The organism is Empedobacter brevis NBRC 14943 = ATCC 43319 (assembly GCF_000382425.1).
Classification (GTDB): domain Bacteria; phylum Bacteroidota; class Bacteroidia; order Flavobacteriales; family Weeksellaceae; genus Empedobacter; species Empedobacter brevis.
This window is the reverse complement of record NZ_KB908297.1, coordinates 159,792-210,787: the sequence shown is the minus strand read 5'-3', so window position 1 is coordinate 210,787 and position 50,996 is coordinate 159,792. Positions and strand designations below refer to the sequence as shown.

41 protein-coding genes and 1 tRNA gene are annotated in these 50,996 nt (G+C 34.1%); 19 read left to right on the top strand and 23 right to left on the bottom strand.

Annotated elements, in window-relative coordinates; all coding sequences use genetic code 11:
• The coding region (locus H277_RS0112285) for an arsenic resistance protein (protein ID WP_026357575.1) at window positions 1-186 on the top strand (186 nt) is incomplete at its 5' end.
• A gap of 73 nt (window positions 187-259) precedes the next feature.
• On the opposite strand, the gene H277_RS0112280 is transcribed toward H277_RS0112285, so the two are convergent.
• From H277_RS0112280 to H277_RS0112255, 7 genes are all read right to left on the bottom strand, one after another.
• On the bottom strand, window positions 260-1,147 hold the full coding sequence (locus tag H277_RS0112280; RefSeq protein ID WP_019975896.1) for an ORF6N domain-containing protein: 888 nt from the start codon (window positions 1,145-1,147) through the stop codon (window positions 260-262).
• 38 nt (window positions 1,148-1,185) lie between these two features.
• The gene (locus tag H277_RS0112275; RefSeq protein WP_019975895.1) at window positions 1,186-3,264 is read right to left on the bottom strand and encodes a type IA DNA topoisomerase; all 2,079 of its coding nucleotides are present in this window, start codon (window positions 3,262-3,264) and stop codon (window positions 1,186-1,188) included.
• A 2-nt stretch (window positions 3,265-3,266) separates the two neighbouring features.
• The gene (locus H277_RS0112270; protein WP_019975894.1) at window positions 3,267-4,736 is read right to left on the bottom strand and encodes a DUF3945 domain-containing protein; all 1,470 of its coding nucleotides are present in this window, start codon (window positions 4,734-4,736) and stop codon (window positions 3,267-3,269) included.
• 98 nt (window positions 4,737-4,834) lie between these two features.
• A complete protein-coding gene (locus H277_RS20015) occupies window positions 4,835-5,125 on the bottom strand; it encodes a helix-turn-helix domain-containing protein (protein WP_074745793.1) in 291 nt (96 codons plus the stop codon).
• Between the two features lie 26 nt (window positions 5,126-5,151).
• Window positions 5,152-5,505, bottom strand: coding sequence for a helix-turn-helix domain-containing protein (locus H277_RS0112265; RefSeq protein ID WP_019975893.1), 354 nt, complete (start codon window positions 5,503-5,505; stop codon window positions 5,152-5,154).
• Window positions 5,506-5,755: 250 nt separating this feature from the next.
• Complete coding sequence (locus H277_RS0112260) at window positions 5,756-6,601, bottom strand: RteC domain-containing protein (RefSeq protein WP_019975892.1); 846 nt, start codon at window positions 6,599-6,601, stop codon at window positions 5,756-5,758.
• A 388-nt stretch (window positions 6,602-6,989) separates the two neighbouring features.
• A complete protein-coding gene (locus H277_RS0112255) occupies window positions 6,990-7,463 on the bottom strand; it encodes a copper resistance protein NlpE (protein WP_019975891.1) in 474 nt (157 codons plus the stop codon).
• A gap of 163 nt (window positions 7,464-7,626) precedes the next feature.
• Here H277_RS0112255 and lipA point away from each other — a divergent pair, with 163 nt between their 5' ends.
• The 6 genes from lipA to H277_RS0112225 all read left to right on the top strand — a co-directional run bounded on the left by lipA (window position 7,627) and on the right by H277_RS0112225 (window position 13,015).
• Entirely contained in the window at window positions 7,627-8,496 is an 870-nt protein-coding gene (lipA, locus tag H277_RS0112250) for a lipoyl synthase (protein ID WP_019975890.1), read from the top strand.
• 88 nt (window positions 8,497-8,584) lie between these two features.
• Entirely contained in the window at window positions 8,585-9,349 is a 765-nt protein-coding gene (locus H277_RS0112245) for a GLPGLI family protein (RefSeq protein WP_019975889.1), read from the top strand.
• Between the two features lie 90 nt (window positions 9,350-9,439).
• Window positions 9,440-10,699, top strand: coding sequence for a CinA family nicotinamide mononucleotide deamidase-related protein (locus H277_RS0112240; protein ID WP_019975888.1), 1,260 nt, complete (start codon window positions 9,440-9,442; stop codon window positions 10,697-10,699).
• A 15-nt stretch (window positions 10,700-10,714) separates the two neighbouring features.
• A complete protein-coding gene (locus H277_RS0112235; protein WP_019975887.1) occupies window positions 10,715-11,338 on the top strand; it encodes a porin family protein in 624 nt (207 codons plus the stop codon).
• A gap of 65 nt (window positions 11,339-11,403) precedes the next feature.
• Entirely contained in the window at window positions 11,404-11,793 is a 390-nt protein-coding gene (locus tag H277_RS0112230; RefSeq protein ID WP_019975886.1) for a hypothetical protein, read from the top strand.
• 55 nt (window positions 11,794-11,848) lie between these two features.
• Window positions 11,849-13,015, top strand: coding sequence for a dicarboxylate/amino acid:cation symporter (locus H277_RS0112225; RefSeq protein ID WP_019975885.1), 1,167 nt, complete (start codon window positions 11,849-11,851; stop codon window positions 13,013-13,015).
• A gap of 311 nt (window positions 13,016-13,326) precedes the next feature.
• On the opposite strand, the gene H277_RS0112220 is transcribed toward H277_RS0112225, so the two are convergent.
• Genes H277_RS0112220 through H277_RS0112190 form a run of 7 tightly spaced genes read right to left on the bottom strand, consistent with a single transcriptional unit; the run spans window position 13,327 to window position 22,363 of the window.
• Window positions 13,327-14,145, bottom strand: coding sequence for a siderophore-interacting protein (locus H277_RS0112220; RefSeq protein WP_019975884.1), 819 nt, complete (start codon window positions 14,143-14,145; stop codon window positions 13,327-13,329).
• Window positions 14,146-14,154: 9 nt separating this feature from the next.
• Complete coding sequence (locus tag H277_RS0112215; RefSeq protein WP_019975883.1) at window positions 14,155-15,216, bottom strand: heparan-alpha-glucosaminide N-acetyltransferase domain-containing protein; 1,062 nt, start codon at window positions 15,214-15,216, stop codon at window positions 14,155-14,157.
• Window positions 15,217-15,219: 3 nt separating this feature from the next.
• The gene (locus H277_RS0112210) at window positions 15,220-16,557 is read right to left on the bottom strand and encodes a lysine N(6)-hydroxylase/L-ornithine N(5)-oxygenase family protein (RefSeq protein WP_019975882.1); all 1,338 of its coding nucleotides are present in this window, start codon (window positions 16,555-16,557) and stop codon (window positions 15,220-15,222) included.
• 17 nt (window positions 16,558-16,574) lie between these two features.
• A complete protein-coding gene (locus tag H277_RS0112205; RefSeq protein WP_019975881.1) occupies window positions 16,575-18,269 on the bottom strand; it encodes a GNAT family N-acetyltransferase in 1,695 nt (564 codons plus the stop codon).
• A gap of 13 nt (window positions 18,270-18,282) precedes the next feature.
• Window positions 18,283-18,717, bottom strand: a complete 435-nt coding sequence (locus tag H277_RS0112200) for a DoxX family membrane protein (RefSeq protein WP_019975880.1) — start codon at window positions 18,715-18,717, stop codon at window positions 18,283-18,285.
• Window positions 18,718-18,720: 3 nt separating this feature from the next.
• Window positions 18,721-19,977, bottom strand: coding sequence for a hypothetical protein (locus H277_RS0112195; protein ID WP_244874893.1), 1,257 nt, complete (start codon window positions 19,975-19,977; stop codon window positions 18,721-18,723).
• Between the two features lie 13 nt (window positions 19,978-19,990).
• On the bottom strand, window positions 19,991-22,363 hold the full coding sequence (locus H277_RS0112190; RefSeq protein ID WP_146810790.1) for a TonB-dependent receptor plug domain-containing protein: 2,373 nt from the start codon (window positions 22,361-22,363) through the stop codon (window positions 19,991-19,993).
• 109 nt (window positions 22,364-22,472) lie between these two features.
• Here H277_RS0112190 and H277_RS19020 point away from each other — a divergent pair, with 109 nt between their 5' ends.
• Window positions 22,473-23,492 carry a helix-turn-helix transcriptional regulator gene (locus H277_RS19020; RefSeq protein ID WP_019975877.1) on the top strand — a complete coding sequence of 340 codons (1,020 nt, stop codon included), beginning with the start codon at window positions 22,473-22,475 and terminating at the stop codon, window positions 23,490-23,492.
• Between the two features lie 67 nt (window positions 23,493-23,559).
• Here H277_RS19020 and H277_RS0112180 read toward each other — a convergent pair whose 3' ends face one another.
• Entirely contained in the window at window positions 23,560-24,651 is a 1,092-nt protein-coding gene (locus H277_RS0112180; RefSeq protein WP_019975876.1) for an RluA family pseudouridine synthase, read from the bottom strand.
• 7 nt (window positions 24,652-24,658) lie between these two features.
• The gene (locus H277_RS0112175) at window positions 24,659-25,621 is read right to left on the bottom strand and encodes a PASTA domain-containing protein (RefSeq protein WP_019975875.1); all 963 of its coding nucleotides are present in this window, start codon (window positions 25,619-25,621) and stop codon (window positions 24,659-24,661) included.
• 91 nt (window positions 25,622-25,712) lie between these two features.
• On the opposite strand from H277_RS0112175, the gene H277_RS0112170 reads away from it, so the two are divergent.
• The 3 genes from H277_RS0112170 to H277_RS0112160 all read left to right on the top strand — a co-directional run bounded on the left by H277_RS0112170 (window position 25,713) and on the right by H277_RS0112160 (window position 29,457).
• A complete protein-coding gene (locus H277_RS0112170; RefSeq protein ID WP_019975874.1) occupies window positions 25,713-26,702 on the top strand; it encodes a D-alanine--D-alanine ligase in 990 nt (329 codons plus the stop codon).
• Window positions 26,690-27,151 (top strand): pantetheine-phosphate adenylyltransferase, encoded by a 462-nt coding sequence (coaD, locus tag H277_RS0112165; protein WP_019975873.1) that lies wholly within the window; start codon window positions 26,690-26,692, stop codon window positions 27,149-27,151. Before H277_RS0112170 ends, coaD begins: the two co-directional genes overlap by 13 nt.
• Before the next feature lie 110 nt (window positions 27,152-27,261).
• Window positions 27,262-29,457 (top strand): T9SS type A sorting domain-containing protein, encoded by a 2,196-nt coding sequence (locus H277_RS0112160; RefSeq protein ID WP_019975872.1) that lies wholly within the window; start codon window positions 27,262-27,264, stop codon window positions 29,455-29,457.
• A 53-nt stretch (window positions 29,458-29,510) separates the two neighbouring features.
• Here the strand turns inward: H277_RS0112160 and H277_RS0112155 are convergent, their stop codons facing one another.
• Window positions 29,511-30,134 (bottom strand): ribonuclease HII, encoded by a 624-nt coding sequence (locus H277_RS0112155; protein ID WP_019975871.1) that lies wholly within the window; start codon window positions 30,132-30,134, stop codon window positions 29,511-29,513.
• A 275-nt stretch (window positions 30,135-30,409) separates the two neighbouring features.
• Here H277_RS0112155 and H277_RS0112150 point away from each other — a divergent pair, with 275 nt between their 5' ends.
• Both H277_RS0112150 and H277_RS0112145 read left to right on the top strand, forming a co-directional pair.
• Window positions 30,410-33,652 (top strand): SusC/RagA family TonB-linked outer membrane protein, encoded by a 3,243-nt coding sequence (locus H277_RS0112150; protein WP_019975870.1) that lies wholly within the window; start codon window positions 30,410-30,412, stop codon window positions 33,650-33,652.
• 12 nt (window positions 33,653-33,664) lie between these two features.
• Complete coding sequence (locus tag H277_RS0112145; RefSeq protein WP_019975869.1) at window positions 33,665-35,101, top strand: SusD/RagB family nutrient-binding outer membrane lipoprotein; 1,437 nt, start codon at window positions 33,665-33,667, stop codon at window positions 35,099-35,101.
• An 87-nt stretch (window positions 35,102-35,188) separates the two neighbouring features.
• Here the strand turns inward: H277_RS0112145 and guaB are convergent, their stop codons facing one another.
• Complete coding sequence (gene guaB, locus H277_RS0112140) at window positions 35,189-36,649, bottom strand: IMP dehydrogenase (RefSeq protein ID WP_026357570.1); 1,461 nt, start codon at window positions 36,647-36,649, stop codon at window positions 35,189-35,191.
• 250 nt (window positions 36,650-36,899) lie between these two features.
• Between guaB and H277_RS0112135 the strand changes: the two genes are divergently transcribed.
• The 3 genes from H277_RS0112135 to H277_RS0112125 all read left to right on the top strand — a co-directional run bounded on the left by H277_RS0112135 (window position 36,900) and on the right by H277_RS0112125 (window position 42,062).
• On the top strand, window positions 36,900-40,484 hold the full coding sequence (locus H277_RS0112135; protein WP_019975867.1) for a glycosyltransferase family 117 protein: 3,585 nt from the start codon (window positions 36,900-36,902) through the stop codon (window positions 40,482-40,484).
• Window positions 40,485-40,675: 191 nt separating this feature from the next.
• On the top strand, window positions 40,676-41,191 hold the full coding sequence (locus H277_RS0112130; RefSeq protein ID WP_019975866.1) for a hypothetical protein: 516 nt from the start codon (window positions 40,676-40,678) through the stop codon (window positions 41,189-41,191).
• A gap of 208 nt (window positions 41,192-41,399) precedes the next feature.
• Window positions 41,400-42,062: a porin family protein gene (locus H277_RS0112125; protein WP_019975865.1), complete on the top strand. Its 663-nt coding sequence runs from the start codon at window positions 41,400-41,402 to the stop codon at window positions 42,060-42,062.
• 76 nt (window positions 42,063-42,138) lie between these two features.
• Here H277_RS0112125 and H277_RS0112120 read toward each other — a convergent pair whose 3' ends face one another.
• Genes H277_RS0112120 through H277_RS0112110 form a run of 3 tightly spaced genes read right to left on the bottom strand, consistent with a single transcriptional unit; the run spans window position 42,139 to window position 45,584 of the window.
• Entirely contained in the window at window positions 42,139-43,350 is a 1,212-nt protein-coding gene (locus tag H277_RS0112120) for a hypothetical protein (RefSeq protein WP_019975864.1), read from the bottom strand.
• Window positions 43,334-43,975 (bottom strand): ATP-binding cassette domain-containing protein, encoded by a 642-nt coding sequence (locus tag H277_RS0112115; RefSeq protein WP_019975863.1) that lies wholly within the window; start codon window positions 43,973-43,975, stop codon window positions 43,334-43,336. The genes H277_RS0112120 and H277_RS0112115 overlap by 17 nt, the downstream gene beginning before the upstream one ends.
• Window positions 43,965-45,584: a DUF4836 family protein gene (locus H277_RS0112110; RefSeq protein WP_019975862.1), complete on the bottom strand. Its 1,620-nt coding sequence runs from the start codon at window positions 45,582-45,584 to the stop codon at window positions 43,965-43,967. Before H277_RS0112110 ends, H277_RS0112115 begins: the two co-directional genes overlap by 11 nt.
• A 212-nt stretch (window positions 45,585-45,796) precedes the next feature.
• Between H277_RS0112110 and ileS the strand changes: the two genes are divergently transcribed.
• Genes ileS through H277_RS0112095 form a run of 3 tightly spaced genes read left to right on the top strand, consistent with a single transcriptional unit; the run spans window position 45,797 to window position 50,249 of the window.
• Entirely contained in the window at window positions 45,797-49,204 is a 3,408-nt protein-coding gene (ileS, locus tag H277_RS0112105; protein ID WP_019975861.1) for an isoleucine--tRNA ligase, read from the top strand.
• Window positions 49,205-49,208: 4 nt separating this feature from the next.
• Entirely contained in the window at window positions 49,209-49,595 is a 387-nt protein-coding gene (locus H277_RS0112100) for a TraR/DksA family transcriptional regulator (protein WP_019975860.1), read from the top strand.
• 9 nt (window positions 49,596-49,604) lie between these two features.
• A complete protein-coding gene (locus H277_RS0112095) occupies window positions 49,605-50,249 on the top strand; it encodes a lipoprotein signal peptidase (protein ID WP_026357569.1) in 645 nt (214 codons plus the stop codon).
• 47 nt (window positions 50,250-50,296) lie between these two features.
• Here H277_RS0112095 and H277_RS0112090 read toward each other — a convergent pair whose 3' ends face one another.
• Window positions 50,297-50,830, bottom strand: coding sequence for a hypothetical protein (locus H277_RS0112090; protein ID WP_019975858.1), 534 nt, complete (start codon window positions 50,828-50,830; stop codon window positions 50,297-50,299).
• A 79-nt stretch (window positions 50,831-50,909) separates the two neighbouring features.
• Window positions 50,910-50,984, bottom strand: a tRNA-Val gene (locus tag H277_RS0112085).
• Between the last annotated feature and the right edge of the window lie 12 nt (window positions 50,985-50,996).

The following is a 50,996-nucleotide window of genomic DNA, read 5'->3' as shown; positions in this document are numbered from 1 at the left end:
AAAAACGCATCCATCGCATTTACAGCCACAGGAAACAATTTTGAATTGGCAATAGCCGTAGCAATAGCGGTTTTCGGTATTCATTCGCCACAGGCATTTGTGGGCGTTATCGGCCCACTGGTGGAAGTTCCGGTACTCATATTATTGGTAAGGGCAAGTTTATGGCTAAAGAAAAAATATTATTGAAGTTAATTTAAGAACGTACAAGAGCATTTTGAAGCATCAAAAAACTAAAAGAAAACCCTCTTAATTAGAGGGTTTATTGTTGGTTTAAAATTTTGAGCATTCTGCCCACCTCAATATCCATTCTCGAAAAGGCAAACCATTTTTTGCCCAGGTCTTTCAGTGATGCTCCGATATGGTAGAGTTCCATATCGTCAATAATCAAAAAGCGGTCGTGTGCATCGGAAAAAGCCTCAATTTCAATAGGCGGATATTGGCTATTGTACCGTTGCATATCCAACCGTAGCTGATTGCTGATGCTTTTGGTATAAATTGTTGCGGTTACATTGTCGCTTCGCTTGCCCAATAAGGTCAATACGGTATCATCCACATAATTATCCAGCAGGATAATGGAGGTTTTTGCATTTCGGATAATATCCGATACAAAGGCGTAGGCATCAAAAACCTGCCCGTTGTAGAAAATACCTTTTTCACTGTGGAGCTTGTCGCTTTCCATAGCTTTAAAAATCTCTTCAAATTTTTGGTCGGCTTCTAATTGCTTTAACTCAATTTTATCCAAACGATGGAACAAAGAAGCGTTGCTGATAAGCATTTTTCGCATTTCTACAAAGGCATTCATTATCTCAATACTTACCTTTATGGCTATTTCTGAACGGAGTACCGAAGCCAGCATCGCTATTCCTGTTTCAGCGAAAACATAGGGTAAATAACGTCTTCCGCCATAATTCAAACTTGAGGTCACAAATTGTGACCTCAAGTTGATAGCATCAAATTCATCCTGTGTCAATTGAAAACGGAAATTTTCGGGAAAACGCTCTTCATTACGTTTTACTGCCTGATTGAAAACCTTGGTTTCCACTTGATAAATCCTTGCGAGGTCACTGTCCAACATCACTTGTTTGCCCCTTATGGTGTATATCAGGTTTTCAATTTCCTTTTGTGCTATTATAAGTTTATCTGTCATTATTACATTACAAAGAGGTTTTCCAAAAGCTAATATAGCTATTTCTTCTTTTTCTTCTCAAACTCAAAAGAGGTTTTGCAATCCGCATCCAATACGATATAGGCATCGAATTTCTTTCCCGCCTTACTCGTCATTCCTTTGATAAGGGAAGTTTTGCCCTTATTGACAAGGTTTTCAATATCGGTTAAGCCGATTTGTACGCCACACACATTGCGGAACTGTACCCAATTACAAACTTCATCAGGACACTTCACTATTTTATCACGGATAATGAGCCCGTGGCTTTTGCATTTCGGGCAAACCAATTTAGGCAGGTTGTTTTGGGCAATGGAAGTTTGCAACAATTCATTGGTAATAGATGAGGCGTAAGTTTCCATTTCTTTTTGAAATGCCTCCGCATCTGCTTCGTTGTTCTCAATTTTCTGCAATGCGAGTTCCCATTCGGCGGTCATTGCCACATCCGCAATTTTACGGTCTTTGACCAATTCATACACTTGCAATCCCTTTTCAGTGGGGATTAAGGATTTCTTTTCCCTTTGGATATAGTTACGGGTAAACAGGGTTTCAATAATTGCGGCTCTTGTAGCCGGAGTACCTATACCGATATTTTGCAGGGCTTTCCTTTCGTCCTCATTTTCGATTTCCTTGCCAGCACTTTCCATAGCCGACAAAAGCCCGGCTTCGGTATAAAGTACAGGTGGTTTCGTTTTCTTTTCCAAAACGGAGGCTTCCTTGATTTTAAGTTCATCGCCTTTTTTCAGTTCGGGCAAATCCTGTACAGGTTCGGTATCATCATCAGAAAAACTTCCTTTGATGGAACGCCAGCCTGCTTCTATTACCTTACAACCCTTTGCTATAAAATCATAATGCAACGCTTGTAAACCTACATCGGTTATCTCTTTGATGCAGGCTTGTGAAAGGGCTTCGAGCAATCGAAAGGCAATCATATCATAAACGGCATTTTCCTTTGCATTCAGTGCCGACGGGATTTTGTCAGTAATCAATAATCCGTGGTGGTCGGTAACACGCAAATCATTAACGATACGCTTATTAAACCGTCCCCATCTCAATTTCGCTACGGCTTGCTTACAGGTTTCCCTGTCCTGTAAAGCCCTTACGAGGTTGGGAATTTCTGCCCACATATCTTCAGGAATGTATTTGCTTCCGGTACGTGGGTATGTGATAAACTTCTTTTCGTAGAGGCTTTGGGCAATATTCAGCGTTTCTTCAGCAGAAAGGTTCAATTTTTTATTGGCTTCCTTTTGCAATCCGGTAAGGTCGAACAATAAAGGCGGTTGTTCTGTAACTCTTTTAGTTTCTACTGATGTAACTGTTGCCGTTTCGCTTCGCTGAATGGATTTCAGCGTATCATCGGCAAGTTTTTGGTCTTCCCATTTGGTTTTGGAAATGCTTTTAAAATCTATCAGTTCTTTGTTGTGCGATAACTGTATCTGCCAATATTTCTTTACCGAGAAATTTTTATTTTCCAGATAGCGTTTGCATATCAAAGCCAGCGTAGGCGTTTGTACTCTTCCGAGCGAATAAATGCCATTCCCTGCGGCTATGCTCAATGCCTGTGTAGCATTGATGCCCACAAGCCAATCGGCACGGCTTCTGCCTTGTGCCGCCTGATACAATCCGTCAAATGTTGCCCCGTCTTTTAGATTATCAAAGCCTTGTTTTATAGCTTTTTCAGTTAGTGAGCTTATCCAAAGACGTTCAAAAGGCTTGTTGCATTTCAGGTATTCATAAATATACCTGAAAATGAGTTCCCCCTCACGACCTGCATCGGTGGCTACAATAATGCTGTTACTACGGTTAAAAAGCTGTTCGATGACTTTCAGTTGCTTTATTGTTCCTGTATCGGCGGTATAGCCTTTGTCTTTTTTGACCTTACGGACGGTCAATAAAAATGGCTTGGGCAGTATCGGTAAAGCTGCCTTATCAAACCCCGAAATGCCGTAATCTTCGGGCATTCCCAAGCCTATTAAATGACCGAATGCCCACGTAACAAAATAGCCGTTACCCGTCAGGTAGCCGTCCTTTTTATCGGAAGCTCCCAACAAGCCCGCTATTTCCCTTGCTACACTTGGTTTTTCTGCGATGATTGTTTTCATAATTAACTCACTTTTCTACCTTTTGATTTTGCAGGTGTTTCGGATTTTTCCTGTTGTTCTTGTTTTTCCTGCTGTTGTTTGTTTTTCGGTCTTTGCTGTCCCGATTTTAAAGGCTCGTTGATATTTTTGGTCGCTTCGTTAGTCTTGCCCTCTGAATTGACGGCGGTTTGCGTTTTGTGGGCTTCGGCAGGTTTTGCCTGTGCCTTAACCTGGCTTGGAAATTGGAAGTTTGTTTTTCCCGTTTCTGCATTGAAAGTGATATAACCCTGATAAGGTTGCCCTTTTTTATCCATCAATCCATCAATGTAAACGGTTTGCCCGGCTTTGAAATCCTTATGCTGTTCATCGGTAAGTTCTTTGCCCCTGAATGTTTTTGGAGCTTCCTGCGGCTGGCTTTGCTGATTACTTTGTCCGTTGTTTTGGGTTTGCCTATTGGAATTATTGCGGTCAAACAGGAACTCCACATAACGCTTGTCAGCATTGAACTGTACCGTTGCCGAAAACTCCGTTCCTTTAGCAGAAATCATACCGTCTAACTTTAGCGGTTTGCCCTCCATTAAAGTTTGCTTTTGCTCATCGTTCAACTTCACACCCTTAATTTCATCGGGAATTTTTATGAAATCCGTCCGTAAGGCTATCACATCATTGGTTAGCCTGTCTATGCTGATAATGGACGGCATTAGTTCGCCCGTTTTGGAATTGGTCAGGTTAACCACACGCCCCATATTGCCTGTTTCGAGCAGGTTTTTCTTGTCCTCATCTGTAAACTTGTGTCCGAAGAACTCAAAGTGCAGGTTAGGTTCTTTTTTGATACCGTGTATTGCCACGATAACATTTCCGTCTTCGCCTTGCTGTAAAGACAGACGGGCATCCGTGCGGAGAATTGTACTACCGAGATTAATGCCAATCGGTAAAAGCTCATTAGTTTTGTAACCTCTTAATAAGGGGTCAAGCAGGTTTCTTTTTTCAAGATATTCTTTGCTCAATCCGAGATTTTTCATTGTGTCCCAATCAATCTGTTCCGGTTTGTAGCGGTACTCGCTGGCTTCCGGTGTTGTTTGTGTTGTTGCCATATTATTTTGATTTTCTTGTTTTTTATCCTGTTGCGGTTCTGTTTTTACTTCGTGTTCTTTCATCACTTTTTCACCTTCGGGAGTGGGCTTATCCACCTGCTTTTGCATTTCCTGTGCTTTTTCAACCGCAATAGGTGCAGGCACTTTGAAGAATGAAAAATTGGTAGGGTTCTTTAACTGGCTGAAAAAATTAGAGAAGAAGTTGGAAAAGAAATCACCGCTTTTGTCCACACGCATAAACTGGTTTTGGTTTTTCTTAGTGGGGTCAACGGTTTCCATTTTTCCGTTCTCGTCAATACTCTTTACGGCTTGGATTTTCATTTTTTCTTTATCCAGCACCAATAATATGTCCGATAATTGTTCGGGCATTTCCTGCTTATTTGTTGTTTCTTCGCTCATAATCTGAAAAATTTAAAGTTTACCGCCGAATGTAAATGAAGCGTTGGCTGTATCGCCCAATGTGGCACTCAAAGGCAGTCTTTGTCTTTCATTGGCGTTCATTTTGAGGGTGGATTAAAACTCTCTCTAATGAACTGATGTACATCGGATAGCTTGTAATACAATTTTCCGCTTATGGTATAATAGGGCAGCTTACCGATGGAGCGATACCGTTGCAGGGAGCGGTTGCTGATTTTAAGCATTTGAAGCAAATCCTGATTATCCAGCAATTCCTCGCCGTCTATGCTGTTGCGTTTCTTTTGCAGTTCATCTATATTGTCGCCCAGCATATCCAAGCGACCCATTAAGCGTTCCATCCACGCCAAAAATTCCATTCTGTCAATATTCATAGGGATATACTTTTAAGGGTTCATACCTATTTTTTATCTGTCTTTAGCTTTCTGCCTTTTTCGATATAGCTTTTGCCTTTTGCCATAAGCTCCTGCACAAATTCATCACTGCTCTGTACGGCATTGGCATTGAGCATATCCTTAATTGCTCCTATGGTGTAGAAATATTGACCATAGATTTTTGAATAAGCAATCTCTCCTTTGGTGCGCATACGCCATAAGGTCTTTTCGCTGATGTGCAGGTATTGGCATACCTCGTGGTTATTGAGCCACAGGTCATCATAGCTTGTATCATCCAATCTTTTCAGGTAGTCGGCAATGGCATTGATACGGCTGTTTAGCTGTTGCCACGCTTCTTCTTCAATGGTTATTATTTTCATTGCACAGTTTTTAAAGTTCACTATGCAAAATTGGTAAGGGTGGCAGTGTTTGTCTGCCAATGCTTGCCAATTGGTTTGGCAGTTTTTTGAAAGTTTTTACAATCAGGGGAACCTCTTGTTTAGTAAGGGTTTTGGGGCATTGAGGATATTTTATAATAGAGTTTTGCCAACATTTGCCAATTGGCAGATATGGGTAAAGAAAAAAGCAGTACGTTTTAGGTACTGCTTTAAATTTATTGTGTTGATATAGCTAAAGGTCTTTATCCATATATTCTTCGAGGGATATTTTGAGCTGGTCTAAAAAAGCCGTCCGGGAACCTGCCCTTGTTTTCATTCGATGGAAAGAGTGATGTATGTCGTTTAATGGTGTTTGGAATAGCACCTGAAAAATCAAAGCTAATTTTCGGATGCCTATTTTTCCGAATGCGATAGAATTTGAAGCATAGAGAGCATATATCAGTTCGATAAGTGCGTTTTGGGAATTTGTCCACGAAATATCCTTGTTTGCTTCTCCATTTAATAAAATTAAATCTGGATTTTCTTCTGGACTGATTTTAGTAAGCATATAAGTATAAAGTAATTCGTTCGCTATAATATGGGCTATTTTGTTATCATAATATGTAGAAAAACTAAGGTCAATTTCAAATACGCCACTCTTTAATCCATCGTGGTAATTGACTTGTCCGATCCTGAAATAACTATGGTCACGGTCTATCCTGCCAGTCCGATAGTACCTATAAAAATCCTCGTTGCAGATACTTTCTTTGTATTCTGATTTCAGGGTTTTTAACAGGTTCTCATAATAACTTTGATGTATTTTGCCATTGCTAACGGGGCAGGTAGTTTCAATGCGGAAGACTTTGTTGTAATAAATGAGCTTTCCTAAGATTTGTGGTTTAATGTTCTTGAAAAAATCAATTTCTTGTTGCTCATATGTAAATCCATCCTGTAAAACTTTTGCTTTTATGTTACACAGCATTTCCTTTAGGAACAGGGTCATTTGATAAGCCTCTTCCGCCGTTGGCATCATTTGAGAAGAAAATTTCTCTTCCTGATGATGAATTTGCGCTAATATTTTATTCAACACGATTTTCATAGCATAGTCGTTTAGAAGTTCTCACTATTGTTTCGGAGTTGCATCTATTGTTGATATGCCAAAATTTGGAAATAATATTGAAACCAATATCACAGTTTTCCCCCAATGGGGAGATTTTATTGATATTTCACGTAGAATGGAAAGGGAAAAATAAAGGGTAAAGCACTAATGTACTTTACCCTTTATTTATTATATTTGCATTAATGATTTACAAGGTAATCAAATGAAAGCAAGTGCAGTAAGCACCATTACTAAATCGTTACCGATAGAGTTTCCCACTCTTGTAAACTACTCTTTATTAGCCACTTTATGCTAAATTAATCTTTTTTGATAAAAAAGAGATGATTTTAGTTTACTAAAGCCATCTCTAAAAAATATTAAGATTAGATTATTTTTTGTTCAAAATATAATGCTCAGCTAAACTTCCGGTAATTTCTTTACCCTCTTGATCTAAGAAGAATAGTCTATTTTCACCAACTTTATAAGTGAAATTTCCGTTATCTTTTGTTTTTATACTTATAGATCCTCCATCTGCAGACCATTCGAATTTACCTTTGTCTTCAAGTTTTAAATTCTTGTTAAGGTATTCTTGTGTTAGATTATAGGTTCCGTCTTCTCCCAATACTAAAACTGTTTTTATTCCTTCACAATCAGCACAAGGTAGAACACCTTCGTAAGTTCCGTCCCAATCAAGAGATGTTCTTGAGGTATCTCCGATTAAGTTCATGTTAACATCAGCAGAATCTTGTTTTGTAATTGTATCTGATGTCGTTTCTGTTTTAGAGATAACTTCTTCTTTTTTCGTTTCGCAGCTTGTAAGAACAAAACTTACAACAGCTAATGATAAAATTAAATGTTTCATAACGTTTAATGGTTTTTTCTAAATTAAATACAAAGTTGTATTTGGACTTTTTAGGTTAAAATATAAAACGAAGATAATTGAAAAAATATAAAATGATTAACATTGGTTATAGAAAAAAAAATAAAAAAATAAGTCGTAAATTAGCCAATCAGAAAAGTAACGTATGAGTGTTGAACTATTACCAGACGGAAGAGTAAAAAAACCTGAGTGGTTACGTGTAAAATTGCCAACAGGAAAGAAACATCGTGAATTAAGAGGTTTAGTTGATAAATATAAATTGAACACCATTTGCCAAAGTGGTAGCTGCCCGAATATGGGAGAATGTTGGGGCGAAGGAACTGCAACATTTATGATTTTGGGAAATGTGTGTACGCGTTCGTGTGGATTTTGTGGTGTTAAGACCGGACGTCCTGAACAGGTAGATTGGGCAGAACCTGAAAAAGTAGCACGTTCGATTAAATTAATGAAGATTAAACATGCGGTTTTAACTTCGGTTGACCGTGATGATTTAAAAGATATGGGATCAATTATTTGGGCTGAAACGATACATGCTGTTCGTCGAATTAGTCCGGGTACGACAATGGAAACTTTAATTCCTGATTTCCAGGGAATGGAAAAACATATTGACCGCTTGATAGAAGCTTCTCCGGAAGTATTGTCTCACAACATGGAAACAGTTCGTCGTTTAACGCGCGAAGTTCGTATTCAGGCAAAATATGATCGTTCGTTAGAAGTATTGCGTTATGCAAAAGAAGCGGGACAACGCCGTACAAAAACGGGTATTATGCTTGGTTTGGGGGAAATGGAAGACGAGGTTTTTGAAACGATTCAGGATGTAGCGAATGCAAATGTGGATGTTATTACAATTGGTCAGTATTTACAACCAACGAAGAAACATTTACCGTTAAAAGAATTTATCACGCCTGAACAATTCAAAAAATATGAAGATTTTGCGCGTGGTTTAGGATTCCGTCATGTAGAATCAGGACCTTTGGTGCGTTCTTCTTATCATGCTGAAAAACATATTTTATAGCTTATTAGCATTAAAAAATATAATGATTAAAAAGAGTTGCAATTAATTGTAACTCTTTTTTTATTTTTATACAAAATCAATTTTTAATATGAACAAACTATTCGCACTATTCTGTATAATTTCCAGTTTTGCGCAAGCACAGGTTTATGAGGTTTTGGTAGAAACAAAACATCAAACAGTGTATAGTGAAAAAGGATTAGAATTTTTTCAAGAGATCAAGGATCCGGATCAACGGAAATGGAATATTGAACAAAATTCGAATCCGCCGGCTTTAGATTTTAAGGTATATTCTTCCAAATCAGAGCTAAATACATTTGAGCAGGATAAAGTTAATAATGAACAAGATTTTAAAGGACAAATTAAAAAATCTGTTCCCGGGCTAAACTTTGGTTATAGTTATACATCATTTGTAGAGAAAGCAAATTATTTACCCATTGATATTTATGGTAAAAAATATACCGTAAAATCTGATTTAAAAGATTTAGTTTGGAACTATACAAATGAAACCAAAGAAATAATGGGCTATAAAGCAGAGAAAGCAATTTCGAAATATGGAGATTTTCAATTAGAGATGTGGTTTACAAAAGAAATTCCGTTCAATTTTATGCCCGCCAATATTCAACCAATTGAAGGATTTGTACTAGAGATGAATTATTATATTGAAAATGAAGCAGGAAAGATGAATAATTTTGTTCGTGTCAAATCGTTTAAACAAATAGAAAAATATAAATTTAAAAAAACGTCTAAAGCACCGATTATTACAGAAGAAAAAAGTTTTGAGTTGTATGATGAGGCTAATGAGAAACGAAATGAAATGTTCAATCAGGACAAGGGGATTGATAAAAAGGATTAAACGCTTTGAAGAATTAAAATCAATCAAGATTGAACAATAGAATTGATAAAAGATGAAAACTTGCTTAACTTTAAGCAAGTTTTTTTGTGTATGAAAATTAAAGCAACGCTGGTAACTATTGGCGATGAACTATTAATAGGACAAATTGTTGACACGAATTCCGCATTTATTGCACAGCAATTAAACAAAATTGGAATTGAACCTGAAGAAATTTTATCGGTTCAGGATAAAATGAATCATATTATTGAAGCGTTCGAACGCGGAGTATCCAAATCAGATGTGATTATTGTTACAGGAGGATTAGGGCCTACAAAAGATGACAAAACGAAGGCTGCTTTATGTCAGTTTCTAAATTGTGAATTGGTTAGGGAAGAAAAAATTATCGAAAATATTGTGAGGTTATTTACTGAACGCGGTTATACAAGAGAGTTGAACCATCTCAATCAAGATCAGGCTTTGATCCCGAAAAAATCTACTTTTATACAGAATCGTTATGGAACAGCACCCTGCCTCTGGACGAATATAGAAGATAAAATTATAATTAATCTTCCCGGGGTTCCTTTTGAAATGAAGGGATTGATGAGAGATGAAATCATACCCCGATTACAAAAACAATTTGATACTGAAGTAATTGTTCATCGAGATATTTTGGTAAGCGGTATTCCGGAAAGTGATTTGGCAATTTTGGTTGATGAGTGGGAAAATAATTTACCGGACTTTATTCATTTGGCTTATTTACCGAATCGGACTTCTATCGATTTGCGTTTTTCGGCTTCAGGAACAGACGAAATCTTTTTGAACAATGAAATTCAAAAGCAGATCAATCAATTTAAATCAATTGCTGGTAAATTTTTAATTTCTGAATATTCGGGGAAAGTGCAGCAGGTTTTAGGAGATATCTTGAAACAAAAAGGATTAACAATTTCTACTGCGGAAAGTTGTACAGGAGGTAATATAGCGACTTTGATTACATCTGTCTCAGGAAGTTCTGCCTATTATTTTGGAACAGTTGTTTCGTATGCAACATCCGTTAAGACTTCTGTTTTAGGTGTCAATCAACATGATATTGACGAATTTACGGTTGTTTCGGAGCAAGTAGCAGAGCAAATGGCAAAAGGCGTTAGGAAACAATTAAATACAAAGCTTAGCGTTTCTACAACAGGTGTGGCCGGACCTAATAAAGGGGAAGATGGGAAAGAGGTTGGGCAGGTTTGGATCTCTGTAACAGATGGAGAAAGAACATTGAATAAAAACTATTTTTATCCTTATTTGGATCGAGAAGATTTTATCAAAATAGTTTCGAATAATGCCTTGAATCAAGTGATTACTTTTGTGAAAAATAATTATTAATATGAACAGACGGCAATGAAAAAAATCTTTTTATCTACCTTATTTCTTGTGATGATGAATGTTAAAGCTCAACAAGTTTTTGGGTTAAAAGCAGGATTACAGACAACAGGAATTACAAAAGCTGAAATAGGAGACAATCAAAATCAATACGGTTTTTATATCGGAATTTTTTATAATCTTCCGCTGTATAATGCTTTTAGCTTCCAACCTGAGCTGTTTTATTCGTTTCAATCTTTTAACAATGTTAACCTTACTTTTTCCGAGTATTTTGGGGGAATTGAGAATGAACAGACAACTCAACCTCGTTTTGATTTTAAATATAAAATGCATCTCATAAAACTTCCTTTGTTATTGAAATATCAACCTCGTAAAGTCTATGTAGAAGTAGGGCCGGAATTGGCTTATTTGATTTCTGCACATGGTAATTATCATGATAAATTAAATGAGATTCCTTTACAAAATGGTAAAATAGAAAATGTCAAACATTTTCAGGTAGCGGCAGTTTCTGGTGTAGGGTATCAATTGAATAATAAATTGGAATTAGGGTTACGTTTTTCTTGGGGTTTTACAAAATTTAGTGAAGCTTCTTATATTAAAAATTTTAATGTAGCAGTTGGTGTAAATTACCAATTGAATTAATGCAAAAACAACTTTTTTCAATTTATAATTGGATTGAGAAGATGTTGTGATAATGAATAATTTGAATGATTGTATACAAATCAACTGATCAGAATATTGAGCTAAGAATTATTGGGTATGATGAACCAAATAATGGAAGAGAGCTTCATGTTGCTGAACTTTATATGAATGGAAAAAACTGTTCAGAAAAGTATTTTATCAATCAATGGAACAGGCTCAATTTTAACCTTGATGAATTCCAATTTGAATCAAAAAATCAAAAACATGTTTTCATTCCGGCCGAAGGCTATAGCTTTGTTATTAATTGTGAAGACTTCTCTGTTATTTATACAGATTTTAAAGGTTTATCTACCGTTCAATTTTTAAAAAATAAATTTTCAGAAGATAAACTTCAATTGTTTTATAGCGATGGAATGGTCGAAATCTATTTGCTTGGTGGTTTGGAAAAAGAGTAAATATATTTAGTCTATTAAATTAATAGAGTTTATATTTGTCGCAAATTTGAGTCAAATGTTAAAAAAGATTGCAAGCAATACTTTATTTAGATTGCTTTTGGGTGTAATAGCCGGTTTAGTTTTAGGAAATTATTTAAACGAAAGTTCCATCCAGGTTGTTCTATCGCTAAAATATTTTACAGGGCAATTGATCTTTTTCTTAGTTCCGTTAATTGTAATAGGTTTTATCGTTTCATCCATCACAAAATTAAATGAAGGTTCTGCAAAAATTGTAGGCTTTTCGTTGTTGATTGCGTATTTATCCTCGATAGGTGCGGGATTATTTTCAATGAGTGCAGGTTATCAAATCATTCCGAATTTATCGGTTCCAACTTCCGTTGACAATTTAAGAGAAGTTCCTAAATTATTATTTCAATTGGATATACCTCCCGTTTTTTCTGTGATGACAGCATTGGTTATATCATTGATGTTGGGAATGGGAATTTTGATTACAAAAGCAAAAGAACTGGAAAAGATGTTTGATCAGTTCAAAGATATTGTGATTCTTTTAGTGAATAAAGTTTTAATTCCAATCTTACCTTTTTTCATTGCAGCGAACTTTGCAATACTGAGTTATGAGGGATCAATTGAAAAACAATTACCTGTTTTCCTGAAGGTTATTTTAATTGTAATTGTAGGACATTTTATCTGGATGACGTTGATGTATACAATAGCAGGATTTTATCACAAAACAAATCCTTTGAAATTATTGAAGTATTATCCGTCGGTTTATTTAACGGCTGTTGGAACAATGTCTTCGGCGGCATCTTTAGGTGTTGCTGTAAAAGCGGTGAACGATAGCAAAGTTGTCAAGCCATCAATCTCTAATTTTACGATTCCTTTTTTTTCGAACACACATTTATGCGGTTCTGTTTTAACAGAAGTTTTTTTCGTTATGACAGTTTCTCAGGTGTTGTATGGCCATATTCCTGATTTGGGAACAATGGTGACATTTATAGTACTTCTAGGTGTTTTTGCAGTTGGTGCACCGGGAGTTCCGGGAGGGACAGTTGTAGCATCGTTGGGGTTAATTTCAAATGTTTTAGGTTTTGATGAAGCGGGAGTAGCTTTGATTTTAACCATATTTGCTTTGCAAGATAGTTTTGGAACAGCATGTAACATTACGACAGATGGCGCATTGACTATGATTGTTGACCGATATGCTGACGATATAAAGGAGTAATCTCTTTTAGTAACGACGAATTAAAATACAGTATATTTTAAATGTAAAAAGCACCTCTTATGAGGTGCTTTTTTGATTGAATATCTTTCGTAATTTTTTCTAAAACTTTTATATAAATAGTTAAAAAATAAAATTAGTGGTCTTAGAAAAGAGAAGATTACAGGTTATTTGGCCATCTTCTGTATTTGTTAGATCGTTTTACGTCAGATATTCGATAGAAAAGAATGTACAAAAAGATGATGTGATAAATTTCAAAGAAATGAGAAATTCGTCCATTTGGAATTTTGTAACGATTGTTATAAAAAAAACAGTTATTCGGTCGTATTTTCTTTTCTCCTGTCTTGTTCCGATTTGTCTTCTGATGTTCCGGATTTCCAATACGAATAAGCGTTGACTTCGTCAATATTCCATAATTTATCTTTACGAAGATAATGGCGACTATTTTTTACTGTAGTGTATTCGGCTGCTATATAAGCAAACCGGTCTTCTTCAGGTAAAGGTATTTTCTTTAGCTGATTGGCTAACTCACTTCCCTTTTGTGGATGACTGTTATAAAGCCAGATAAATTCAATAGAAGCTTTGGTAATTAAATCCTGTTTGTCACTTTCATCAAAAACTTCAATTAAACATGTTCCGGTTGCAGAAGATGGTAAATCTTCTAAAATAGTACTGATAACAGGAATTCCGGTAGCATCACCGACTAAAATATAATTTTTAGAATTTTTGTAAAGTTCTGTTTTCCCTTCTGCCATTAAAACTCCCAAGAGATCTCCTTTTTTTGCATTTATGGCCCATGATGATGCAGGGCCTTCATCTCCATGCGCTACAAAATCAATCCAAATTTCTTTTTTATCAATATCGAATCCGCGATGGGTATAAGTACGAATAATTGGACGAATTTCTTTGGGTAAAGGAATCCATTGCATTTTTTTGTAGTCTATTTTTGGAAAATGAATGGTGGAAATCCCTTTGGGCGGGATAAGTATTTTATTGTTTACTCCAATTGTCGTATTTTTTAGCTGTTCTACTCCTTCTCCTTGTAAATAAACCCTGATATAATGAGGTGTTAGGTATTCTTTTCTGCTGACATATAAGGATAATTCAATCAATTCAAAACGTTCTGAACTCATAACATAATTTTAATTAAAATGAATAATTTTTTTGAGATAGCTCAAACTAAATGTGAGAGCTGTAATGATCATAAAACATAAACTTAAAGTATCCCACGATTGTGATCGATACGAAACAAAATACCACCCCCAATAAATTAGAATCCATTGAATGATATAAATATTGGTCACATTTTTCGAACAAAAAGCGAAAAAACGAAGGACTTCTTCTGACAGTTTATGTGAAATGAAATAGATCAATGATAGTAGTAAAAGAAGTTCACCACTGTACATGATTAATATTCCTGTAGTTCTGTGATAATAATCTGTTGAAAAATATTGATTAATGCTGTAATCAAAAGAGTGAAACCCAGAGATAAATAATATGATTCCTACAACTGTTAGAAATAAAAACAAATAAGAGATATTTTGTTTAAGTTTTAAATTCTCGATCCAAACTCCGATAGAAAGTCCTAAGAAAGAGAAACCTATCCAAGGAAAAAGAGGAAAATAAACCTGGTGACTTTTACCATAAATAAAGCTCAATAAATAAGATGAGTTTTCATAGTGATAGAGTTGAGGAGCGATAATAAAAATACTTATGCATAGTATTATTCCTAAATAAGGGAATAGACGGATATATGGCATTATAAAAGAACAGATGATATAGGCAATTGCTGCAAATTGCAGAATATCACCAATCAACAGAAAACCAATTAATCCTTTTGTATCATTTAATCGATTCGTGTCTGTAAAAAAGGCTTCAGGAAAAACCTGAAGCAGTTTGATTGTGGGATAAAATTTTAAAATATTCAGTATATAGCCTGTGATAAATAGTTTTATGCCGCGCTTTAGAATAGTAGCCGCGTTTTTCTTATCAGATAAAACGATAGATACTCCCATGCAGAATATGAAGGCAGGAGCTCCTATTCCTTCTAGAATAAATAACAGCCATTTCGAAAAGTTAGACAAAATGGTAGCTTCTGATGCATACATGATAAGCACATGGATAAAAATCATAATAAAAACTGCAATTGTTTTTATTACATCTATTGGGATAAACCTTTCCTTTTTTATAGCACAATTCGTCATATTTTAATCTTGTAAACTAAATAATTCTGAAATAGATGTTACATCTTGAGGGAGACCAAAATCCTGGAACGTAATTTTCTTTTCCAGTTTAAAATGTTCATAACCTAATATATCATTCAAGATAATCGCATTGCGATATGGTCCCATTCCTAGGTCAGATGTTAAAATACCGTGTGATGCTAATTCGACATTTAGTATATAAAGATTTTTATCTTCTTTATTGATATTATAGGTTGCATCTGCTTGCATTTTACCAAAGCAATCACGATTGATCAGATGGTTGACATGTTGTAAAAACTCAGGTTCCTGGTATTTATATCCGGTAGCCAGGATAACATAATCTGTATGAAGGTTGTAAGATTCTTCGAGTATTTTATGAAAAAGTTCCATATCAAATCCGGAAAATTTATCTCCTTTTAAAGCTTCTAATCTGGTATTAGGGAGAATACGTATCGGTAAAGGTTCTTGTCGATAAAGTTCTAAATGATATAATTCATCATAAATTGTATCAATAAGGTCTTGATTAATACCCTTGTATAAAGCATCTTGTTTATTGACAATCTCATGACGTTTCTTTTCCGGCAGCGAATGGAAAAATGAAAGATAATCAGGGGAAGTATGCTCAAAGGTTAATTTAGAGTTTTCCATGGGGAAAAACCGTTCAGCTTCTGTAATCCAATTAATTTTTAGTTTCTGATCATCTAATCCGTTTAAAAGATCTTGAAAAATTTCAGCGGCACTTTGTCCCGAACCAATTACTGAAATTGTACTTTCAGGCTTGATGTACTTTTTTCTATACGTGTACTGAGAGGAATGAAAAACTCTCTCATTGGTACATTCCTTAGTAAAGGAAGGAACACAGGGAACAGTTCCTGTTCCTATAATCAGTTTTCGGGTGTAATATAATTTTGTGGTCTTTTCTATCAGATCGTGAACAGTAATTTCGTATACACCATTATGTTGTTTTGTGTATTCTATGTTTTTTATCCGATGACTGAATTTAAGTTGAGGTAATTGTGATGCAACCCACTTACAATATTTATTATATTCAGTACGGGTAATGTAAAAAGTTTCTCTGATACAGAACTTAAATAAACGATTATTCGCGACCAAGTAATTCAGATAGCTGAATTTATTGGTCGGTTCTACAGAAGTTACAAGGTCTGCAATATAAGGAACTTGTAAGGTGCAACCATTTATCATTAATCCTCTATGCCAATCAAATGAAGGAGATTGATCAAAAAATAATGTATCTAGGGGTAATTGATTTGATAAAGCTGCCATTCCAAGATTGAAAGGTCCAATCCCGATTCCTATGACATCGTATATTTTAGGATTCATAATAGTTTCTTTTTAAGTTAAACTTTAAGGTAGATTTCTGTACATGAATTATCCAATACATCTTGTACAGCTTCTTTATACATTTCTCTGCTTAGAAATGTAAGGTTAGAGGTTTTATAAGGTAATCTAAGTGCTTTGTTGAATTCGCATCCAACTTTGGTAATCAGGTTGTGAGTTCCGGCATGTTCTACAGAAGCTTCGCCAATCATTCGATGTACTTGTGCATGAGAAAAGAAATACTCCATACACATGGTAAGCGCATAATAAGAAAAATTCTTGATTTTTTTATTTGCGGGGGCTATAAGCATATGAAAGCCATAATCTCCGGGATGGAAAGGATAATATTTTCCAACCTCATCTTTTATAGCCCAATACAATTCCAATGTAAAAATAGGTTCTCCATTCAGTGTTCCTATATAAGGGTGTGAATAATCAACGCCAAGATGTTTAATATAAGCTTCTTCCAATTCTTCGATAGGACCATCCATTTCCCAGAATTTTTTTGCATAATCTTTATTTACCCATTCATATAAAACCTCTAAATCGGTTGTGATATCAAAAGCACGTATACCAATTTCCATTGTACTGTTTTCAAAATAGCGCTTGTGAACAAGAGATCCTTTTTGTGGATGAATAAGATGATCGGAATAATATTGGGTATTGATTAAATGATTATGTCTATGAATTCGACCATAAAAATAATTGGAATTTTGTCTTGAAAAAACGGAAGGTAAAAATGAATCGACGTATATGGTATGATTCATTATAAAGTTTTCATGATTTGGATATTGTTGCCAAAAAGCAATGATAGATTTTGAGACCGATTCTAAAAGATCTTCTTCTGTATTTAAACCTAATAAACTGAGCGCTCTGGCAATTGGAAAGAGATGATGCGTAAGAAGCTGTGTTTGAAGAAAGTGTTCAATTTTCTCAAAATTGAACTGTTCCGGTAACTCGCTTTTTGAACATATAATTTCTTGGCTCGAAGAATATAGTTTTTTAGGTTGTCCGTTTTCATCTGTTTCTAACCGTGTATTCAATAGATTCGGAACAATAATTTTTCCTTCTTCTACATAGGCTTTTATGGCGAGATCGAGAAGACAGTTTGTATAATGCTTCAGCCATTTCGTTGCAGCATTGCTGCTATCTGTTTTACTATTTTGAGCATAGACCGAAACAAGCTGTAACATGGCATTCAATTCCTCTTTGGTGGAATATTCATGGACAAAATTGCTGATACAGTGATCTTTTGTATTTTCTTCAGTCGGAATGGCTGAAATAGATCTGAATTCCGGGATGAGGTTAGAAATTTGTGTTTGAACCAGGTTGTTGTAGGTACCAGTAAGGTTGTGGTTAATGGCATCAATATCAATTAAAGTTAATTCAGGAAAATATTCTTGTGCCAAGAGTAATAAAGCTTCTCTTAGGTCAAGAGTTGATATTTTTCCAAATTTATCATTTCGAATACCTATTTCATTACTGAAAATATGCATTCCTGATAAGGATTTGTAATGAATCGGAAGGTAGAGTGTTTTATGTTCTTGTTTTAAATCAAAACGTATAAACGTTGAATCAGAACAAGACTGCATATAAAAAGCAAGATATTCATCATATTTAGGTACAATATCAAAAAAATACCAAGAATTACACTCTCTCACGAATAGATTTAGCAAGAGATTGTGCGAATCATTTAATTTCTGTCTATTTTCCATAGTAACATTGTTTTTAAATCCATGTTTTTTGAGGTTGAAAGAAAACTGTTTTCAATAAATTAAAATGTTCAAAGATTAAGTACAGGTTCAAAACCAGAATTATCAAATCGAAATAAAGGAAATCCATTGCGTGACTAATGTAGACATGACTAAAAAACATGCCTACAGAAACCGGAAATAACCATATTGCTCCAAAGAAATAAGTTCTTTTGGGTAATAAAAGTAAACCTCCTATTAATTGAGCCATACCAATTACCCAGATAAAACCTGTTCTTTCCCAAATGAGATAGAAATCTAAAAAATCACCCTTTAAACCAAAATCAATATATTCCTGAGGATCAATTGTCATAGTTAATTTTTCATAACCATGAGGAATATAAACATAGGCTAAAAAGGCTCGAAATAAATAGCTTATGCCAATCCCTATTTTTTTAGATATATTTTCCATGTTTTATTTGTTATCAATAATATTAAAGCCCATTAATCGACCACTACCTTTTAGACGGAATGTTTCTTTCGTTTTTCCTGTTTGAGGATTATATTGGTAAGCACCTGCGAAATTTTCAGTTGTATTGTTCGAAATAAAGTAAATATTTCCTTTGTGGTAAAAGGGATTTTGATACGAATAGAAATTATCAGGTAGCATTTCTAACCTTGTTGCTTTTTTACTGTTTACATCAATTTCTGTCCAGTACCAAATATCTTGTCTGTAACTAACGCCGTGTTGTCCTCCTCCGTAGTAAGATGTAGGTCTGCTAGAAATTGTCGTATAAACTTTATTGTTGTGTGCAAAAATTCTATTAAAATCACTTGGGTATTGATAATCAGATATTTTTATTTCGAAGTTGGGATCAAATTTTGTCTCGCCATTTTTGATACGTAATATCTTTGATTCAGGAGTCTGTGCTCTCATATCACCAATTGCAACGACATACAAATCTTTGGTAATGTCATCTATACTCCATAAAACATGATCGGCAAATAGACCAAGGTTGGTTGCTCCTGTATATGCTGTAACACTTTCTATTTTATTCGTGCCTAAATCATATACTGCAATTTCAGCTTTTTGAACAGTAGGCGTAACCTGCCATGCGGTTCCTCGTGTTCCGTGTTGTACATCAACATACAATTTATTATCTCTTTTAGCTAAAATTAATTGACCCGCAGCTTCATAAGGACTACCATTTGATAATGATGAAAGATCTATTTCTCCCGTTCGTTGCATTGTTTCAGGATTGAACTTCTGAATTTTTAATCCACCGGCAGAAAGATCCCAATAATAACCTTCAGAAGAACTTACAACCAAATAGTTTGTTTCATAAGTATTGTTTGGTGTACTGATAAAACCATTGGCAGAGAATTTTCCTGACTCTAGTTTATATTTAGAAATTCCGATGTCACTGGAAACAGCACCATCTTTTTTGTATAATACATTATTAATGACACGACCTCCTGCCGAATATCCCACCTGGTAGAAGGGAATAGTAGATAGATTAATTTCGCGTGCTTTATTATCGCCCAGTGCATAAATTCCTCCTGACCATTTTTCAGTACCGTTGAAAATGACCCATGTTTCGTCTTTTGGAAGAGCATCCGTATTTTCGGTTGGATTTGGATCCGTTGTGGAGTCATCGTCACTTTTACACGAATATAAAAAAGAGGTTGATAATACGACTGTAGCAATAAGTTTTAATGAAAATTTTTTCATGATTTTGAATGATTTAAAAAAAATTATAAATGATTTTAAAATGAATAGAACGCCCGGGTTTTTGTACATTGAAATTGTCATAAAGTTTTTCATTTCCAAGGTTCATCATCTCTAAAGATGTTCTGATTTTTTTGTTTGAAAACTGATAATAAAGACCGATGTCATGCGAAAATTGTCCCAATCTTCCATCGTTAGGAATAATTAGTTCAGAGCTAACTTCTGTGGCTTCTCCGAAAAGAGAAGGCTCTTGGCTTTTAGGAATATCAGTTAAGTAAAAACGATGCACATAATTAAGGTTCCATCGCAAGCTTAATCGGTCTTTAGTTTTTAAGATATTGTTGAGATGGCCATTTAAAAAGACATTTCCAAATAAAAAAGGAATATTGGCAACCCGTGAACCTTCGTATATTTTAAATTCTGCCTTTTCGTTAATACGACGAATATCTTGATATGTGCCATTGAAACCGAAATCGATTTGATTGTTTATGTTATAAGTTGCTTCAATTTCAATTCCTTTGATTTCGACCTGATGAAAATTGATGTAACGATTATAAGGAATATCAGGTTGTAGAAAAATAGCATCTTTCACTTTACGGTAGAAAAGATTTGTCGCAACAGTTCCATTGTTTTTTTTGTTGCCATAGACATATTGAGCGTTTAAATTGACATTATGACTTTTCTCCGGATTGAGATCAAGATTTTCTTTGATTAAGACTCCGTCTCCAAATACTTCAAACTCATCCGGTAAACGCGTAGCGTATTCGTAAGATAGCTTAGTGAGAAATTGATCATTGTTCCATTTAAAGCCTCCCAAATAACCCAGTAAATTATTCGATTTGGAAGACTGCCAGGCAAAATTGAACTTATCAGTGGTAAAGCCTTCGGTTTTACTGTTGTAATGTTTAACGGCGAAAATACTTTCAACTTTTTTATCCAACCACAGCGAACGCAAAGCAAGTGCTAATATGTTTTTTTGATAAGTTGCCGGAATAGTCAAAACATCAATATTGTAAACTGGAGAAACAGCTCCTAAAGGATCACTTCCTTTTCTTCTTTGATAATAAAAAAGTTCTCCTAATTCAACAAAATGGTTGTCTTTTATTTCATACGTAGCACTAATTCTACTCGAAAAAAGATCATAACGTAAGCGTTGATTACTCCCTCCTTTATTGATTTCTCCTATAACTTGATCCTTCAAGATGATTTTTCCATCCCAATCGTAGCGAACAGTTGCTGTATCAATAAGTCGGGTATTAAAATGACTGTAATTAAATGTCGAATTTATTTTTAATCGCTTGTCAAGCAATTCTTTTTTATAGGATACTAATGCGGCATAATTTTGTTCTTTGTTAAAAGGTTTACCGTAGACTTTACCCATTTCACTGTCATTTTGTATCTCTTTATAGAAATCTGAAAAGATGAAAGAAAACTTTACATCATCAGCCCATTTTTTACCTCTAATTCCTGTAAAAACTTCTCCATAATAGGACTTTGTAGCATCATGGAACCGTTTCACTTCTTTATAGTATTTTTGTCCTGTTTCCGAAGCAATAAATGGAGTGTTAACCTTATAATTATTATCTGAATAATTATAGGCAGTGTTTAATCCGACATAATGGGAAGGATTTTTACCTGTAATAAAAACATTTGCAGTAACCCGATGTGTGTTAAAAGAACCTATTTCATAAGAAGCTTCCATCAGATTAGAGGTAGGATTTCGTGTTACCAAGTTGATTCCCCCACCCAAAGCGTCAGAAGCTAGATAAACAGGCATTGCTCCTTTGTATACTTCGACGCGTTCTAGCATATTGGTTGGTATTGTTCCAATATTGAATCCATGACCAAATAGCTCCACAGGTATTCCGTCTTTGAATATCCGAATGGCTTTTCCTTGTAAACCTCCTAGATTTATTTGAGTTTCAGAGCCAAGATTTCCGTTGGTACGAACTTTTATTCCAGCTGCTCGATTAAGAAGATTACCAACATCACCTGATCTGTCATATTGCGTTTTCATATCGATAACCTGAACAGAGAAAGGAGAATTTTCCAGTTTTTGTTTAATTGACTGCGAACGGATGATAACTTCTTCTAGTTTTTCAGTTGTATCATTTAGAACAATAATTTGGTAATGTTTTGTGGTACAATCTATACTTAGTGTTTGAGTATCGATAAGTTCGTCGTTTTCATAGATTTCGATGTAATAAGTTCCTTTATTTATATCAACAAGATTAGTTTCTCCGTTTGCATTTAAAGTTAACTTCTTATTGTCAATAACTAGTGAAGCGTTTTTTATTGAAGTACCATTTTCTTTATTCAGAGAAAAAGAGATATCGCAAGCAAACGCTGCTGAGCTAATGAAGAGTAGAAGTAGGAAGTATTTAATCATATTTTTATTTAGAATAAATTTAAATAACATATCTTTATGCAAAAATATTTTGTTAAGGTTGAAGTATTATTACGAATTTGGTTTTAATATTTACGAATAAAGGTTCCGTATGAGTTATAGAGTAGATGCTTTTGATTTTTTAGAAATAATCAATCAACGTCAGTTTTCAGCTGCTGACGAAATAAAGGATAATATGGTTAAAAATAATTTCTTAGAGGATAATGTTAATGTCTCAATCGATGAAGAAATAATCAAAGAAGGTTTGGCTGTCGTAAGGACAAATTATTGTATGAAAAATGACCTGATATTGGATTGCTTTTCAAAAGATCCTTTTTTAGAATTACATTTTAACCTTTCAGGATCAGCTATATATTATAAAAATTCTTTTATCGCTTCGGAGGAGGTTGCCCCCATGACAGGAAATATGATTTATGTCGCACCAAGCGATGAAAAATCAGAGATCTCCTTTCATAAAGAGGATGAGTATAGTACTTTTGACATTCATTTTCCATTGAAAATGCTAAGTGAGTATTGGGGCGAAAATCAAAAATTGGATTCATTTCTTACTCAGATTGTACAGCATAGAAGTGTTGGTCTTACCGATAATAATATCAAGCTGAACTCAAAAATATTATTAGCCATCCAGGATATTGAATGTTGTTGTTATGAAGGACTTACCCGTAAACTATATCTTGAATCAAAAATCAGGGAAATTATTGCTTATTGTTTTGAAGAAACAAATGAAAGTTATCCGATAAAACTTTCAACACGGGATATTGATTGTATAAAACATGCTGCCCAGCTTATTACTGATTGTATGAATCGCCCGATTACAATAAAGGAACTTTCGAAAAGAATCGGAATTAATGAAACAAAACTAAAAGTAGGATTTAAGAGTGTTTTTGGAACGACGATTTTTGGATATTTACAGGATTTAAGAATGAACAAAGCCAAACGTTTTCTTCTTGATACAGAATTGACAATAGAAGAAATAAGTCGAAAATGTGGATATATCAATCTTTCTAATTTTAGTAATGCGTTTAAAAAATATTTCAGTATTTCACCGGGAACTTTAAGAAATGATACTAAATTATTGAAGAAGATGAATACAAGAATTGTGAAAATATAGATTTTATAAAATGAAAGGAATAAAAAAGCACTTCTCTTGAAGTGCTTTTTTATGATTTTAAAAATGATTATTCCATTTCTTTTGCATTACGATCAATTTTCTCTTCAGGCTCTGTTGCATGTACAGAATTGATCGAGTAATTTCTCCAACGTTCCAGAATATCTAAAATATCTGCAGGTAAAGGAGATTCAAAATACATACGTTCTCCGGTTGTTGGATGATCAAAACCTAAGGTACGTGCATGTAAAGCTTGACGAGGGCATGCTGCAAAACAGTTGTCAACAAACTGTTTGTATTTGTTGAAAGTTGTTCCTTTCAAAATACGATCACCTCCATAACGGGTGTCATTAAATAAAGGATGTCCTAAATGTTTGAAGTGGGCACGAATTTGGTGTGTTCGACCAGTTTCCAATTTACATTCTACGAAAGTCACGTATGAAAAATTCTCCAAAACTTTGTAATGGGTTACCGCGTGTTTACCTTGCGAACCATCTTCGAAAACAGCCATTTGCATACGATCCTTTAAGTGTCGACCAATATGTCCGGTAATTGTTCCTTCTTTTTCACTCACAACTCCCCAAACCAAAGCATTGTATAAACGATCAGTAGTATGTGCTGCGAATTGTTCTGCTAAACTAGTCATAGCAACTTCCGTTTTTGCGATGACTAATAATCCGCTTGTGTCTTTATCGATACGATGTACTAATCCGGGACGTTCCATTTGCTCTGACATTGAAGGCAAATTATCAAAATGGAATTTCAAAGCATTCACTAATGTACCTTTGTAATTTCCATGTCCGGGATGTACAACCATTCCTGGTTCTTTATCTATTACAACAACCTGATCATCTTCATAAATGATTTTGATCGGAATATCTTCTGCTAAAACTTCATTCTCACGAGGAGGAGTTTCTAACATGATTTGAATAAAATCACCGGGTTTCACTTTGTAATTTGATTTAACAGGTGCATTATTCACTAAAATATTCCCGTTATCTGCCGCTTGTTGTATCTTATTTCGTGTCGCATTCTCAATTCGAACCATTAAGAACTTGTCAATACGCAATAACGATTGACCTTTGTCAACCGTTATTGAGAAATGTTCGTATAATTTATTGTCGTCTTCCTCTTGTAAGAAATCTTCTAAATCTTCTGTCATTTTTTTTCTATTCTATAATCACTTCTTCCGGAGCTTTAGGCGCTTCTGTTGGCTTAGGCTGTTCCGTTGTTGGATTATTTTGTTGTTGCTGCAAATCTTTTATTTGTTGCTCAGCTTTTTGTGTTATAATATCTCTGTATTGCGAACCTCTTATTGTATCTTCACCGAAATTCTTGTACTGAATATCCAGCTCTTTCAATTGTGTTCTAATTTTATCACGAGGTTCTGTTGATAACCAAAGGTCGATCGGTTGTCCTTGGTCATAGGTATCTGTTGCAAATGGGAATTGATACACCACCCTTGCGTTAATCGTATCGTTAGATGCTCCAATAAATTTAATCTGTCCGATTTCAAAGAAATTATCTTTGATCGATTTTTTAGCATCTGTCAATGTTAAATTGATTAAGTTTGGCATTCGTACACCAGATAACATTCCGCGTCCTAAAACTAAATCCACGGTAGCAAAGCGAGGTAATTGTTCTCCGGCTTTAACAATTTTTCCGTTATATAATATTTTAAGAACTGCATCTTTTGCTAAGTCTGGTTCATAAATAATTTTTCCAATTTTAAGCCCTGATATTTCTAATTGTGTAAAAGCCAAACGTTTCGATTTTCCAATTAAATCGGGTAATTCTACGGGACGGTAAGTTTTTGGATTTGATTTGATAAAAATACGACGACCTTCTTTTACACGAGATTGTGCTGCCGGATAAAAATCCATAATTGAAAAAGGTTTTGTATTGGGATCAAAACGAGAACTATCTACTTCATATGTTAACCCAAGTTCTTCTAACTTAGCTGTAGCATCAGTAATATTCATTTTTGATAAATCCGGAACTTCAACAAATTCATTGTGATTTGTATACGAATCTAACCAAACGTTAAAAATAAAATGGTAAAGCCCAAATGATAGCGCTACAACGATGGCTATATTCAGCAAAACTTGAATGATTGATTTTACTCCTTTCATTGAAATGATAAATTGTCGGACAAATATAGTTTAAAAATAATATTTATGATTGATGTCAAAGTTCTATATTTGAATAAATTTTAAATTAAACATGTTAAGAGTAGCAGTTGTAGCAGGTGGATACTCGGACGAAAGTGTGGTTTCGTTGAAAAGTTGCGAACTAATTTACGCAAGTCTTAATTCGGAAAAATACGACAAAACAAGAGTTCGAATCTTAAAAGAAGGTTGGTATGCCGAAATTGATGGTGAAAAATATCCGATCAATAAAGGTGATTTTTCATTTGAGAAAAATGGTGAAAAAAGAATGTTTGATGTTGTTTTTAACACCATTCATGGTACACCGGGAGAAGATGGTTATCTGCAAGCATATTTTGAAATGATTGGTCTACCTTATAATGGTTGCCCTTTTTATCAATCTGCCTTAACATTCAATAAAAAAGATTGTATTGCAGTATTGAGTAAGTATGGTATTCCTCATGCGAAATCAATTTATATTAACAAAGGAGATCAGTATTCGGTTGCAGAAATTATCGACCAGGTTGGTTTACCTTGTTTTGTGAAACCTAATCGTTCAGGTTCTAGTTTAGGAATATCTAAAGTTCATAAACGAGAAGAGTTTGAAGCAGCGATGGAAAAAGCGTTCCATGAAGACAAAGAAGTTTTGGTTGAATCTTTTTTAGATGGAACAGAAGTTTCTGTAGGTGTATTAAACTATAAAGGCAAAACAATGGTTTTAGGAATTACAGAAATTGTCCCGCACACCGAATTCTTTGATTATGATGCGAAATACAATGGTTTATCAGATGAAATTACGCCGGCACGTTTGACAGTAGAGGTAGAACAACGCGTTCGAGAAGTTGCTGAAAAAGCTTATAAATGTATCGATATGTCTGGTTTTTCACGTTCAGAATATATTATTGTGAATGGAGAACCGCATTTTATCGAAATGAATACATTACCGGGGTTTTCTCCTGCAAGTATTTTCCCTCAGCAAGCGGCTCATGCAGGAATTGCATTAGAAGATCTGATGGATAGTGAAATAGAATTAGCTTTAAGTAGAAGATCTCCATGGATAGAATAGCTGTTTTTCCCGGATCTTTTGATCCGATAACATTAGGACATTTAGATATTATAGAGCGTGCAGTTCCTTTGTTTGATAAGATTATCGTTGCGATAGGAACAAACTCTTCTAAAAATTATATGTTTTCATTGGAGCAAAGAATTAAGTTTATTGAAGATTCAGTCGCAAAATTTGAAAATGTAGAAGTGATGGCATACAAAGGTTTAACAGTTGATTTTTGTGATGAAGTAAACGCACAGTTTATTTTACGAGGACTTCGCAATCCGGCTGATTTTGAGTTTGAAAAAGCAATTGCACATACAAATCGAGCGATTACAAATCATAATATAGAAACTATTTTCTTGTTAACATCTTCAGGTAAGGCTTACATTAGCTCGAGTATCGTACGAGATGTAATGCGAAATGGAGGGAAGTATGAAATTTTAGTTCCGGACATGGTAAGAATATAAAATATTGTATTATAGTAAAAAGAAACAAGAAGAGCAGAAAAATTATCTGCTCTTTTTTTATGCTTAAAAAATGAAAAGAGATATATTTACATCAATTAACACAAAAAAATATGAAGAAATTAATTTTACTTTTAATTGCATTTGTATTTAGTACTTTATCATTTGGACAGCTACAACCAATTCCAAAGAAGGTAGAACAAGCTAAATTAACAAGTCGCAGTTTTAAATCGTACAATGTATTTAGCAGCGCTATACAGCAAAAAGGAAATCAATTCACTGATTTTGCAAAAGGTGTTTCCGTATTTAATTTAGAAAAAGCAGAATTATCTAAATTATATCAGGCAAAACCGGTTACACTCACATTGGAAGTTCCATTTGAAGGACGTGAAATCAGTTTAGAATTGGTAAAAAATGAAGCATTATTCACAGATAATTTTAGAGCTGTTGATCAAAACAATCAATTGATTAATTATCAGCCTGGTGTATATTATCAAGGAATCATTGGTGGAGATAACACATCTGTTGTAGCGATTTCTATCTTTAAAGATCAGGTAATTGGTGTAGCATCTTCTACAGCTTTAGGAGATGTGGTAATTGGAAAATTACAAAATTCTGAAGAGTATGTAACGTATTCTTCTTATAATGTAGAAGCCAAAAACAATGTGAAGTGCGCTGTAGATCAATTGGAGGAAAATAAAAACTACAAACCCAATTATGATCCTAAAATCTTACAAAAGAGCACGAACGAAATGACAGAAAAATGTGTTCGTGTCTACTATGAGATTGCGTATGCACCATATAAACAAAATGGATTGGATGAAACAAAGACATTAGATTGGCTAACGGCAATTCATAACAATATAGCAACACTTTATACAAACGATTACATTAGAACCTCTCTATCTAAGGTAATGATTTGGAAAGAACAAGATCCGTATACAGGAGATTATAATGCACAGTTAAATAGGTTCAGAACAACGAGAACAGATTTTGACGGAGATTTTGCACATTTAGTAAATTATCCTTCAACGACTTCTGTAGCATACCTAAATTCAATGTGTAACAATGATTATCATTATGCCTATTCAGGAATTAATATGACGTATAATGATGTACCTGTTTATTCTTGGACGATTATGGCGATGACTCATGAAATGGGACATGCTTTAGGTTCTCCACATACACACGCATGTGCATGGAACGGAGATAATACTCAAATTGATGGTTGTGGAGCGCAGGCTGGATACCCGGATGGAGATTGTGCTATTGGTCCTATTCCATATGCAGATAAGGGAACTATCATGAGTTATTGTCATTTAATAGGAGGAGTTGGGATTAATTTCTCGAATGGGTTTGGAAAACAACCGGCAAATTTAATTCGTGCAACTGTTGACGGAAAAATTTGTTTAAGTACAGATTGCAGCATGACGTGTCAACAAACTATAAAATCTGTAACAGGCTCTTTAAACGACCGTACAATTACTTATACTTTAAATGATGATGTTGGAACTGCTTGGATTTACAAATTTCAAAAAATTGGCGCTGCCGATGCACAATGGAAAGAAACGACTTCTAAAACACTAACTTTTGATAACTTAGATAGAAATGCTTATTATAGAATAGAAGTCGCAAATAAATGTTCTGAGACATCAAATTCTTCAGCGGTAACAAGGATTATAGAGATTCCCGGAGATTATTGTAATGGAGATTTGTATTATGACTCTGGAGGACCAAATGGAAATTATTCTCCTAATGAGAATGTGACGAAAATCTTTAAACCGCTGGTAGCAGGAGAAAAAGTCTCAATTACATTCACAGAATTTGACATAGAGCCTGCAAGTGAGCAAGGAGAATTATATGATTATATGAATATTTATAACGGAGCAACTCCAACTGTAGCCAAATTATTTCCTGATGGAAAAGAACTGAACGGAAATAAAATTCCCGGACCATTTGTCTCTACGGACGATTCAGGTGCCATTACTGTTAGATTTAGATCAGATGGAGGATTGGAACTAAAAGGTTGGATAGCAGAAATAAATTGTAATTCATTGGGATTAGAAGATCTTAGTAAAGTAGAGTTTTCAATATATCCAAACCCGACAACAGATTTTGTAACATTATCAAGTAAAGAATCAATTGTTGGTTATCAGGTTTATGATATGGGAGGGAAATTGTTAACAGAAACGAAAAAAATGGATAAAAAAGAAACGAAAATCGATTTGTCGAATTATCCGAAAGGAATTTATTTGTTAAATATCAAAACAGATAAAAGAACTTATACACAAAAAGTAACGAAAAAATAAAGCTAGTGTAAATAAAAAGAGAGAGAGACCTTAAGGTCTCTCTCTCTTTTTATTTACAAATCCAAATTCAATTGTTCCGGTAATAATCTAAAACTCATTCGATGATAAGGAGTAGCCCCGTATTCCTTTATAGCAGAACGATGGGCCTTTGTTGGATATCCTTTATTTTGTTTCCAATCATACATAGGAAATTCATCATGAATTTTTTCCATATATTCATCTCGGTAAGTCTTGGCTAAGATGGAAGCTGCTGCGATATTCATATACTTTGAATCACCTTTTACAATACATTGGTGAGGTATATCGTGATAAGGATTAAATCTATTTCCATCAACGATGATCATCTCTTTTGGACAGTCTAATTGATCAATTGCGCGGTGCATAGCCAGAAAGCTGGCATTAAGAATATTGATTTTATCAATTTCAGAAGGCCAAACAATACCAATTGCCCAAAATTTTGCATGAGTTTCTATAAAAGATCTTAATGATTTTCTTTTCTTTTCAGATAGTTGCTTAGAATCGTTAATGATATCATTTTCAAAATTTTCTCCTAATATTACGGCAGCTGCTACAACAGGGCCGCTTAAGCATCCTCTTCCAGCTTCATCACACCCTATTTCATATTTGAAGTTTGTCAATACTTTTTCCAATGCTATTTTTTCCAAAAGTATAAACATTCAAGGAAAAGTACAATTGGAAATTATGTTTTGTTGTATTCAAATCATATTGTGTTTTACCAATAAAGTGTATAACTCTTTAGTAATAAAACTTCATATCATCATTGTCTTCTGATGTAAATCATGTAAAAAATGAATTGTTCTATTTCTTAATATGATAAAAGTTTGAGATATTTTTTAAATTTTTAACAAAATTCTAAAACTTTAATAAAAAAAAGTTTTGTAAATGTTAGAGAAATCTTAAGTTTATGATAGTTTTAAAAATATTTTAACAAATGAGGAGAAATTTAAAAAACTTGTTTGTATTGGGAGGGATTCTTTTAGGAACTTCTTTATATGCGCAAGAAAAGACAGTTACAGGAACTGTAACTGATCCAGATGGTTTTCCAGTTGCTGATGCTCTAGTAACAACTTCTTCAGGAAAGGAAGTCGTTACTGGTGAAGATGGAAAATTTAGTATTGGAGCAAATGAGGGAGATAAAATTACTGTTGAATCCATTGGATTACCGACACAAACATTTGTTGTAGGGAGTTCTTCCACTTATAACGTTTCATTAAAGAAAACGGAAACAATAGAATTGGAAGGAGCAGTAGTAACTGCATTGGGAATTACACGTGACAAAAAATCATTAGGATACTCTACTCAACAAGTATCAGGAGAAACGATTTCAGCTACACCTGTATCAAATTTTGCTGATGCATTATCAGGAGAAGTAGCAGGGTTAGATATTAAATCTTCTGGTACGATGGGAGGTTCATCTAATATGGTTATTCGTGGTTTTGGTTCTTTGTTCGGAAATAACCAAGCTTTAGTTGTTGTAGATGGCACACCAATTAATAATGGAACATATAATACTGCCAATCAAACAACAGGTAGAGGTGGTTTTGATTATGGAAATGCGGCTTCGGATATTAACCCGAATGATATTGAGACATTAAATGTATTAAAAGGAGCTGCAGCGACTGCGCTTTACGGTTCTAGAGGACAGAATGGTGTTATCATGATTACCACTAAAAAAGGAAAAAAGAGTAAAGGGATTGGTGTCGAGTTTAATTCTGCAGTAACAGTAGGGTCAGCAGATAAAGCAACTTTACCTCGATACCAGAAAAAATACGGAGCAGGTTACGGACCATTATCTATTGCAGATGGGGGACATCCTGATAATCCTTATTTCACAGTAGGGCCAAATAATTCATTTGTTACACAATTCGGAGCCGATGCTTCATATGGAGCAGCATTCGATCCAAATTTAATGGTTTATCAATGGAATTCCTTATTTGAAGGAATGCCTCAATTCGGTATGGCAACACCTTGGGTTGCAGCAAAGAACGATCCTAACTCTATATGGGGAATTTCTTCAACTTTTGTAAATTCAGCATCCTTTTCAGGAAGTAACGATGATGGAGGATTTAGAGTTGGTTTTACAAATAATTTAACGAATGGAAATTTAGTTAATAGCGAATTAAAGAGAAATACTTTAAGTTTTAGCGGAGATTATAAATTGACAGATAAGTTAAAAGCTACAGGAAGTATAATATATACGAATAATAAAGGAAAAGGACGTGTAGGAACTGGATATGATGGTTTAAATCCAATGCAGGCTTTTCGCCAATGGTGGCAGGTGAATGTTGATTTAAAAGAACAGGAACAAGCTTATTTGTTAACAAAGAAAAATGCATCTTGGAATGTTAAAAGTTTAACGAATAATTCTCCACAATATACGGATAACTATTACTGGATGAGGTATGAGAATTATCAAAATGATTCTCGTGACCGTTATACGGGAAATGCGTCTTTAGATTATAAAATAAATAGTTGGTTAAGTGTTACGGGTAGATATGCTTTTGATAATTATGACGAAGTAAGAGAAGGAAGAGTAGCCGTAGGATCTGCTGGATCTCTTGGAGAGTACATGTATTTTAAACAATCTGTTTCTGAAAATAACTATGATGTAATTTTTAATGTAAATAAAAATATTACGGAGGATATTACTTTAGATGCCAATGCAGGATGGAATCTACGTGTGGAGAAAGTCGATCGTTTTATTGGAATAACCAATGGAGGATTAAGTATTCCTGGATTATATACTTTAGCGAATTCTAAAAATGCTTTGACAGCTGAAGATATTACTCAATTTAGAGGGACAAAGAAAGTAGATGGGATGTATGCTAGAGCAAGTTTTGGTTTTTACAATCTATTTTATTTAGATGGATCGATTAGAACAGATAGATCTTCGTCTTTATGGAGCGGAGCTCAGAATAGATATTGGTATCCATCAGTTTCCGGGAGTTTTGTGTTTTCAGAATTAATGAAAGGATCATTTATCAATTTTGGTAAATTGAGAGCGAATTATGCTAAAGTGGGTAATGATACAGATCTATATAATCTGTATAATACCTATGCTTTGAATGCTTCATTTAATGGTGTTGGTTCAGCAACAAACCCATCTCGTTTTAAAAATCAATTCCTTAAACCGGAATCAATGAATGAGTTTGAAGTAGGTTTAGAGATGGCAATGTTTAAAAACAGAGTAAGTTTTGACGTTTCTTATTACAATAGAAAAACAGTAGATTTAATTACACCGGTTGATGTATCATCTTCTTCTGGAGCATCTTCAATCTGGATGAATGCAGGAGATATGGTTAATAAAGGAATTGAAGCTTCATTAAATGTTGTTCCTGTAAAATCAGAAGATTTTACATGGCGATTAGGGTTTAATTTTGCAAAAAATAAGAATGAAGTATTGAAATTAGCTGATGGTGTAGACTATTTACAATTAGCAGGTATGCAGGCTTCAATTTCTGTAGGTGCTCAAGTAGGAGAAGCTTATGGTGTGATTAGAGGAACAGGATTTGTTTATGATGATAATGGAAATAAAGTTGTTGGGGCAAACGGACAATATTTAGCTTCACCAAGTACAACTGTAATAGGAAATATGAACCCGGATTGGACTGGGGGTATAAAGAATATGGTGTCATATAAAAACTTGAGTCTAAGTTTTTTAATTGACTTTCAAAAAGGAGGAGACGTATTCTCGCTTGATACATGGTATGGATATGCAACAGGATTATATGATAACTTTACTTCAGGTCTAAATGATTTAGGTAATCCTGTGAGAAACACAATAGCAAATGGAGGTGGAGTTATTCTGCCAGGAGTAAAACAAGATGGGTCACCAAATGATATTCGTGTAGATGCTAGTAATGGTAATGGTAGAGGAAATCCATGGGGGTATTTAACAGGAACAGCTCCAAGAGAAGCTCACATATATGATGCATCGTTTGTTAAGTTAAGAAATGTAACGTTAACTTATGATTTGCCAGAAAGATTACTGAATAGTACTTTTATTAAGAAATTATCGGTGTCGGCAATTGGACGTAACTTATGGATTATCCATAAAAATGTACCTTGGTCAGATCCGGAAGCAGGATTAAGTGCAGGGAACATTCAAGGATATCAATCAGGAGCACACCCTACAATTCGTGAAGTAGGAGCTAGTATTAAAGTACAATTTTAAAAGAATTATCACATGAAAAAGATATTATTAGGGTTAGTTACTGTATTTGCATTAAATTCATGTACTGATGAGGAATATGATAAGTTGAATCATGATCCTATAAATCCGGAAGCGGTTCCAGCTAGTTATTTAGTTACAGGAGCAACAACAAGTTATTTCTATAGAATGATTTCAACAAATGTAAATGAAAATATATTTAGATTAGTTGCTCAATATTGGAATGAAACACAGTATACACAAGAAACTAATTATGATTTAGAAGGGAGAAATATAAGTGATGGTTTATGGAATGAAATTTCAATGAATGTTCTTTATGATCTTAATGAAGCTAAAAAAATGGTAGATAATGATAATACATTATTACAAGCTGAAAAAGATAATCAAAAAGCAATTATTGACTTAATGGAAGTTCAAGCGTGGCAAATGCTTGTGGATACATTTGGAAATATTCCATATACTGAAGCTTTTCAAGGTGCAGCAAATGTAAATCCTAAATATGACGATGCAAGAACAATCTATGACGATTTAATTAAAAGAGCTATAGCTTCTACTAATAAATTGGATGTAAATGCTGGTGGATTTGGTTCAAATGATATAATTTACCAAGGAGATGTAAACAAATGGAAAAAATTCGGAGCATCTTTGCAGCTTAAATTAGGTATTCAGCTAGCAGATGTTGATGCGGCGTTAGCTTCTTCAACAATTATGAATGCTGTTAATACAGGTGTATTTACTTCACAAACCGATAATTTTACGTTGGTTTATACAGGATCAGAGCCTTATACAAATCCATTGTGGATTGATTTAATTAAAAGTGATAGAAATGATTTTGTAGGAGCAAATACAATTATTGATTACATGAATGATTTAGATGATCCTCGTAGAGCGAAATTTTTCAAACAAAATTTAGGAGCAGGAATTTATAGTGGAGGAACTTATGGATTAGCAACGCCATTCGATAGTTATTCGCATATTTCTGCTACACTTGAAAGTATGAGTTATCCAGGTACATTACTAGATTATACGGAAGTTCAATTCATGTTAGCTGAAGCAGCGGCAAGAGGAATTGCTGTTGGAGGTACCGCTGAAAGTTTTTATAATGCAGCAATTAGAGCTTCATTTGAATTTTGGGGGAATACAACTGCAGAAGCTGATAGTTATTTGGCTCAATCAAATGTAGGATATGCGACTGCTCCAGGTACTTGGAAAGAGAAAATTGGTAAACAATATTGGATTGCAATGTACAATAAAGGATTTGAAGGATGGAATGTCTGGAGACGCTTAGATGCACCTAAGTTAAATGTTCCTCAGGAAACAAAAACACCTGTGCCTTTTAGATATACTTATCCGGTACGAGAAAGAAACCTTAATAAAGTTAATTATGACCAAGCAGCTTCTGCAATTGGAGGAGATGCTTTGACAACTAAACTTTTCTGGGATAAATTTTAAAAATATTTTCAACAATAAAAAACCACCTCTTTAGAGGTGGTTTTTTTGTTTGATATGAATTCTTAAAACAAATTAATAATTGTTTTCTTAATTCGAATAGTTGGGAGCTTCTTTTGTAATCACCACATCATGTGGATGTGATTCATGTAGACCTGCACCTGTAATACGTACAAATTTTCCATTTTCAATTAAATCCTGAATGGTAGGAGTTCCACAGTATCCCATTCCAGCTCTTAGTCCACCGCATAATTGGTAAACCACATCAGCAATCGAACCTTTGTGAGGAACGCGTCCTTCAATTCCTTCAGGAACTAATTTCTTTGCATCAGCTTGGAAATAACGATCTTTAGAACCACGTTTCATTGCAGCCAAAGAACCCATTCCTTGGTAAGCTTTAAATTTACGTCCTTGGAAAATGATTTCTTCACCGGGAGCTTCATCTGTACCGGCAAACAAACTACCTAGCATGACCAAGTTTGCACCAGCAGCAACTGCTTTTACGATATCTCCGGATAATTTGATTCCTCCATCACCAATAATAGATACGTTTCTCGTTTTTGCATAACTGTGTACATCATGAATTGCAGAAAGTTGGGGAACACCAACACCGGCTACAACACGGGTAGTACAAATAGAACCCGGTCCAACACCAACTTTAAGTGCATTTGCTCCTGCATCAATCAAAGCTTTAGCTGCTTCAGCAGTCACAATATTTCCCCCTACAATATCTAATTCTGGAAAAGCGTTTCTTACTTCTGCCACTTTACTGATTACACCGGCAGAATGCCCGTGTGCAGAATCCAATGCGACAATATCAACGCCTTTATTTACCAAGGCTTGAACACGTTCTAATGTATCTGCTCCAACACCAACACCAGCTCCTACCCGTAAACGACCTTTAGAGTCTTTACATGCATTAGGAAATTCTGTTAAGTTGTCAATATCTTTAATGGTAATTAATCCAATTAATTTATTGTTTTCATCAATAATTGGTAATTTCTCAATACGGTAACGAGAAAGGATTTCTTTTGCCTTTTTAAGATCTGTATCAATATCAGAAGTAACGATATTTTCTTTTGTCATTACATCTTCTACTAATTGATCGAAGTTTTCCTGGTAGCGAATATCACGGTTTGTAATAATTCCAACCAATGTTCTGTCTTCTTCGACAACAGGTAAACCGGAAATTTTATATTTTTCCATTAAGTTTACTGCATCCTGTAAAGTATGATGACGTGATAACGTAATCGGATCAGAAATCATCCCGTTTTCGGAACGTTTTACCATATCAATTTCACTTGCTTGTTCTTCGATAGTCATATTTTTGTGAACGAAAGATAAACCTCCTTGACGAGCCAATGCTATAGCTAATCTAGCTTCGGATACCGTGTCCATTGCAGCAGAAACTATCGGAATATTAAGGGTAATATTGTCTGTGAATCTTGTTTGAAGAGATACTTGGTTCGGTAATATCTCTGAGTAGGCAGGCACTAATAACACATCGTCAAAAGTGAAGCCCGTCTGTAGAATTTTGTCTGTTAAAGGCATTGCTTTTTGCATTGCAAATTTAGATGAAAAAAGTTTAGTATCAAAACTATTTGAAGAAATGTGGTCCGATTTTTAAGCATTTGATGTTTTGTTAATATGAGAATTAAGTGTTTATAAATGGGGAAAATAAAATAAAAATATTCTTAAAATCTTTGTTGTATAAAAGACATTCTAATCATAATTTAATCTTTTCAATCCTGAGCTATATCAAATTTTTATCTTATTTTCGCAAGATAGTTTATTGAATAAGATGGAGATAAATTTCAAAAAATGGAATAACATCTTAGGTTTAGCTATGTTCCTGATAGCCTCTGTATTATACTTGGCAACGATGGAACGCTACCTAAGTTTATGGGATTGTGGTGAATACATTGTATCATCAGCAAAATTAGGAATTACGCATGCACCGGGTGCCGCTTTATTTCAGATTGTGGGAGCAGTTTGGTCAGGTTTAGCATTTGGTGATGGTAGTAAATATGCAATTTTAATCAACAGTACTTCTGCTTTGTATAGCGCAGGAACAATTATGTTATTGTTTTGGACAATTACATATTTTGTGCGTAAAATGTTTGCAAAGACACAAGATCCGATCAATGTTGATACAATTGAGATGAGTACTTCTCAGAAAATAATTGCGTTAGGAAGCGGATTAGTTGGTGCAGCGGTTTTTATGTTTAGTGATACTTTTTGGTTTTCGGCAGTAGAAGGAGAAGTATATGCAATGGCTTCTTTCTTTACAGCTTTACTATTCTGGTTGATTACAAAATGGGATCAAGTAGCGGATACACCTCGTGGAAATAAATGGCTGGTGGTTATCTCATTGGTCATAGGTTTGTCAATCGGAGTGCATTTGATGGCAATGTTGTCAATTCCTGCTGTTTGTTTTGTTTACTATGCCCGTAAATATAAATTTACAATCAAAAGTTTTCTGGTTGCAAATGTGATTACATTAGTGATATTAGCTTTTGTATTCAAAATAATTTTCCCAGTTGTGATGACTTTCTTTGGTAGAACAGAGATTTATGTGGTGAACAATTTGGGAATGCCTTTTAATTCAGGAACAATTATTGCTACCATTATACTAATTGCGGTATTCTATTTTGCTGTCAAATTAACGCAGAAATATGGTTCAGCATTATTAAATACCATTTCATGGTGTGTTATTTTTATGTTGATTGGTTTCTCTTGTTGGTTAGTAATTCCAATTCGTGCCAATGCAAATCCCCACATGAATTTAAATGATCCTGATACCGCTTTAGGTGTTTTAGATTACTTCAATCGTGAACAATATGGTTCTTGGCCGGTGATGTATGGACCGGTTTTTACAGCACATATTGCAAATGATGGAATCAAGCGTGATGCAAATGGGGCACCGGAAAGTACAGTTCGTAGTTCTGAATATATCAAAGATTTACGTACAGGTAAATACTTGAAAGTTTCAGATCGTTTAGATTATACATATGAAGATAAATATGTGAAGTTTTTCCCGAAAATGTTTAGTCCGGATCCGAGTGTGATGGAAAATTATGCTGCGGTTTATGCCTATCCAAAATTTTCGCTGAATGCCAAATATGCAGGAGATCAAGAAGCACAAAAGATGTATGCAGAATTGGTAGAGAAACGTCAGAACCGTCAATTGAAAGTTGCAGAGCTTAAAAAGTATGGTGAGATTTTAGAGATTGAACCACCAACTTTCGGCGAGCAATTTAATTACTTTATTGATTACCAAATCAATTATATGTTTATCCGTTATTTTATGTGGAATTTTTCCGGTCGTCAAAATGATTTAGAAGGGAACTTCGAAATTACAAAAGGAAATTGGATCTCTGGTATTCCGTTTATTGATAACCCTCGTTTAGGAGATCAATCAAAATTACCGGATGAATATAAAAATGATGGAACAAATGTATATTTCATGTTGCCATTAATTTTAGGCTTAATCGGTTTATTTACGCAATTGAACAGGAATTTTGTAAACTGGTGGGCATTGTTATCCTTATTTATTTTGACAAGTGTCGGAATTATTTTCTATACTTCTGTTAAACCTTTCGAGCCGCGTGAACGTGATTATGCTTTGGTAAGTTGTTTCTATGCGTTTTCTATTTGGGTAGGTTTAGGTGTACAAGGTGTATATTTATTGCTTCAGAAATTAATGAAAAAAGAATTGAAACCATCTTTAGCAATTGGAACAACGGTGATTTTAGCAGGAATTCCAATTTTGATGGGTGCTCAAAACTGGGACGATCACGATCGTTCTGAACGTTCAGTAGCTTATTCTTTGGCATATAATTACCTGAATCCGTTGGATAAAAATGCTATACTGTTTGTATACGGAGATAATGATACTTATCCGCTTTGGGGATTACAGGAAACAGAAAATTTCCGTGATGATGTAAAAATTGCCAATTTAACGTTAGCCGCTTCTCCATGGAATTTAGAACAATTATTGCGTAAAACGTATAATGCAGCACCGCTTCCAAGTGATTTGAAACCGAAAGATTATCAATCTGGAACAAATGATCAGATTTTTGTGGTTGGAGGTTCGATTAAGAATATTTTTGATCAATTGAATAGTTTTATCAAACCAGGGTCTAATCAAACGTTAGAAACGTTGAGTCAACTACCGATAGAACAAGTTGGCCAATATTTGACAGATCCGGAAATTGATCCAAACCAAGTGATGACGGTTTACCATAATTTGAAACCGTTACAAAAATATTTGACAACTGATAGCATGACTGCGAAGGAAGCCATGGATTTTATTTTGAATAATAAATCTCCGGAGAAACAAGCTTTAGCAGATTATTTTGGATATCCAATCGGACAAGCAAACTATTTACCGGTTTCTAAAATTGTCGTTCCTGTTAATAAAGCAAATGCTTTAAAATATGGAATTGTTAATCCTAAAGATGCAGATAAAATAGTAGATTCTATTACGATAAATATTAAATCATCAAGTTTATTTAAAAACAATTTATTGTTGTTGTCTATGATGGCGAAATACAATTGGGATCGTCCTATTTATTTTAGTGGAGGAGGAGTTTCTGATCCGGAAAACACTTTCTATATGAACGATTATTTATTGAATGCTGGTATGAGTTACAAATTGGTTCCTATTTATACACCTTTTGGTAAAGGGGGAATAATCGGAGCTTCTGATAATGATGCGCTGTTAAGAACATTCAATTCGTACAAATGGTCTGGGTATAATAATCCTGATGCGTCATTTAGTTTAACAGAACGTAATTATACGTCTACTTATAGAAATACAGCAGTTCGTTTGGCAGACGATTTATTAAAGGCCGGGCGTAAAAAAGAAGCGGTTCAGGTTTTAGATAAAGTTATGTTAGAAATTCCTGCCTTAGCCAAATATGATATTGGTTACGGTGTGAGCAGAATTGCGGGGATATACTTGAAAGCAGGAGAAGATAAAAAAGCACAAGATTTATTTGCGCACGTGCGTAAAGAAGCAAATGCTAAAATCACGTTCCTGGAATCGTTACCTTCTGGAAAGGGATATTCAGTAGGATCAGATTTGGCTTCTGCTAAAAATGATTTGATGATGTCAATTTACAACGAAGCTTCAGCTTTAGGAGAAAGAGGGGATAAAGAAAAAGCACTTAAAGTTTTTGAATCAGCTTATAACCCAATTCTGAAAAAATTTGAAACGTTATATAAAGAAGTAATTGCAGATGGAAAAGTAGACGCTGCTGATCAATCGAAAATTATGAATCAGTTCAACTATTTAGATGAAATGATCGGTGTTGCAGCAGAAATTGATACCAATTATGCGAAACAACAGCAGAATATTTTATATAAAATGGTAGGACAATAAGTCAAATCACATAAAAAACAAAAAAGCTCCGAAATTATTTCGGAGCTTTTTTATTAGAATAATGAGTTGAATATTAAATGATTGTTAAATTTCATGTTATTTATTGGTTTTAAAATTACAAGTTTGGCATATAAATTGAAATTGTACAAACAGGTTTAACAAAATTGTAAAATATTTTAAAACATTATAAAATGAAAAAAGTATTATTAACAGCTGCTTTTGCAGTTGCAGGAATGGTAGGAGTTTCAGCTCAGACATCAGGAGTAGAAGGAACAGTACACGTAGGTATTCCAGTAGGATCAGCTGCAGATATTTCATCTTTCAACCTTGGAGTTGATTTGGCTTATTTGCATCCAATTTCAAATAATTTCAAATTAGGAGCTAAAGTTGGTTATGATCATTTTATTGGAAAAGACATTAAAATCAATAACCAGGTAACTTATGAGGTTGACGATTTCGGTTTTATTCCTTTAGCGGCAACTGCTAAGTACGAATTCAGCAATAATTTATTTATTGGAGCTGATTTAGGTTATGCTTTTGGAACAAATAAGAATACTGATGGGGGATTATTCTGGCAACCTAAATTCGGATATTCAGGAGCTAGTTTTGACGTATATGCCGGATATAAAGGTATTTCTATTGACAATGACAACTTTAAAAATTCAAATGTTGATGCGGTATCTTTAGGATTTGCTTACAAATTCTAATAAAAGAAAAACTTATAATTGATAAAGCTACATCGAAAGATGTGGCTTTTTTTTTTTTGTATTTGGATGTTCTTTATAATGTTAAAGTTTTAAATTTAAATAACTGTTATTCAGCTTTGTTTTGTTATGTGTAAGCCTATTTAACACTATTTGGCACAAGAGTTGAAATTATGTCTGCATCATAATTAGAACTATAAAATTTATAAAGATGAAAAAATTATTTTTTATTGCTGCAGCAATGTTAGGTGTAGTAAGTTTGAGCGCACAAGAAAAAACAACATCATCACAGTTTGGTATCAAATCAAGTGTAAACATGTCTTCATTTAATGGGAAAGATATAAAAGACAACGATTATAAAGTTGGTTTTAGTGCCGGTATTTATGGCCATTTTCCACTTACAGATCAATTTGCTGTTCAACCGGAGGTGAATTTTACAAGAATGGGTGGAAAGTACAAAGATGAAGTGACAGAAGTAGGGAATGCAACTGTTAAATATAAAAATAAAACGACTTTAGATTACATTCAAGTTCCTGTCATGTTTAAATACTATCCGGCAGCATCACGTTTCAATGTTGAGGCTGGACCACAGTTTGGATTTAATATGTATGCAAGTAACAAACAACAAACAAGTACATATGCCAATAATATGGTTTATACGACAGAAAAGAAAGTTGATGTAAAGGATGATGTAAAAAACTTTGATTTTGGTGTAAACTTTGGTTTAGGTTATAATGTAACAGATAATATCAATGTTGGTGCAAGATATTATATGGGACTAACAAAAATAACCGAAAACACTGATAACGGAACTCAAGTGGGGCCTGATGTTAAAAATCATTCATTTTCTTTCGGAGTTGGATATTCATTCTAATCAAAAATAATATTTAATAAAAAAAAGGATTCTGATTCATCAAAATCCTTTTTTTTATAAGATGAAATGATTGTTTTTAATCTTTTAAAGCTATTCTCTTAATGGAGTGTGTTAAAATAATTTTATTGATAATAAAAAGCACGATGACGATTAGCAATCCAAAGGCTGTCACTTCCCAAATATGAGAAGATTCGGTTGTCATAAATTTTCCGACTTTTTCTTGTATCATTTCCAGAACAAAATAAACCAACGGAATTGAGATGAGATAGCTCATCAACATGAAAATAATCGAAAATTTTAAATAAGGACGAGCCAATTGATTGATGTTGTAGCCGATTAGAAATAAATCTTTTGTTTTATGCTTGTTCTTTTCAATCATTAATTGGAAATTAATAATCATTAACCAAATTGCAGCAAAAACAATGATTAAGCCAATGAATAAAACGAGTGAAAAGGCTAATTTTAAATAATAGGTTAACTCATTATTTTTTAATTCATCCTTGTTGATATCATAATTCTTTTGTTCAAAATAAGTTGATGCATTTTCATCTCCTTGCGATTTTGTTTCAACCACAATGCGTGACGGTTCAATATGTTTTTGATGTGCATACGTTTGATTTGCCCATTCTAAAAAGTTTTCCGGAACTAAAATCGTATTAATTTTTGTAGTAAAATCAACAATCCTTGCTTGGTAAACTTTTTGATTTTCACCTTTTCCTAAAACTAATTGAAAGGGAATTTTTGTGAACAAACCTTCCGAAACCTGAGGTAAACCTTGACTGGTAGCAAAACCAAAATTGTATAAATTCAAGTAACTTTTAGGAATAATAATAGGAATAAACTCTTGTCCTTCTTTCCATTTCCAATCCGATTCTTTAACGTCAATAAATTCTTCAGGAACAGATTCGAAAAACAAATCTGTCGAAAACCCACGGATTCCGGCAATGCCACCAACTTGTAATTTAACAGGAAACTGACTGCTTTTGAATGTACCGACTTTTGCAACAAAGTTTTGTGATTTTAATTCATTGATTTCATCTTCGCTAAAGCTTGGTTTTTCTCCTGTAAAAGTTTGCAGAGAAGATATTTTTTTGTTCAATACCACATAGTTCGCTTTCCAAACCGAACTATCCTCTCCAAATTTTTTAGCATAATCCAGGTAAATGGTTCCGGCTAAGATCAAAATGAAAAAACCAATGATAGAAAAAAAACAAAAGGTAGTAATTCGCAAGAAACTTAGGTTTTTACGAACTAACTTTTCGATTAAAGTATTAGAGTTGAATGACATTTGAAAGGCGTTTATCGTGAATTTCATGTAAACTTGTGAAAATAATGCCGGCATTATTTTTTTTCGCTTCTTCGGTAACCAATTCAATCAAAATTTGTTGATTTACTTCGTCCAAATGACTAAAAGGTTCGTCTAAAAGTAAGAAATCAAATGGTTGACAAAGTGCTCGAATAACAGCGATTCGCTGGCGTTGACCATAAGAAAGGTGAACAGCTTTTTGATGCAAGTGGCTTTTTAAACCCACTTTATCAATCCATTCAATGATTTGATTTTCGGACTGATGTTGCGTTAATACATTTTTTAACTGAATATTTTCCATTAAAGTTAATTCTTCAAATAAATGCAAGCCTTGAAAAACATAAGCTAATTTTTCACGTCGAATTTTTGTCCAATCCTTTAGCGTAAAGGAAGTAATATTTTGATTATTGAATAAAACTTGTCCGTCATAATCTTTTCTGCCGCCATATAAAATGTTAATCAGAGTTGATTTTCCTACGCCGGAATGTGCAATGATTTGATAGATATTTTCATTTGAAAAAGTATAATCATTTTTCCAAATTTCAGATTGTTCAAATCCAAATTCTTTTAAAGGATGTGGGACAAGCTGGCTTATTTTAATTTGCATTTTGCTGTTGTGTTTGATTGAAGAATAAAGAATATGCTTCATCTAAAAGTAAGAAAATAACTTCTAAACTATTTTTATCCGCTTTTTTCATATGTATTTTTCCTGTTTTTGTATATTCATTTGATACGCGGTAATCGATGTGGTCAAAATTCGATAAAATTGTTTGTATTTCTTTTGTATTTCCGAAAGGAATTTGTTGATAAATATATTGTTGGACTTCTTTCGGATAGTGCTCAAAATTCAGGTTTACATACCCAAACATTGGATTTGAGGCATTTGTTGCATACTGTGAAGTGACAAAATTGGAAGAGCTTACAACATTATTTAAATATTGATTCATGATCGATTGATTGTTTGTGATGTACATCAAATTGTTTTTGTACGTCAAATAGATCTTCATGTTTGTCGAAACAGGCAACATATAGTACGGACCAATTTTTTGTATGTTTTCTTGGTGGGAAGCAAGAAATTCATTGAAAAAAATATCATTTTTCATTTTTCCGCCTAATACAAATTGTGGGTAAACAACCTGTTTGATAAATGCATCTTTTTTGCCAAAAAAATCATTTGGATTGAATGTTTTTCCAATTTCAAAATCATAAATACTAAACAGAGCTTCACCTTCAAAACTTTGTTCTAACTTACTCAGGTCAACGTTGTATTGTTCCAGAAAATTAGTCAAGAAATTCTGATCTTCGAAAATATATCGCGCGTTTTTCGGATAAATTCCCAATCCAATATTGAAATAACTTCGTGCCGGGAAATACTTAAAAAAATCCGTATTGATTCTGGATTTCCACATTGGACGTTTCTTTAATTCAACTTTTGTGATGGCATCAGGATGAAACTTTTGTGTGAAACTAATTCCATCTGAAGTAAAGGAAATAAAATTAACCCATGAACTTTTTGTAAAATCAAGATTTTCCTTTGTACTGTTCTCTTTTTTAGAAAAATTCTTCAGAAAATTCCCTGTGTACCAAACATTAATATCCTGCGAGTTTTTAACAAAATCACCAAAACTATTATTTTCTTTTGCGAGCGAATGTTTGTCAGTAATAATTTTTGTGAAATAATCTTGAATTGTTTTTTCTCCAACACCAAATTCAGAAACAATGACTAAAAATTGGGATTTATTCCAAGCCATAAAAGGTTTGTTGAAACCTGAAATTGTTGTAAAACCATCTTTTTTGTCAAACGAAATATCTTTTTGGTACAATCCTTTATAAACTGTAGCCAAATGTTCTTCAAATTGATCTTTGTCGCGCATATTTGTGATTAACGCAACCATATTCTTCCCATTTATTTTCTGACCGAAAACATAGATTGGACTAATGATATCAATTCCGGCAGAAGTGGGGTTGTTTTTGATTTCATTTAATAATTTATCCAAAGCAGGATCCTGATTCTTAATTTCACTTTCAGCTAACTCGTAGATTTTATATTGTTCTAGTTTCTGAAAGTTTCCTTTTTCAGCAATAGATTTTGGATTGATTAATGCTACAAAATCTGCGTCAGTTGGTATCAAAATGGTATAATCTTCATTTTTGGAACAACTCGCAAAAAATAAAATAATGAATAAAATTGAATAATATGTGAAGCCTTTTTTCATCTGAATATTCTCTTTTGATTTATTGTTAATAATATGATTAATACCGAATTAAAATTAGAAGTGTTCTATTTTTTATTTAAAAAAGTTAAAACTGTAATATTGGGATAAATTTAAGCAATTATTAGTATGATTTTCGTTTCCGGAAGAATAAAAATATGTAAAAATTTCTTATATTCGCACTCCTTGATTTAGAAGAAATAAGAAAGAATTCGATGGCAAAAAAGTTTAGAGAATATAAGCACTTAGACTTGGTACAAGTCTCAAATGAAACGTTAGAAGATTGGAAACAAAATAATGTTTTTGAAAAAAGTATTTCTACGCGTGATGGAAATCCATCTTTTGTGTTTTATGAAGGACCACCTTCAGCAAACGGGAAGCCGGGAATTCACCACGTTTTAGCTCGTTCTATCAAAGATATATTTTGTCGTTTCCAAACCTTGAAAGGAAAACAAGTTCTTCGTAAAGCAGGATGGGATACACATGGTTTACCTGTAGAATTGGGAACAGAAAAAGAATTAGGAATTACAAAAGAAGATATCGGAACTAAAATTTCGATTGAAGAATATAATGAAGCATGTAAGCGTACAGTAATGCGTTACACAGATTTGTGGAACGATTTGACTGAGAAAATGGGATATTGGGTGGATATGGATGATCCATACATTACCTATAAGCCAAAATACATGGAATCTGTTTGGTGGTTGCTGAAACAAATTTATAACAAAAATTTATTGTACAAAGGGTATACAATTCAGCCTTATTCACCAAAAGCAGGTACTGGTTTGTCTTCTCACGAGTTAAATCAACCGGGAACTTATCAAGATGTAACCGATACAACGATTGTTGCTCAATTTAAAATAAAGAAAGACGCAACAGAATTATTCAATCATTTTGATGGAGATGTTTATTTCTTAGCTTGGACAACAACACCTTGGACTTTACCATCAAATACTGCCTTAACAGTAGGTCCGAATATTGATTATGTTGTGGTTGAAACCTTCAATCAATACACGTTCGAACCAATTCGTGTAATTTTAGGGAAACCATTGGTCGCGAAACAGTTTGGAAAACCATATTTCTTATCAGAAACGGATGAAGACTTTAAAGTTTATGCCGCTGGAAATAAACAAATTCCATACAGAATTGTAGGAGAATACAAAGGTACTGATTTAGTCGGAACTCGCTATGAGCAATTATTACCATGGGCATTGCCATATGAAAACGCAGAGAATGCTTTCCAAGTAATTCCCGGAGATTTCGTAACAACGGAAGACGGTACAGGAATTGTACATACTGCGCCAACATTTGGTGCGGATGATGCACGTGTAGCGAAAGATGCCGGAGTTCCTCCGATGTTAGTGTTAGATGTTCATGGAAATCCTGTTCCTCTAGTCGATTTACAAGGTCGTTTTGTTGCTACTTTACCAGATGGATATGGAGGAAAATATGTGAAAAATGAATACTACGATGATGGAACTGCTCCTGAAAAATCGGTTGATGTAGAAATCGCAATTTTATTAAAAGAGCAAAACAGAGCATTTAAAGTAGAGAAATATAAGCACAGTTATCCACATTGTTGGAGAACGGACAAACCAATTTTGTATTATCCATTAGATTCTTGGTTTATTAAAGTTACGGAAGTAAAAGACCGTATGGTAGAATTGAACAAAGAAATCAACTGGAAACCGAAAGCTACAGGAGAAGGACGTTTCGGGAATTGGTTAGAAAATGCAAATGACTGGAATTTATCTCGTTCTCGTTATTGGGGTATTCCATTACCAATTTGGAGAACAGAAGAAGGTGACGAAGAATTGATCATCGGTTCTGTAGAAGAATTGGTTGCTGAAATTGAAAAATCAGTTGCTGCCGGAATTCAACAATCGAATCCTTTCCAAAATTTTGAAGTAGGAAATATGTCTGAAGATAACTATGATTTAATCGACTTACATAAAAATGTAGTGGATGAAATTACATTAGTTTCTGCTTCAGGAAAACCAATGAAACGTGAGACAGACCTAATTGATGTTTGGTTTGATTCCGGAGCAATGCCTTATGCGCAAGTTCACTATCCATTCGAAAACAAAGAATTGATAGACAATGGGACAATGTATCCTGCTGATTTTATCGCAGAAGGTGTAGACCAAACACGTGGTTGGTTTTATACATTACATGCAATCGGAACATTGGTTTTTGATTCGAAAGCTTACAAAAATGTCATGTCAAACGGATTGGTATTAGATAAAAATGGTCAAAAGATGTCTAAACGTTTGGGAAATGCTGTAGATCCTTTCGAAACTTTAGCAACTTATGGTCCTGATGCGACACGTTGGTACATGATTGCAAATGCGCAACCTTGGGAAAACTTAAAATTTGATATTGCCGGAGTAGACGAAGTTCGTCGTAAATTCTTTGGAACATTATACAATACCTATTCCTTCTTCGCTTTGTATGCGAATGTGGATGGATTTACATTTGCAGAAGAAGAAATTCCTGTAAACGAAAGAGCAGAATTAGATCAATGGATTATTTCTGAACTGAATACATTAACGAAAAAAGTCGATGGTTTCTTATCAGATTATGAGCCTACAAAAGCAGCTCGAGCAATTCAAGAATTTGTAATTGACAATTTATCAAACTGGCACGTTCGTTTATCAAGAAGACGTTTCTGGAGAGGTGATTATTCGAAAGATAAAATTGCTGCTTATCAAACATTATACACAGTTTTAGAAACAGTTGCTATTTTAGGATCACCAATTGCACCATTCTTTATGGATCGTTTGTACAAAGATTTGAATGCAGCGACAGGTAAAAATAAAGCGGAATCTGTTCATTTAGCAGATTTTCCAATTGTTGACGAATCATTAATTAAATCTGCATTGGAAGAGCAGACGCATTTGGCGCAAACAGCAACAAGTATGATTTTGTCGCTTCGAAAATTAAGCGATAATAAAGTGCGTCAGCCATTACAAAAAGTTATGATTCCTGTATTGAATGATACAATGAAAGCTAATTTGGATGCTGTATCTGAATTACTGAAACAAGAAGTGAATGTAAAGGAAATACAATTATTAACAAACGAAGAAGCTTCAAATCTTTTGGTTAAATCTATTAAGCCTAATTTCAAGACTTTAGGCCCTAAATATGGAAAGGAAATGAAGGCTATTTCGGCTGCTACAGCTGAATTGACGAATGAACAAATTGTTAAATTAGAACAATCAGGTCAAATAGATTTGTTAATTGACAACAAAACATTAACTTTAGATTTAGAAGATTTTGAAATCGCGACGAAAGACATCCCAGGGTGGACTGTAGCGTCGAATTCAACTTTGACAGTAGCACTTGATTTACAATTAACGGATGAGTTAATTCATGAAGGTGTGGCACGAGAATTGGTAAATAGAATTCAAAATCTACGAAAAGAAACGGGATTAGAAGTAACCGACAAAATTATACTTAACTTAAAAAATGATGAATCAATCGTAAATGCAGTCGAGCAAAACAAAGATTACATTTGCTCTGAGACATTAGCCGAAGATCTTGTGTTACAAGGAGAAGTTGCGAATGGAACAGAGGTTGAAATTAATGGATTGATGACGCAAATTGCGATTACTAAATTGTAAGCGTATGGCAACAACAGAAGAAAAAGTAAGATACTCTGATGCAGAATTAGAGGAATTTAAAATGATAATTCAAGAAAAATTAGATCAAGCGGTAAAAGACTATGAATTATTGAAAGAAGCTTACACTAACGACAGTAATAACGGGACAGACGATACGTCACCAACTTTTAAGGCGTTTGAGGAAGGTTCTGAAACAATGTCTAAAGAACAAAATGCACAATTGGCTGCACGTCAAGATAAATTTATTCGCGACTTAAAGAATGCGTTAATCCGCATTGAAAATAAAACATACGGGATTTGCCGTGTAACAGGAAAATTAATTAACAAAGAACGATTAAAATTAGTTCCACATGCTACATTAAGCATTGAAGCTAAAAATATGCAACGTTAATAAAATATTTTGAAGAAAGTAGTACTCATTACCATTTTGGTTTTAATCATTGACCAACTCTCAAAATTTTATGTCAAAACACATTTTTTTCTAGGTGAAGATGTAGATGTTTTGGGGTGGTTTAAAATAGCATTTGTAGAAAACCCGGGAATGGCATATGGGATGCATTTTGGTGGAGAAACAGGTAAAATAATTTTATCGCTTCTACGAATAGCGTTAATCGGTATGATTATTTACTATATTAATGCATGGTCTAAAAAACTGAAAAATAATTTCTTTATTATTCCGATCGCACTTGTTTTAGCAGGTGCAATTGGGAATGTAATAGATGGCATATTTTACGGTGTTATTTTCGATAAAGGAACAACTTATAACGAAATGTTTCAGGATTGGGTAGGCTATCAAGGAATTGCACAAGCTAACTTTTCCGGTTATTCGGGATGGTTTACAGGTTGTGTGGTAGATATGCTTTATTTTCCAATTGTAGAGTTCGATTGGCCAACTTGGATCCCAATTATAGGAGGCCAACATTATAAGTTTTTTCAGCCTGTATTTAATATTGCAGATTCGGCAATTTTTATAGGGGGACTTAGTTTATTTCTTTTCCGTAAAAAGGCCTTTACATCCGAGAATGGTGTTCGATTAAGATTTTAAAAACATAAAAACCGATAATATAAGTTATCGGTTTTTTTATTGTTTTTTTAGATCGAAGGAGGCGGGGAGTAGCTATAATCATCGTCTTTATTGTAAATCAATTTAGAGTCTACATCTTGTAATTGAATAATTTTATTATTTTTTTTGATGATTTTAAATTGTTTTACCTGATTCGTTTTCCTATCTCTCAATTCCAGAATATTATTTTTTATTTCGACATCATAATTTGAAGATTGAGTGAGCATTGTTCGAGCAATGATACGGCCATCATCAACTGTATCTCGGTTCGCTTGATGACTTACGGTTTCAGGGTAGCTGTTCACCCGGAGAAAAGCAGAATAATCATTTACTTGTAAAACGATTTCATAAGGAGATTCGGCTGGTAAAATAGTGTCTTTGTCAAGCCGCCATATAAAAAAGTCATGATTAAAAGTGTTTTCAAATTTTTTAACAGGTGGAGGAGGAATTTTCTTTTCTTTTTTCAATATTGGAGGAGGAGGAATTGTTTTCTTTTTTTTCTGTCCAAAAGAAAAACTAGAAATTGAAATAAATAATAAGAATAAGATTTTTGCTGTTTTCATATCGATTGATTTGTATAAAATTACTAAAAATCAATTGATAAAAAAATCCTTTCAAGCACACTTGAAAGGATTTTTTTTGTGGTCCCTACTGGATTCGAACCAGTGACCCCCTGCTTGTAAGGCAGGTGCTCTGAACCAGCTGAGCTAAGAGACCTTTAGGTTCATT

Bases quoted from the DNA above. Each gene is read 5' to 3' on its own strand.
- H277_RS0112280 (WP_019975896.1), bottom strand. From the start codon at position 1,147: ATGACAGATAAACTTATAATAGCACAAAAGGAAATTGAAAACCTGATA.
- H277_RS0112275 (WP_019975895.1), bottom strand. From the start codon at position 3,264: ATGAAAACAATCATCGCAGAAAAACCAAGTGTAGCAAGGGAAATAGCG.
- H277_RS0112270 (WP_019975894.1), bottom strand. From the start codon at position 4,736: ATGAGCGAAGAAACAACAAATAAGCAGGAAATGCCCGAACAATTATCG.
- H277_RS20015 (WP_074745793.1), bottom strand. From the start codon at position 5,125: ATGAATATTGACAGAATGGAATTTTTGGCGTGGATGGAACGCTTAATG.
- H277_RS0112265 (WP_019975893.1), bottom strand. From the start codon at position 5,505: ATGAAAATAATAACCATTGAAGAAGAAGCGTGGCAACAGCTAAACAGC.
- H277_RS0112260 (WP_019975892.1), bottom strand. From the start codon at position 6,601: ATGAAAATCGTGTTGAATAAAATATTAGCGCAAATTCATCATCAGGAA.
- H277_RS0112255 (WP_019975891.1), bottom strand. From the start codon at position 7,463: ATGAAACATTTAATTTTATCATTAGCTGTTGTAAGTTTTGTTCTTACA.
- lipA (WP_019975890.1), top strand. From the start codon at position 7,627: ATGAGTGTTGAACTATTACCAGACGGAAGAGTAAAAAAACCTGAGTGG.
- H277_RS0112245 (WP_019975889.1), top strand. From the start codon at position 8,585: ATGAACAAACTATTCGCACTATTCTGTATAATTTCCAGTTTTGCGCAA.
- H277_RS0112240 (WP_019975888.1), top strand. From the start codon at position 9,440: ATGAAAATTAAAGCAACGCTGGTAACTATTGGCGATGAACTATTAATA.
- H277_RS0112235 (WP_019975887.1), top strand. From the start codon at position 10,715: ATGAAAAAAATCTTTTTATCTACCTTATTTCTTGTGATGATGAATGTT.
- H277_RS0112230 (WP_019975886.1), top strand. From the start codon at position 11,404: ATGATTGTATACAAATCAACTGATCAGAATATTGAGCTAAGAATTATT.
- H277_RS0112225 (WP_019975885.1), top strand. From the start codon at position 11,849: ATGTTAAAAAAGATTGCAAGCAATACTTTATTTAGATTGCTTTTGGGT.
- H277_RS0112220 (WP_019975884.1), bottom strand. From the start codon at position 14,145: ATGAGTTCAGAACGTTTTGAATTGATTGAATTATCCTTATATGTCAGC.
- H277_RS0112215 (WP_019975883.1), bottom strand. From the start codon at position 15,216: ATGACGAATTGTGCTATAAAAAAGGAAAGGTTTATCCCAATAGATGTA.
- H277_RS0112210 (WP_019975882.1), bottom strand. From the start codon at position 16,557: ATGAATCCTAAAATATACGATGTCATAGGAATCGGGATTGGACCTTTC.
- H277_RS0112205 (WP_019975881.1), bottom strand. From the start codon at position 18,269: ATGGAAAATAGACAGAAATTAAATGATTCGCACAATCTCTTGCTAAAT.
- H277_RS0112200 (WP_019975880.1), bottom strand. From the start codon at position 18,717: ATGGAAAATATATCTAAAAAAATAGGGATTGGCATAAGCTATTTATTT.
- H277_RS0112195 (WP_244874893.1), bottom strand. From the start codon at position 19,977: ATGAAAAAATTTTCATTAAAACTTATTGCTACAGTCGTATTATCAACC.
- H277_RS0112190 (WP_146810790.1), bottom strand. From the start codon at position 22,363: ATGATTAAATACTTCCTACTTCTACTCTTCATTAGCTCAGCAGCGTTT.
- H277_RS19020 (WP_019975877.1), top strand. From the start codon at position 22,473: ATGAGTTATAGAGTAGATGCTTTTGATTTTTTAGAAATAATCAATCAA.
- H277_RS0112180 (WP_019975876.1), bottom strand. From the start codon at position 24,651: ATGACAGAAGATTTAGAAGATTTCTTACAAGAGGAAGACGACAATAAA.
- H277_RS0112175 (WP_019975875.1), bottom strand. From the start codon at position 25,621: ATGAAAGGAGTAAAATCAATCATTCAAGTTTTGCTGAATATAGCCATC.
- H277_RS0112170 (WP_019975874.1), top strand. From the start codon at position 25,713: ATGTTAAGAGTAGCAGTTGTAGCAGGTGGATACTCGGACGAAAGTGTG.
- coaD (WP_019975873.1), top strand. From the start codon at position 26,690: ATGGATAGAATAGCTGTTTTTCCCGGATCTTTTGATCCGATAACATTA.
- H277_RS0112160 (WP_019975872.1), top strand. From the start codon at position 27,262: ATGAAGAAATTAATTTTACTTTTAATTGCATTTGTATTTAGTACTTTA.
- H277_RS0112155 (WP_019975871.1), bottom strand. From the start codon at position 30,134: ATGTTTATACTTTTGGAAAAAATAGCATTGGAAAAAGTATTGACAAAC.
- H277_RS0112150 (WP_019975870.1), top strand. From the start codon at position 30,410: ATGAGGAGAAATTTAAAAAACTTGTTTGTATTGGGAGGGATTCTTTTA.
- H277_RS0112145 (WP_019975869.1), top strand. From the start codon at position 33,665: ATGAAAAAGATATTATTAGGGTTAGTTACTGTATTTGCATTAAATTCA.
- guaB (WP_026357570.1), bottom strand. From the start codon at position 36,649: ATGCCTTTAACAGACAAAATTCTACAGACGGGCTTCACTTTTGACGAT.
- H277_RS0112135 (WP_019975867.1), top strand. From the start codon at position 36,900: ATGGAGATAAATTTCAAAAAATGGAATAACATCTTAGGTTTAGCTATG.
- H277_RS0112130 (WP_019975866.1), top strand. From the start codon at position 40,676: ATGAAAAAAGTATTATTAACAGCTGCTTTTGCAGTTGCAGGAATGGTA.
- H277_RS0112125 (WP_019975865.1), top strand. From the start codon at position 41,400: ATGAAAAAATTATTTTTTATTGCTGCAGCAATGTTAGGTGTAGTAAGT.
- H277_RS0112120 (WP_019975864.1), bottom strand. From the start codon at position 43,350: ATGTCATTCAACTCTAATACTTTAATCGAAAAGTTAGTTCGTAAAAAC.
- H277_RS0112115 (WP_019975863.1), bottom strand. From the start codon at position 43,975: ATGCAAATTAAAATAAGCCAGCTTGTCCCACATCCTTTAAAAGAATTT.
- H277_RS0112110 (WP_019975862.1), bottom strand. From the start codon at position 45,584: ATGAAAAAAGGCTTCACATATTATTCAATTTTATTCATTATTTTATTT.
- ileS (WP_019975861.1), top strand. From the start codon at position 45,797: ATGGCAAAAAAGTTTAGAGAATATAAGCACTTAGACTTGGTACAAGTC.
- H277_RS0112100 (WP_019975860.1), top strand. From the start codon at position 49,209: ATGGCAACAACAGAAGAAAAAGTAAGATACTCTGATGCAGAATTAGAG.
- H277_RS0112090 (WP_019975858.1), bottom strand. From the start codon at position 50,830: ATGAAAACAGCAAAAATCTTATTCTTATTATTTATTTCAATTTCTAGT.